The organism is Neobittarella massiliensis (ex Bilen et al. 2018), from assembly GCF_014269355.1.
GTDB classification, from domain to species: domain Bacteria; phylum Bacillota; class Clostridia; order Oscillospirales; family Ruminococcaceae; genus Neobittarella; species Neobittarella massiliensis.
This window is the reverse complement of sequence record NZ_JACOGI010000002.1, coordinates 287,087-344,757: the sequence shown is the minus strand read 5'-3', so window position 1 is coordinate 344,757 and position 57,671 is coordinate 287,087. Positions and strand designations below refer to the sequence as shown.

At 61.8% G+C, this 57,671-nt stretch carries 48 protein-coding genes and 1 riboswitch (1 of these 49 cut by a window edge); of the genes, 13 read left to right on the top strand and 35 right to left on the bottom strand.

Annotation, left to right across the window (positions count from 1 at the left end; translation table 11 throughout):
* Nucleotides 1–44: 44 nt before the first annotated feature.
* The 4 genes from H8K20_RS10675 to H8K20_RS10660 form a co-directional block, all read right to left on the bottom strand.
* Nucleotides 45–1,154, bottom strand: coding sequence for a putative glycoside hydrolase (locus H8K20_RS10675; RefSeq protein ID WP_186488393.1), 1,110 nt, complete (start codon nt 1,152–1,154; stop codon nt 45–47).
* Between the two features lie 277 nt (nt 1,155–1,431).
* Complete coding sequence (locus H8K20_RS10670) at nt 1,432–2,040, bottom strand: Rnf-Nqr domain containing protein (protein ID WP_105205438.1); 609 nt, start codon at nt 2,038–2,040, stop codon at nt 1,432–1,434.
* Between the two features lie 3 nt (nt 2,041–2,043).
* Complete coding sequence (locus H8K20_RS10665; RefSeq protein ID WP_154866864.1) at nt 2,044–2,721, bottom strand: Rnf-Nqr domain containing protein; 678 nt, start codon at nt 2,719–2,721, stop codon at nt 2,044–2,046.
* A gap of 20 nt (nt 2,722–2,741) precedes the next feature.
* Nucleotides 2,742–3,689 carry an RnfABCDGE type electron transport complex subunit D gene (locus tag H8K20_RS10660; protein WP_105205440.1) on the bottom strand — a complete coding sequence of 316 codons (948 nt, stop codon included), beginning with the start codon at nt 3,687–3,689 and terminating at the stop codon, nt 2,742–2,744.
* A gap of 120 nt (nt 3,690–3,809) precedes the next feature.
* Between H8K20_RS10660 and H8K20_RS10655 the strand changes: the two genes are divergently transcribed.
* A complete protein-coding gene (locus tag H8K20_RS10655) occupies nt 3,810–4,361 on the top strand; it encodes an adaptor protein MecA (RefSeq protein WP_105205441.1) in 552 nt (183 codons plus the stop codon).
* Nucleotides 4,362–4,454: 93 nt separating this feature from the next.
* On the opposite strand, the gene rpe is transcribed toward H8K20_RS10655, so the two are convergent.
* Nucleotides 4,455–5,117, bottom strand: a complete 663-nt coding sequence (gene rpe / locus H8K20_RS10650; protein ID WP_105205442.1) for a ribulose-phosphate 3-epimerase — start codon at nt 5,115–5,117, stop codon at nt 4,455–4,457.
* 264 nt (nt 5,118–5,381) lie between these two features.
* Here rpe and H8K20_RS10645 point away from each other — a divergent pair, with 264 nt between their 5' ends.
* Nucleotides 5,382–6,509 carry an aldo/keto reductase gene (locus H8K20_RS10645; RefSeq protein WP_207721550.1) on the top strand — a complete coding sequence of 376 codons (1,128 nt, stop codon included), beginning with the start codon at nt 5,382–5,384 and terminating at the stop codon, nt 6,507–6,509.
* Between the two features lie 200 nt (nt 6,510–6,709).
* Nucleotides 6,710–7,240 carry a GNAT family N-acetyltransferase gene (locus tag H8K20_RS10640; protein WP_186488392.1) on the top strand — a complete coding sequence of 177 codons (531 nt, stop codon included), beginning with the start codon at nt 6,710–6,712 and terminating at the stop codon, nt 7,238–7,240.
* A gap of 256 nt (nt 7,241–7,496) precedes the next feature.
* Here H8K20_RS10640 and H8K20_RS10635 read toward each other — a convergent pair whose 3' ends face one another.
* Together H8K20_RS10635 and H8K20_RS10630 are read right to left on the bottom strand one after the other, a co-directional pair.
* Complete coding sequence (locus tag H8K20_RS10635) at nt 7,497–8,351, bottom strand: nucleoside hydrolase (RefSeq protein ID WP_186488391.1); 855 nt, start codon at nt 8,349–8,351, stop codon at nt 7,497–7,499.
* Between the two features lie 14 nt (nt 8,352–8,365).
* Nucleotides 8,366–9,313 (bottom strand): nucleoside hydrolase, encoded by a 948-nt coding sequence (locus tag H8K20_RS10630; protein WP_186488390.1) that lies wholly within the window; start codon nt 9,311–9,313, stop codon nt 8,366–8,368.
* Nucleotides 9,314–9,438: 125 nt separating this feature from the next.
* Between H8K20_RS10630 and H8K20_RS10625 the strand changes: the two genes are divergently transcribed.
* On the top strand, nt 9,439–10,050 hold the full coding sequence (locus H8K20_RS10625; protein ID WP_186488389.1) for a Crp/Fnr family transcriptional regulator: 612 nt from the start codon (nt 9,439–9,441) through the stop codon (nt 10,048–10,050).
* A gap of 351 nt (nt 10,051–10,401) precedes the next feature.
* Here the strand turns inward: H8K20_RS10625 and H8K20_RS10620 are convergent, their stop codons facing one another.
* The 3 genes from H8K20_RS10620 to H8K20_RS10610 all read right to left on the bottom strand — a co-directional run bounded on the left by H8K20_RS10620 (nt 10,402) and on the right by H8K20_RS10610 (nt 14,312).
* The gene (locus tag H8K20_RS10620) at nt 10,402–11,829 is read right to left on the bottom strand and encodes a S1C family serine protease (RefSeq protein ID WP_186488388.1); all 1,428 of its coding nucleotides are present in this window, start codon (nt 11,827–11,829) and stop codon (nt 10,402–10,404) included.
* A gap of 109 nt (nt 11,830–11,938) precedes the next feature.
* A complete protein-coding gene (locus H8K20_RS10615) occupies nt 11,939–13,507 on the bottom strand; it encodes a HAMP domain-containing sensor histidine kinase (RefSeq protein ID WP_186488387.1) in 1,569 nt (522 codons plus the stop codon).
* Between the two features lie 112 nt (nt 13,508–13,619).
* Entirely contained in the window at nt 13,620–14,312 is a 693-nt protein-coding gene (locus H8K20_RS10610) for a response regulator transcription factor (protein ID WP_105205216.1), read from the bottom strand.
* 408 nt (nt 14,313–14,720) lie between these two features.
* Between H8K20_RS10610 and ychF the strand changes: the two genes are divergently transcribed.
* The gene (ychF, locus tag H8K20_RS10605; RefSeq protein ID WP_105205197.1) at nt 14,721–15,815 is read left to right on the top strand and encodes a redox-regulated ATPase YchF; all 1,095 of its coding nucleotides are present in this window, start codon (nt 14,721–14,723) and stop codon (nt 15,813–15,815) included.
* 97 nt (nt 15,816–15,912) lie between these two features.
* On the opposite strand, the gene H8K20_RS14245 is transcribed toward ychF, so the two are convergent.
* Nucleotides 15,913–20,637: an isopeptide-forming domain-containing fimbrial protein gene (locus tag H8K20_RS14245; protein WP_186488386.1), complete on the bottom strand. Its 4,725-nt coding sequence runs from the start codon at nt 20,635–20,637 to the stop codon at nt 15,913–15,915.
* A gap of 540 nt (nt 20,638–21,177) precedes the next feature.
* Here H8K20_RS14245 and H8K20_RS10595 point away from each other — a divergent pair.
* Complete coding sequence (locus H8K20_RS10595) at nt 21,178–22,584, top strand: MATE family efflux transporter (protein WP_186488385.1); 1,407 nt, start codon at nt 21,178–21,180, stop codon at nt 22,582–22,584.
* 273 nt (nt 22,585–22,857) lie between these two features.
* Here H8K20_RS10595 and H8K20_RS10590 read toward each other — a convergent pair whose 3' ends face one another.
* The 3 genes from H8K20_RS10590 to H8K20_RS10580 all read right to left on the bottom strand — a co-directional run bounded on the left by H8K20_RS10590 (nt 22,858) and on the right by H8K20_RS10580 (nt 24,978).
* Entirely contained in the window at nt 22,858–23,682 is an 825-nt protein-coding gene (locus tag H8K20_RS10590; RefSeq protein ID WP_105205194.1) for a DUF8091 domain-containing protein, read from the bottom strand.
* A gap of 12 nt (nt 23,683–23,694) precedes the next feature.
* A complete protein-coding gene (gene ybaK, locus H8K20_RS10585; protein WP_341480839.1) occupies nt 23,695–24,186 on the bottom strand; it encodes a Cys-tRNA(Pro) deacylase in 492 nt (163 codons plus the stop codon).
* A gap of 249 nt (nt 24,187–24,435) precedes the next feature.
* Entirely contained in the window at nt 24,436–24,978 is a 543-nt protein-coding gene (locus H8K20_RS10580) for a rubrerythrin family protein (protein ID WP_105205193.1), read from the bottom strand.
* A gap of 141 nt (nt 24,979–25,119) precedes the next feature.
* Between H8K20_RS10580 and H8K20_RS10575 the strand changes: the two genes are divergently transcribed.
* Together H8K20_RS10575 and H8K20_RS10570 are read left to right on the top strand one after the other, a co-directional pair.
* Nucleotides 25,120–25,797 (top strand): 5'-methylthioadenosine/adenosylhomocysteine nucleosidase, encoded by a 678-nt coding sequence (locus tag H8K20_RS10575; RefSeq protein ID WP_154866843.1) that lies wholly within the window; start codon nt 25,120–25,122, stop codon nt 25,795–25,797.
* A 219-nt stretch (nt 25,798–26,016) separates the two neighbouring features.
* Nucleotides 26,017–27,627 carry a ClC family H(+)/Cl(-) exchange transporter gene (locus H8K20_RS10570; protein WP_243206444.1) on the top strand — a complete coding sequence of 537 codons (1,611 nt, stop codon included), beginning with the start codon at nt 26,017–26,019 and terminating at the stop codon, nt 27,625–27,627.
* 532 nt (nt 27,628–28,159) lie between these two features.
* Here H8K20_RS10570 and H8K20_RS10565 read toward each other — a convergent pair.
* The 9 genes from H8K20_RS10565 to hrcA form a co-directional block, all read right to left on the bottom strand.
* Nucleotides 28,160–29,008, bottom strand: a complete 849-nt coding sequence (locus tag H8K20_RS10565; RefSeq protein WP_105205189.1) for an undecaprenyl-diphosphate phosphatase — start codon at nt 29,006–29,008, stop codon at nt 28,160–28,162.
* A gap of 191 nt (nt 29,009–29,199) precedes the next feature.
* Complete coding sequence (locus tag H8K20_RS10560) at nt 29,200–30,993, bottom strand: adenine deaminase (RefSeq protein ID WP_154866841.1); 1,794 nt, start codon at nt 30,991–30,993, stop codon at nt 29,200–29,202.
* A 95-nt stretch (nt 30,994–31,088) separates the two neighbouring features.
* The gene (locus H8K20_RS10555; RefSeq protein ID WP_154866839.1) at nt 31,089–32,420 is read right to left on the bottom strand and encodes an NCS2 family permease; all 1,332 of its coding nucleotides are present in this window, start codon (nt 32,418–32,420) and stop codon (nt 31,089–31,091) included.
* 154 nt (nt 32,421–32,574) lie between these two features.
* A riboswitch (purine riboswitch) is annotated at nt 32,575–32,672 on the bottom strand.
* A 238-nt stretch (nt 32,673–32,910) separates the two neighbouring features.
* A complete protein-coding gene (locus tag H8K20_RS10550; RefSeq protein WP_186488384.1) occupies nt 32,911–33,240 on the bottom strand; it encodes a hypothetical protein in 330 nt (109 codons plus the stop codon).
* 538 nt (nt 33,241–33,778) lie between these two features.
* Entirely contained in the window at nt 33,779–34,672 is an 894-nt protein-coding gene (locus H8K20_RS10545) for a helix-turn-helix domain-containing protein (protein ID WP_186488383.1), read from the bottom strand.
* Nucleotides 34,673–35,110: 438 nt separating this feature from the next.
* Entirely contained in the window at nt 35,111–36,274 is a 1,164-nt protein-coding gene (gene dnaJ, locus H8K20_RS10540; RefSeq protein WP_154866835.1) for a molecular chaperone DnaJ, read from the bottom strand.
* A 265-nt stretch (nt 36,275–36,539) separates the two neighbouring features.
* Complete coding sequence (dnaK, locus tag H8K20_RS10535) at nt 36,540–38,390, bottom strand: molecular chaperone DnaK (RefSeq protein WP_105205184.1); 1,851 nt, start codon at nt 38,388–38,390, stop codon at nt 36,540–36,542.
* Nucleotides 38,391–38,912: 522 nt separating this feature from the next.
* Nucleotides 38,913–39,533: a nucleotide exchange factor GrpE gene (gene grpE / locus H8K20_RS10530; protein WP_105205183.1), complete on the bottom strand. Its 621-nt coding sequence runs from the start codon at nt 39,531–39,533 to the stop codon at nt 38,913–38,915.
* Nucleotides 39,534–39,565: 32 nt separating this feature from the next.
* Nucleotides 39,566–40,588, bottom strand: coding sequence for a heat-inducible transcriptional repressor HrcA (hrcA, locus tag H8K20_RS10525; RefSeq protein WP_164998224.1), 1,023 nt, complete (start codon nt 40,586–40,588; stop codon nt 39,566–39,568).
* A 293-nt stretch (nt 40,589–40,881) separates the two neighbouring features.
* Here hrcA and H8K20_RS10520 point away from each other — a divergent pair, with 293 nt between their 5' ends.
* Nucleotides 40,882–41,385, top strand: coding sequence for a GNAT family N-acetyltransferase (locus H8K20_RS10520; RefSeq protein WP_186488382.1), 504 nt, complete (start codon nt 40,882–40,884; stop codon nt 41,383–41,385).
* Nucleotides 41,386–41,585: 200 nt separating this feature from the next.
* Here H8K20_RS10520 and H8K20_RS10515 read toward each other — a convergent pair whose 3' ends face one another.
* The 8 genes from H8K20_RS10515 to gpr form a co-directional block, all read right to left on the bottom strand.
* Nucleotides 41,586–43,442, bottom strand: coding sequence for a carbohydrate-binding domain-containing protein (locus tag H8K20_RS10515; RefSeq protein WP_186488381.1), 1,857 nt, complete (start codon nt 43,440–43,442; stop codon nt 41,586–41,588).
* 7 nt (nt 43,443–43,449) lie between these two features.
* On the bottom strand, nt 43,450–44,124 hold the full coding sequence (locus H8K20_RS10510; protein WP_105205213.1) for a DUF4956 domain-containing protein: 675 nt from the start codon (nt 44,122–44,124) through the stop codon (nt 43,450–43,452).
* A 7-nt stretch (nt 44,125–44,131) separates the two neighbouring features.
* A complete protein-coding gene (locus H8K20_RS10505) occupies nt 44,132–44,920 on the bottom strand; it encodes a polyphosphate polymerase domain-containing protein (RefSeq protein ID WP_154866827.1) in 789 nt (262 codons plus the stop codon).
* A 194-nt stretch (nt 44,921–45,114) separates the two neighbouring features.
* Complete coding sequence (gene hemW / locus H8K20_RS10500) at nt 45,115–46,245, bottom strand: radical SAM family heme chaperone HemW (RefSeq protein ID WP_186488380.1); 1,131 nt, start codon at nt 46,243–46,245, stop codon at nt 45,115–45,117.
* Nucleotides 46,246–46,822: 577 nt separating this feature from the next.
* Nucleotides 46,823–48,634: a translation elongation factor 4 gene (gene lepA, locus H8K20_RS10495; protein ID WP_186488541.1), complete on the bottom strand. Its 1,812-nt coding sequence runs from the start codon at nt 48,632–48,634 to the stop codon at nt 46,823–46,825.
* A gap of 286 nt (nt 48,635–48,920) precedes the next feature.
* A complete protein-coding gene (locus H8K20_RS10490) occupies nt 48,921–49,187 on the bottom strand; it encodes a hypothetical protein (RefSeq protein ID WP_186488379.1) in 267 nt (88 codons plus the stop codon).
* 49 nt (nt 49,188–49,236) lie between these two features.
* Entirely contained in the window at nt 49,237–50,298 is a 1,062-nt protein-coding gene (spoIIP, locus tag H8K20_RS10485) for a stage II sporulation protein P (protein WP_186488378.1), read from the bottom strand.
* A 130-nt stretch (nt 50,299–50,428) separates the two neighbouring features.
* Entirely contained in the window at nt 50,429–51,283 is an 855-nt protein-coding gene (gene gpr, locus H8K20_RS10480; protein WP_164998222.1) for a GPR endopeptidase, read from the bottom strand.
* A 217-nt stretch (nt 51,284–51,500) separates the two neighbouring features.
* Between gpr and rpsT the strand changes: the two genes are divergently transcribed.
* Nucleotides 51,501–51,761, top strand: coding sequence for a 30S ribosomal protein S20 (gene rpsT, locus H8K20_RS10475; RefSeq protein ID WP_154866821.1), 261 nt, complete (start codon nt 51,501–51,503; stop codon nt 51,759–51,761).
* 181 nt (nt 51,762–51,942) lie between these two features.
* Here the strand turns inward: rpsT and spoVAE are convergent, their stop codons facing one another.
* From spoVAE to spoVAC, 3 genes are read right to left on the bottom strand one after another with little or no spacing between them, the layout of a single operon-like run.
* Nucleotides 51,943–52,299, bottom strand: a complete 357-nt coding sequence (gene spoVAE, locus H8K20_RS10470; protein WP_105205173.1) for a stage V sporulation protein AE — start codon at nt 52,297–52,299, stop codon at nt 51,943–51,945.
* Nucleotides 52,300–52,315: 16 nt separating this feature from the next.
* On the bottom strand, nt 52,316–53,326 hold the full coding sequence (spoVAD, locus tag H8K20_RS10465; RefSeq protein ID WP_178089825.1) for a stage V sporulation protein AD: 1,011 nt from the start codon (nt 53,324–53,326) through the stop codon (nt 52,316–52,318).
* Nucleotides 53,327–53,365: 39 nt separating this feature from the next.
* Complete coding sequence (spoVAC, locus tag H8K20_RS10460) at nt 53,366–53,809, bottom strand: stage V sporulation protein AC (protein WP_105205172.1); 444 nt, start codon at nt 53,807–53,809, stop codon at nt 53,366–53,368.
* Between the two features lie 153 nt (nt 53,810–53,962).
* Here spoVAC and H8K20_RS10455 point away from each other — a divergent pair, with 153 nt between their 5' ends.
* A complete protein-coding gene (locus tag H8K20_RS10455) occupies nt 53,963–54,532 on the top strand; it encodes a hypothetical protein (protein ID WP_105205171.1) in 570 nt (189 codons plus the stop codon).
* A 405-nt stretch (nt 54,533–54,937) separates the two neighbouring features.
* Nucleotides 54,938–55,693 carry a M23 family metallopeptidase gene (locus H8K20_RS10450; RefSeq protein WP_105205170.1) on the top strand — a complete coding sequence of 252 codons (756 nt, stop codon included), beginning with the start codon at nt 54,938–54,940 and terminating at the stop codon, nt 55,691–55,693.
* 110 nt (nt 55,694–55,803) lie between these two features.
* On the opposite strand, the gene spoIIID is transcribed toward H8K20_RS10450, so the two are convergent.
* The gene (spoIIID, locus tag H8K20_RS10445; RefSeq protein ID WP_186488377.1) at nt 55,804–56,100 is read right to left on the bottom strand and encodes a sporulation transcriptional regulator SpoIIID; all 297 of its coding nucleotides are present in this window, start codon (nt 56,098–56,100) and stop codon (nt 55,804–55,806) included.
* Nucleotides 56,101–56,531: 431 nt separating this feature from the next.
* On the opposite strand from spoIIID, the gene H8K20_RS10440 reads away from it, so the two are divergent.
* Nucleotides 56,532–57,671 carry the 5' portion of an MFS transporter gene (locus tag H8K20_RS10440; protein WP_186488376.1) on the top strand. The gene runs 138 nt beyond the window's last position, so 1,140 of the gene's 1,278 nt are visible here — the first part of the coding sequence; it begins with the start codon at nt 56,532–56,534; the stop codon falls past the right edge of the window.

The following is a 57,671-nucleotide window of genomic DNA, read 5'->3' as shown; positions in this document are numbered from 1 at the left end:
CAGAAAAAGGCGGCGCGGGAAACACCCGCGCCGCCTTATGTGTGCTAGCTGTTATAAAATTGCCCCTTGGTCTGCTGGGTGATGCTGGTCCCCTGGGGGCCAAAGGCGATGACGCCGGGAATTTTTTGCTGGTAGTAGTCGTAGAGCTTTTGGCTCACCTCTTGCTGGGTGGCGCCGCTGGACACCGTGTAGTCGCCCAGGACCGTGCCGGCCTCGACGGTACCGAGGGCGGTGTCGAGGTAGAAACGGTCAGCGGTGAGGGCCTTGTAGTTCACCTCGTTGACGCTGTCCTCGTACAGCCACTGGTTGTCGTAGACCAGGGAGAGGATACCGCCTTTCTCGCCCACGGCAGTCTGCAGCTGCTGGATGAGATCCTGCAGTGCGCTCTGCTTGGTTTGGCTGGCGGAGGTAAAGCCGAAGTTCATCATGCTCTGGCTGAGGCCGTTGGGGTACACAGCGTCTTTGAGCACGATCTCGCTGACGCCTTTTTCGCAGAGCTCGGCGCACAGCGACTGCAGGTATTGGCGGGTGGACCCGGCATTTGGATTGAGCCAGGGCTTGCCGCCGTTGGCGGCGGTATCGTCGAGCCAAATGTAGCTGCCGTCGCCGTAGAGGATGGCGCTGGATTTATCGTACCCGGCCATGAGCGGATCTTTGAGGGCCGAGAGCACAGCGGCGACCTGGATATCTTTTTCTTTGCAGGCGGCGATGAAAGCGTCCAGGTCCACCGCCTGATCGGAGATGGCCCCGGCGGCCGACGCCTGCTGGTTTTGGCTGCGGTAGTAGAGCATGCCGCTGTCGTCTTTGAGCTCGATGAGCACTCGGGTGACGCCGGCATCGGCCAGGCCGGCCACGGTGTCGCTGATCTGCTGGGGGGTGGCCAGCTGGCTGCGGTCGACCGACCGGTAGCTGTCGTCTTTTTTCTCGACCGGTTTTTCGGTGCTGCTGGACGCGGCGCTGGAGGACTTGCTCAGGTCTGGTTTGGAGCCGCTGTACTTGCCGCTGAGAAAGTTGACCACCGGCCCGTAGGCGCAGTAGCCGATAAAGGCCAGCACCGCCAGCCCGGCCACCCACAGCACCACCCGGCGGGCGATGGCCCGGCGGTCGGTGCGGTAGATTTTGTTGTATCGCTTGATCTTATATCGCTTTGCCATCACAGCACCCCTGTTGTCGCTACTACATTTGCGCGGCGGCCGGCAGCGCATCTGCCCGGCCACATCGCAAGCCCCATATCTTCGCTGCCGCCCCGTACCGGCCCGCTGGGCCGGCGGCGGCCAAAATCATCTTTTTGTACCCGCGGCCGGCAAACAGGCCGAAAACAGCCGTTTGCCGGTGCTCGCTCCCCTAGAGTATACACTCTTTGCCGGCGAAAAGGACAGGTTTTTATAAGCTTTTTTAAAAAATTTAAAAAACGTTCACAGGTCGGGCGGGTCAGAAGCTGAGCTGGTAGCCGGTAAAGCCGTAGATGCACAGACTGAGGATGGCGATGTACAGCAGCGTGACCGGCAGCCCCTTGAAGGAGCGGGGCACGCTCCTGTTTTGTATTTTGCGCTGGCCCTCGGCCACATATACGGTGGCCACGGTAAAGCCCAGACCGCTGCCCAGGCAAAAGCCCATGGTCTGCAGCAGGCTGTAGCTCTGGCTGGAAGAGAGCAGCAGCGCGCCCAGCACGGCGCTGTTAAACATGGCCAGGTGCAGATGGGGCCGTATTTTTTGCAGGCGGCGGGCGATGGGCGCCCACTTAATTCTGCCCAACACCACAGATATGACAAAATATACGCCCACCATGCATAAAATAAAGATAAACGGCCGCCACGCATAGGCGTTTTGGAAGTTTTGCAGCGGAAAGCTGACCAGGTAGGTAAATACGCTGGTGATGGTGACCGAGATGGTGGTGAGAGCACCAAAGGTGACCATGTTGCCCATATCGTCTACCAGCGCCAGCGCCCGGTCTAGGCCCAGCGCGCGGGAGAAGATGGCATTCTCGGCGAAGATGGCCACCACGGCGTATACCAGAAAGTTGGCGGTAAAGCCTGCCATGTGCTACTCCTCCTCCTTTTTATTGATCCAGTGGCGAAAGCTGTTGTTGCAGTAGCGGAAGCCCGCCGCGGCTAAGCCGATGACGAAAAAACCGAAAAAAGGCATGGCTACCGCCTCGGACACGGGGGGAAAACCGGTGTTTTTGCCCCACAGTGTGCCGTAGGCCAGCAGCTCGCGCAGGGCGCCCAAAAGGCAGATGAGCAGCGTGAAGCCCAGGCCGGTGCAGAGCATGTCTAAAAATCGGCCGCCCCTGACCCCCAGCTCGATATACAGGTCGCATTTGGTGAGGATGAGCGAATCGACGATGAGGATGGGCAGATACAGCCCCACGTTGGTGGAGATAAAGGGGAAAAACTGGGTGAGCAGTATGGACACCGGCACGAATAGCACCGCTGCCAGCAGCGCCGAGACGATGGTGCGATACACCTCGTCGAGTTTTTTGCACAGCCAGCTGACCAGCAGCACCGTGGGCAGCACGATGAGGAAAAAGCCCACCGACAAGATCCAGGCTGCCTTGAGCGACTGGGTGGCGACGATGGCCGGGGCGATGGCCAGCCCCTGCATGAGCACCGGGTGTTTGGAAAAGAGGCCGGAAAAGCGGTCGAGCTTATCCTGCCGGGCACCGATGTACTGGCGCACCCGCTCTTTTCTGGCGCGCATTTTGCGCAGTAATTTTTTCATGGGTCCTCCTCCTTTGGCGGCTATACCCTGGTCTGGTAGTAGCGGCCCTGGGCCAGCGTCACCTTGCGGTCGATAAAGGCGGCCACAGCGTTGACGGCGATGGCGGCAAAACACGCCCCCATGGGGTAGGCGCCGTAGTAGCGAAACAGCATGGTGACCACCCCGAACAGCGCCCCATAAATGAGTTTAGAGATATTCTTTTTGGGGGCGGTGACCGGGTCACCGACTAAAAACAGCGCGCAGAACACTATCGAGCCGGAGAACACCTCGATAAACAGCGAATCGAGCCGGGTGGTGTGGATGCGGGGAAAGAAGTAGGCCACCGCCGACACGGCGCAGAGGAAAGACACCGGCAGCTGCCAGGAGATGCGCTTTCTCACCAGCAGCAGCACCGCCGAGGAGAGCACCACCACCACGCTGACGCCGCACAGCGGGCCGGCATAGTTGCCGACGATCAGCTCGATCTTTTCTAAAAAGGGCATGCCGCCGACCTTGAGCGACTCGAGCGGCGAGGTGGTGAGCACCAGATCATCGCCCAGAATGAGCGGAACCTGGGTAAAGGGCTGCGGGTAGCGGTAGAGCACGGTGGGCCAAAACAGCGACAGAAAGGCCACCGATACGGCGGCGGGATTAAAGATGTTGTTGCCGTAGCCGCCAAAGGCGTTTTTGGCGATGACCACCGCCACGAAAGACCCCACCACCGCCATCCAGTAGGGGGCGCTGGCGGGCATGAACATGGTCATGATGGCCGCGCTCACCCAGGAGGAGATGTCGTGGAAATCGAAGGGCTCCTGGCGCAGCTTGGCGCAAAAGGCATCGAACAGCCAGGCCGACAGCACCGCCACTGCGCAGAGCAGCAGCGGCCGGGGCCCGTACATCAGCACCGCCATGACCCACAGTGGGACCATGGCCAGCAGTACGTCACGGGACTGGGAGAACCGCCCGTAGACCGGCGAACTCTTATTCATAGTAAAAAGGCTCCATTTCTCGCCGCCGGCTGGCGGCCGTTCTACATACCCGCTGCGCGCCGGCCCTGTGACCGGGGACCGGGGGCGGGCAAAACATCGCGGGATGCGGAGGGAAAAGCGTTGAACATCAAGCTCATCGACCAGAACAGACTCAAGATATGCCTGAAGACCGAAGAGGTGGGGCAGATGCGGCTGGACATCGCCAATTTAAAGATCGACGACACCGCCACCAAGGCGGCCATGGTGCGGCTGCTGGGGCAGGCCAAGAGCGCCACCGGTTTCTCCTCCTCACTGGAGGAACTGTTTATTGAGGTGTACCCGCACCCCGAGGGGTGCGACCTGTACTTTACCAGCTTTACCCCCGGCAGACCCCAGGCGCCGCGGGCCCAGGTGTTTGAATTTGACACTTTGGCCCACTGCACCCAGGCCTGTATGCAGCTGTTCTGCCGCTTTTCGCACCGCATTTTTAAAAGCGGGCTATACAGCCAGGAGGGGCGTTACCGGCTGTGCCTGCACCCGCTGTGCGGCGACGACCCGGTGTTTTCGCCCCTACTGGGGGAGTACGGCCGCTGGGTGGGCACCGGCGACATCTCTTTGGCTATGACCCAGGAGCATTGGCGCTGCATAGAGGCAGAAGACGCGCTGGAAAAGATCGTGTACTACCTGGGATAGAGGCGCCGCACCACAAGCGTGCAGGCGGGGCAGCGGCTGACCCTTTGGGTGATAGCCGCCGCCCCGCCTGCCGTTTTTTGCAGTGGAGCAGCCTTACAGGGCTGCCTGGGCGGCCTGACGCAGCTGGGGTACCGCGGCGATGGGGTCGGGCGCGCCGAAGATGGCCGAGCCGGCCACCAGCACATTGGCGCCGGCAGCCGCCACCAGCGGGGCGGTGGCACTGTCGATACCGCCGTCTACCTGGATGTCGATATCCCGGCCCAGCGCATTTGCCCGCTCGCGGATGGCGCTTATTTTGGGCAGCATGTCGGCCATGAATTTCTGGCCGCCAAAGCCGGGCTCGACGGTCATGACCAGGACCATATCGAGCTGGTCGAGGTAGGGCAGCACCGCCTCGGCCGGGGTGCCGGGTTTTACCGACAGCGCGGCCTTGATGCCGTGGCTCTTTATCTTGTCGATGGTCGCCTGCACATCGCTGTCGCTCTCGACGTGGAAGGTGATCAGGTCACTGCCGGCGGCGGCGAAGTCGTCGATGTAGCGCAGCGGGTCGGAGATCATGAGGTGCACGTCGAAAAACAGGTCGTTTTTAGGGCGCAGGCACTTGACGATGGGGGCGCCCAGGGTGAGGTTGGGCACGAAGTGGCCGTCCATCACGTCGATGTGCAGCATATCGACCCCGGCCGTTTTCATTTTGGCGCATTCGCTCTCGAGATTGGCAAAGTCACAGGACAAAATAGAGGGAGAGATCTTGATCATGAAAAGTTCCCCTTTCTGGCAGCAGAGCGGGCCGGCTGGGCCCGCTGAAAACTCATAAATACTCAATTTACATTTTAGTACATCGGCAAAAAATAGTCAATTTTATGGGAGTCTTTGCTTTTCATTTTGTAGCTTATGTGGTATTTTTATAGAGAGAGAAGCGCTATTTATGGGGAGAAACCCCAAAGGGGCCCACTCCCCTTTGGGCGGGCGGCGGTACCGCCGCCGCACCCGCGCCCCACGACAGGAGGAGGGAACCACTCTATGAACCGCAGAGAGCTTACCGGGCTGGGCATTTCCACACCGCTTTTGGGCTTTGGCACCATGCGCCTGCCCCAGGATGAAAACAAGGTCATCGACCAGGCCCACGTGCAGAAGATGGTGGACCTGGCCATGGAAAAAGGGGTCAATTACTTTGACACCGCCTACCCCTACCACGAGGGCAAGTCGGAGGTGTCGGTGGGGCTGGCCCTGCAGAAATACCCCCGCGACAGCTACCTACTGGTGGATAAACTGCCCATGTGGGAGGTAAAGGAAAAAGCCGATATGGAGCGCATTTTTAACACCCAGCTGGAGCGCTGCCAGACCGATTACTTCGATATTTACCTGCTGCACTCGATGGACGCCTCGTCGTTTGCCAAGGCGGTGGAATTTGGCGCCTATGATTTTGTGCGCCAAAAGCAGCGTGAGGGCAAGGTGCGGTTCGTGGGTTTTTCGTTCCACGACGCGCCGGACGTGCTGCAGCACATCGTCGACACCTACACCTGGGATATCGCCCAGATCCAGCTCAACTACATAGATTGGGAGATGCAGCACGCCGACTTGCAGTACCAGATCCTCACCGACGCCGGCATCCCCATCATTGTGATGGAGCCTGTTCGCGGCGGATTTTTGGCCAACCTGCCCGACGCGGCCCTGGCGCCGCTGCAGGAGGCGCGGCCCGACAAGTCGGCGGCCAGCTGGGCGCTGCGCTGGGTGGCCGGCCACGAGAACGTGAAGGTGATACTCAGCGGCATGGGCTCGGTGGAGATGATGGCCGACAACATCGACACGTTGGGCGACTTTGTGCCGCTGGACAGTGCCGAGCAGGCGGCGCTGGAGCGGGCCGTTGCGGCGCTGGAGGCCATCCACGCGGTGCCCTGTACCGGCTGCCGGTACTGTATGGACTGCCCCTTTGGGGTGGATATCCCCCGCATCTTTGCCATCTATAACGACTACAAAAAGCACCAGAACCAGTTTATCTGCAAGACCAGCTACCTAAAAGACACCCCGCCCGAGCACCGGGCCGACCAGTGTAAGCGGTGCGGCAAATGTATGGATCACTGCCCGCAGCACATCCGCATCCCCGACCAGCTGGCCGAGATCCACCAGGAGATCCTGGCGATGCCCTAGACAGCATGAGAGCACACAGGGGAGCCGCAGCGCGCGGCTCCCCTGTTTTTTGTTTGCGGAGCCCGACCGGTGGAGCGTGCCTTGCCCCACTGTGCAGAGCGCGGCGGCGCCCGGTATCAAAAGAAGATTTTACGCGCCGGCGCAGCTGCGGTATAATAGCCGGTGTACCGTTAAAAGAGCGAGAGATAGGAGTTTTGCCAATGGCTAAGATCAGAAAAGGGACCGGGGCGGACATAGCCCAAATCGCCGAGATCTACGCGCACATTTTGACACAGGAGGAGTGCGGGAGAGCGGCGATCGGCTGGATACGGGGCGTTTACCCCACCGAGCAGACCGCACGGGAGGCGCTGCAGGCCGGGGAGCTGTTTGTGATGGAGGAGGACGGCGCCGTTGTTGCGGCGGCGCGGATCAACCAGACCCAGATGCCGGCCTACCGAGACGCCCCCTGGAGGTACCGGGACGTGGACGACACTCAGATCATGGTGCTGCATACGCTGGTGGTGGAGCCGGCGTGTGCCGGTAAGGGCTATGGGAGCGCCTTTGTGCGGTTTTATGAACAGTACGCGCGGGAGCACCACTGCCCGTACCTGCGCATGGACACCAACGCCAGGAACACGGCGGCGCGAAAGCTGTATGCGCGCCTGGGGTATTGGGAGGCGGGCATCGTCCCCTGTGCGTTTAACGGCATACCCGACATAGAGCTGGTGTGCCTGGAGAAGGTACTGCGGTGACCACCTGAGAGCGGCAGGCCCGCTGCGGCGCGGCTGCTGATCTGCCAGGCCGGAGAGACTGGTACCGCGGCGGCGAAGAGAGCGCCGGCACGATGTGCCGGCGCTCTTTTTGTTGTGCGCTCCCAGCAGTACAGGGAGGATGCTGCGGGCTGTGTTTTTGGTACTGTAGCCAAAAATGGGGACTGCACACCGCTTATTGCCCACCTCCCCCACCCGCTACCGGAGCGGGCGGCCCCGACCGGACCGCGCGCAACCTTTACTGTGCCGCGTCCAGGACTTTTAACAGCTTTGGGGCGTTGAGCGACTGGGCCCAGAGCATATCGAAGCACTGGTCGAAGTTGGCCTTTTCGTGCAGCAGCAGACGGCCGCGGCAGGGGCCTGGCAGCACCTCTACCTCGGCGTGAAAGCGCTGCCAGGCGGCAGTCTCGGGATGCAGGTACGCGGTGGCGGCGATGGCTTTGGCAAGATCGATGGGATCGGGGGTGGTGTAGTCGAGCCAGTCGCGGTGTTTTTGCTGCGGTGCGGGCAGATCCAGCGCCCGGCTGATACCGGCCAGATCGGCGGCGGTAAAGCCGGCCTCTATCACCGGGTCGAGACCGATGAACTGGTAGGGGATGTCGCTCTCTAACACGATCTGCGCCGCCAGCGGGTCGGCCCAGAGGCCGAACTCGCTGTAGGGGCCGGCATCGCCAAACTTGCGGGCGCCGCCCAGCACGGTGATCTTTTTGATGAGGTGGCGCTGGTCGTGGTACTTTTTGATAAAGATGGCCAGGTTGGTGAGCGGACCGGCGGCCAGCAGCTGGATGTCGCCGCCGGCGGCCAGTGCCGCGCGGTAGATGGCGTCCCAGGCCCAGGTATCTTGCGGCTCCGGGTCTGGCCAGGCGGCAAAGCGGTACTCGCCAAACAGGGGGCCGGCGGCGCCCAGATAGATCGGGACGCTGTCTGGGCCGCCCAGACACTGCTGCAGTGCCCGGCGGGCATCCTGCACCGGCTGGCGGCCGTACACGGCGGTGACCGCCTGCAGCTGGTGCTGCTTAGACGCGCGGCACAGGCGCACCACCGCCGGCAGGTCGGGGGTGAGGCCGATATCCAGTAACAATTTTTCTCTCATGGTCGCTTCTCCTCTCAGGCAAAGTAGCGGGCGGCGCTGAACACCAGCTGCACAAAGCGCCGGCGGTCACAGTCGTAGGCCACATCGGTGTTGGGCGGGCAGGCCTGCCGGTCGGACCCGGGGCCGGTGACATGGGTAACCGAACAGCCCCGGGTGCGCTGACCGAACACATCGATCTCGACAAAATAGGGGCGGGTCTTTACGATGGTGGAGTCGATGAGCCAAGCCACCGGCACCGAATCGTGGGGCAGCACCGTGCCAAGGCCCTCGGAGGTGCGGTACATCTTGTAGTAGTCGAACATCTCGGCCATCAGGGTGCCGCCGGTGGTGCCCAGCGCCCGCAGCTGCTCTACTTCTTCCAGCGTGAGCACCGCCTTCCAGGTGACGTCCAGCCCGCACATGAGGATAGGCACCCCTGCCTGGAACACGATGTGGGCGGCGTCGGGATCGTGCCAGAAGTTGAACTCGCTGGCTGGGTCTACGTTGCCCGACGCGGCCGAGCCGCCCATGAGCGCGATGCGGGCCAGCTTGTGTTTTAAGTCGGGGTGGGCCAACAGCGCCGCGGCCACGTTGGTGAGCGGACCCAGGGCGATGAGGGTCATGGGCGCGTCGCAGCTGCAGGCGGTGCGGTAGATGAAGTCGCAGACATTTTCGTCGAGAGGTGCTTTTTGAGTGGGGCGAAAGACCGGGCCGTCGAGACCGGTGCGGCCGTGCACCGAGACGGCCGGGCGGCAGGGACCGCGAAACGGTTTGGCGATACCGCGCAGCACCGGGATATCGGTGATGCCCAACCGGTCGAACACCTTGAGCATATTGTCGGGCAGGTAGTCGAGCAGGCCGTTGCCCGGCACACAGGTGATGCCGCGGATGTCGAACTTGCCGCTGGCGATGGCCATCATAATGGCGCCCACGTCGTCGTGGCCGGGATCGCAGTCGATGATGACCGGCATTTTTTTACACATGGTAGTTCCTCCTTTTATCGTCGCGTGGTGTTTGTGTTATACTGTATATAAAAGCCGGCACCGCTGCCGCAGCGGTACTAGACCGGATAGCCGTCGGGTTGCCGAAAGCGCTGGAGGTGGAACTTATGGACCTGATCTTACACATGCCCGACTGGGTGCGCGAAGCTGCCAAAGAGCTGTGCTTTGCCCCTGACCAGCCGCTGTTTATGCCCGGCGACTGCGCCGAGCGGGTGTACTTTTTGCTGCAGGGGCGGGCCGACATCTGGTGTATGTCGCCCCAGGGGCAGCGGGTGCAGCTGCAGCAGCAGGGGCCGGGCAGCTGTGTGGGCGAGATGGAGGCATTGACCGGACACGCGCTGGTCAATGCCGTAACGGCGGTGACTAGCTGCCGCTGTTTGGCGCTGCCGGCCGACACCTTTTTGCAGTGGGCGCGCGCGGACGCCGACCTGGCGTGGCAGCTTATGCGGTACCTGGCCCACACGGCGCTGGAATTTGGGGCTTTTGCCGCGGTGGGCATTTCCGGCCAGCTGGCGCAGAAGGTGGCCTACCTGCTGCTGTACAGCCCCGACGGGCAGCAGACCCGGGCCCAGCTGCTGGCGCGTACCGGCGCCTCGGGCCGCAATTTGAACCGGGTGCTGCGCCGCCTGCAGCAGCTGGGCTGTATCAGCGCCGGCGGTACGGTGGTGCGGGTGTGCGACAGAGAGGCCCTGTTTTCAGTATACTGCAGCGACCGCTAGGCCCGCCAAGGACAGCTGTCCGCGCAGTTTGGGGCGGCGGGCGGCAGGCAGCTGCGGCCCCGGGATGCCGGGCAGCAAAAAAGCGCACCGGAGAGCGGCAGGAGCCGCTTTTCGGTGCGCTGGGTGGTGTGTGCGGCCCCGCGGGGGGCGCGCGCCGGCACACACCTCTATATAAACGGGTACCGGCATGCGCGGGACCCAACACCGCATACTATGCCGGGGCGGGCAGGCGGGTACAAAAGAGCGGGGCGCCGATGGTGGGCGCCCCGCTCTTTTTGCCGGCCGGACCCCAAAAAGGCCGCCGGTACTGCTATTTTTTACAGGTGGTGCACGACAGAGATTTTCTGCCCGCTAGGAGGCGGAGCTGGCGCCGGTATCCTCCTGCAGCTCCACGACCACCTCGAAGGTCTTGTCGGCCCCGCTCTGCGATTTGCGGTAGATGGTCATTTTGATCTTGTCGCCGGGCTTTTGGCCCTTGAGCTGGTTTTGCAGGTCGTCGAAGCTGGTGATATCGGTGCCGTTTACTTTGGTGATGACGTCGCCGACCTGTACGCCCACGCCGTCCATGCTGCCGCCGGGATTGATCTGCTTGATATACAGGCCCTGGGGCAGATCGTTTATTTTGGCCAGCGTCTCGTTGATCTCGGTGACGCTGATGCCCAGCTTGACCCGGTCTTTGACGTAGCCGTTTTGCATGAGGCTGTCGATGATGGGTTTGGCGTCGTTGATGGCGATGGCAAAACCGATCCCCTCATAGTCGGTGGCGGCGATCTTGGAGGAGTTGATGCCAACCACCTGGCCGTACATGTTGGCCAGCGCGCCGCCGGAGTTGCCGGGGTTGATGGCGGCGTCGGTCTGGATGCAGTTCATGGAGTAGGCGCCGGAGGTGCTGGCGATCTGCCGGTTGATGGCCGAGACATAGCCGTAGGTGACACTGCCGGCCAGCGTGGGGCCGCCCGGGTTGCCCACGGCGGCCACCTGCTCGCCCACCTCCATCTGGTCGGAGTTGCCCAGCTCGGCGGGGGTGAGATTTTTGGCCTCGATCTTGACTACGGCCAGGTCGGTCTTGGCGTCGGTGCCGATGACGGTGCCGCTGTAGTCCTCGCCGTTGTTGAGGGTTACAGTGACGCCGATGGCGCCCGAGACCACATGGGCGTTGGTGACGATATAGCCGTCTTCAGAGATGATGATGCCCGAGCCGTAGCTGGAGGCCTCGACTGTGCCGGCCTGGTTATAGGTGGCGATGCCCACCACCGAGGGCTTTAATTTGGCGGCCACCTGCTCGGTAGTCAGCTTTTCGCCGGCGGCGGGCAGCGCACTGCCGGAAGAGCCGCTGTCGGGCTTGTCGTTGATGCTGACCCCGCCGCTGGACGAGGCCCTGCTGGAGGTGCCGTCTTCGCCCACGGCGCCTTTGTAGATGTAGCCGGCGCCGATGATGATGCCCGCCAGCGCCACCACACAGCACAGGATGGCGCCAAACACCACCACGCCTTTTCCCTTACGGCGGGGCGGGGTGGGTTGGGGCGCCGACCCGGGGGCGCCCTGCGCGTACTGCCCGGGATCGAAAGAGAAGGGCTGGGCGCTGTCGCCGGCCGGGGCGCCGTCGGTCGGGGGCACATCTGACGGCGGCGCGCTCTCGGGCGCGGCGGAGCTGGCACCTGGCTGCGGCCCGGCGGCGCCGGGATCGGTGCTGTTTTGGCCGCTGGCGCCGCTGTCGGTCCAGCCTGTTTCCTGGGGCGGCTGGTCCCCAAAGCCGTTTTGTCCGTTATACTCGTTCATACACAGGTGCCTCCTACGCTTTTTGTCGCTGCTGTTATGATACCCGAAAAATATAAATAAATCTTTAAGGCGGTATAAATTGGTTTAAAATTCTGCCGCGCTCACTCGGCTACGGCTGTGAACCCCCATCGCCGGGACCGGCCGGCGGCTGGGCGGGCAGCGGCTGGGCAGTCGTGCCCCTGGGCTGGCCGCCGGGCTGCTGTTTGCTCTTCTGGTGGCCGCTGCGCTCCTTGGGCGCCGGCGGCAGCGAAAATTTGAACTCGGTGTACTCGCCTTCTTTGCTGGAGACCACGATGTCGCCGCCGTGGCGGGCGATGATGGTCTTGACGATGTACAGACCCAGGCCCACGCCTTTTTTGTCGAGGCTGCGGGAGCGGTCGGTCTTGTAAAAGCGCTCGAACACCTGCTGCATCTGCTCTTTGGGGATGCCTTCGCCGGTGTTGCGGATGGCCACCATAGTGCCGCCCGGGCCCTGCGAGAAGGCAAAGCGTATCTGCCCGCCTTCGTTGACGAACTTTACGGCGTTGTCTACCAGGTTGTAAATGACCTGATGCAGCAGGTCTTTGTCGCCCTGCACCATTACTTTGCCCACGTCCAGGCCCTGGATATCGATGTGTTTTTTATCGATCTGCTGTTCAAAGGAGAGCAGCGCCGCCAGCACCGTGTCGCAGATGTTGAAGGTGGTGACGTTCAGCCGCATCTCGCCGGCCTCGATCTTGGAGACGTTGAGCATACCGGAGATGAGGCGGGACAGCCGCTTGACCTCGGTGGAGACGATGCGCAGGTAGTAGTCCTCTTTTTCGGGGGGGATGGTATGGTCCAGGATGCCATCGACAAAGCCGCCGATGGTGGTCATGGGCGTTTTGAGCTCGTGGGATACGTTGGCCACAAAGCTGCGGCGCACCGACTCGGTCATAGCCAGCGAGGAAGCCATGTTGTTGAGCGACATGGCCAGCTGGCCCATCTCGTCGTTCTCGGTGACCGGGATCTTTTGGCTGAAATCTCCTTTGCCAAAGCGCTGGGCGCAGACGGCCATCTCCCGCAGCGGCTTGACCAGCCGGTTGGTGGAGGGGTAGATGACCACGAACGAAAACAGGATGACTAGCAGCGCGGCGCCGCCGAACATCTTGAGCATATCCATGAGGAAGGTGGAGAGCTCTTTGGCCGGCGAGGCGGCAAACACATAGCCGACCACCACGCCGCCGTCTTTGACCACCGGCTGGGCCACCACGTAGTGGCTGGTCTTGTAGATCTCGCCCAGCGTGCTCATACCGCGGTAGCTGCCGTCTTTAAAGGCCTTGTCGAGCAGCTTGGACGAGATCTTGTAGGTGGTGTGGGCGCAGGGGGCGTCCTCGGTGCACACCTCGGTCACCCCGTCGGCGGTAGTCAGAAAGATGTCGCTGTCTTTGGCGCCCAAGGTAAAGCCCTGATAGCGCTCTTTGAGCAGGCTCATCACATCTTCTTTGGCGCCCAGCCAACTGTACTGGCTGCCGTCGTAGACGATGACCTTCTCGGTGATCTCGGCGGTGTGCTCGGCCATGGTATCGAGCTGGTCGAGGCTCTCGCCCTTAAAGTACTGGGCGGCCAAAAATAAAAACACGGTGCCCAGGATGGTGATGCTGGCCAGCACCACCGCCATACAGGTCAAAAAATACCGCTTCAACAGGCCGTTTTGCATCTGCTCTCTTCCCCCTCCCCCGTGCCGCGGGGCGCGCAGCGGGCTGCCCCACTGCGAAACAGGCCGCTCTGCCGGCGGCCTGTTTGCTGTATCTTCGCTGAGCCGGACGGCCCTAGTCTTTTACCTCAAACTTGTAGCCCACGCCCCAGACTGTTTTTAGCGACCACTGGGGAGATACGTCCTCCAGCTTTTCGCGCAGGCGCTTGATATGCACGTCGACGGTGCGCGAGTCGCCGTAGTACTCGAAGCCCCACACCTCGTCGAGCAGCTGGTCGCGGGTGTACACCCGATTGGGATTGGAGGCCAGGTGGTACAGCAGCTCCAGCTCTTTGGGCGGGGTGTCGACGATCTTGCCGTCGACCTTGAGCTCGTACCGGGTGAGGTTGACGATGAGCTTGTCGTAGCTGACCTCTTTGATATCGGAGACCGAAGATTTGGGGCCGGTACGGCGCAGCACCGCCTTGATGCGGGCCACGATCTCTTTGGAGTCGAAGGGCTTGACCACATAGTCGTCGGCGCCCAGCTCGAGGCCCAGCACCTTGTCGAAAGTCTCGCCCTTAGCGGTGAGCATGATGATGGGCACGTCGCTGGTCTTGCGGATCTCGCGGCAGACCTGCCAGCCGTCGAGCTCCGGCATCATCACGTCGAGGATGATGAGCGACGGCTTTTCCTCCTCGAACACCGCCAGCGCCTGTTTGCCGTCGTGGGCCAGCACGGTCTGGTAGCCCTCTTTCTCGATATACAGCCGCAACAGTTCGCAGATATTTTTGTCGTCGTCTACTACTAAGATCTTTTCCACTGTGATCCCCCTCATAAAACAGTTCTGGCCAGGCCAGACCAGGCCAGACTAAGCCAGTCCAGGCCAGTATCGTATGCCCGTGTGCAAACCGGGTGAACACCGGGCCGGATCGGCCGAAAAAGCCGCCCGCACCCGGCACGCGGGCCGCTGCGGACTATGCTATCTATTATAGCGGTGCCGCCCGGTGTCAAAAGTGAACAGATTATAAATGTTTTTGTACTTGCCTGTAAAGGATAATTTGTCTATAATAATTTATTAGCCGGCGGCCGCCGTGTGGCCGCCTCTTATCTTATTATAGTATAACCCGCTGCCCGGGTAAAGGGCTCAAGCTGTCGGCGGCGCCACAGCGGCCCTAAAAATACAGCAAATCAACCGATGACCGGCCGCTTTGGGGCGGCAGAACGGAGCGAGACGATGAAACTTGGTATTGTGGGCCTGCCCAACGTAGGCAAAAGCACCCTATTTAACGCTATTACCAACGCCGGGGCCGAGTCGGCCAACTACCCCTTTTGCACCATCGAGCCCAACGTGGGCATGGTGGCCGTGCCCGACAAGCGGCTGGACCGGCTGGTAGAGATGTACCACCCGCAGAAGGTCACCCCCGCCACCATTGAGTTCGTGGACATTGCCGGCCTGGTGAAAGGCGCCTCGAAAGGTGAGGGACTGGGCAACAAGTTCCTCTCGCACATCCGCGAGGTGGATGCCATTTTGCACGTGGTGCGCTGTTTTGAGAGCACCGAGATCATCCACGTGGACGGTGAGATAGGCCCTCAGCGGGACGTGGAGACCATCAACCTGGAGCTGATCTTTTCGGATATCGACATCGTCGACCGCCGGCTGCAGAAAGCGCAGAAGCTGGCTAAGGGAGACAAGTCGATGGCCGCCGAAGTGGCCATGCTCACCCGCCTGAAGGCCCACCTGGAAGAGGGAAAGCGCGCCGCCGGCTTTGACGGCGACGAGGAGGAGCTGGCCATCATCCAATCGATGGGCCTGCTCAGCGCCAAAAAGGTCATCTATGTGGCCAACATGAGCGAGGACGACTTTATAAACAACATCGAGCAGAACCTCTACTACCAGCAGCTGCAGCAGCTGGCCGCCGCCGAAAATGCCCTGACGCTGCCCATCTGCGCCAAGATAGAAGAGGATATCTCGGACATGAGCGCCGAGGACAAAGAGATGTTTTTGGGCGAGCTGGGGCTCACCGAGTCGGGACTCGACCGGCTCATACGCGCCAGCTACAGCCTGCTGGGGCTGATCTCGTACCTGACTGCCGGCGAGCCGGAGGTGCGGGCCTGGACCATTAAAAAAGGCACCAAGGCGCCCCAGGCGGCCGGCAAGATCCACTCTGACTTTGAGCGCGGGTTCATCCGCGCCGAGGTGGTGGCCTATGACGATCTGATGGCCCAGGGCTCGATGGCCGCCTGCAGAGAAAAGGGACTGGTGCGCTCGGAGGGCAAAGAGTACGTGATGCAGGACGGCGACGTGGTGCTGTTTCGCTTTAACGTGTAGGGCAGGGCTGCAAAAAGGGCCTGCTTTTTCAGAAAGACCGATAAAAGCCCGCGGGAGCTTGTGCGCTCCCGCGGGCTTTTTTAATGTATACGAATGTCTACTGCCGGTGGCGGCTGTACTTGCGCCACAGGACCGTCATTGCTCCGCCGGTGGACAGGAGCAGCGCGCCCCAGAGCAGCTGTGCGGTATCGCCGGTATCGGCAGTGCCGACAGGTACATCTACCGGGAAGCGTATGGCCGCCTCGGCGGTGGGGGCGACTTTGCTGGGCGTGCCGTTGGGGTCCTCGCCGGTGGCCTCGGCCCGGTTGACGATCTGCGGCGGGCGCTCCTCTTTGACGGCGATGGAGGCGCGGTAGGTGAGCACATAGGTCTCGCCGCCGGCCAGCGCAGCTATCGGCACCATGATGGTGCGGCTATCGGGATCGTAGACCGAGTCTGCCAGCGGTACCGGCACCTGGTCGGGCCCGGTGAGCGTGAGGCTGTGCGTATCCAGCACCAGCTCTGCTGGCAGATAGTCGAAGATGAGCACATTTTTCCACAGAGTGCCCGGTTTGGGGTTGGACAGCTCGACGCGGTACTCCAGCAGGTCCTCCAGATGCGTGTCGCCGCCGGGATGGTCGAGATTTTCTACCTGCTTGTCCAGCTGTGGGTCGGCATCGCCGGGCAGCACGCCGCTATCGGGTTGGTCTTTGGGCGAGGGATAGACCGGATCTTCGGTCGCCGTGCCGGCGGTGGAGGGGGTGCCGTCGGGCTGCAGCGGGATGCCGTCGCCGTCTGCGTAGGGGGGATACGGGTCGCCGGGCTGCAAGTCGGTGGGGATGAGCATGTCGTCGCCACCGCCGCCATTACCGCCACTCGAGTTACCGCCAGAGCCGCCACTGCCACCAGAACCATCGCCGCCAGAGCCACCAGAGCCGTCGGAGCTGCCGCCCTGACCGGAACCGCCACTGCCGCCGTCGCTGGGCTGGCCGCCGGCCTGGGCGGTATTGCCGATGTCGGTACCGATTGCCTCGGGCTCGGCAATGACGTCAAAGGTGAACACATACTTTTCACCGCCGTAAACATCGCCCACATAGACGCTGATGATGCGGGTATCTGGGTGATAGGCGCTGGCAGGGACCGGCACCAGGCTACCGTTGGGCAGCTGCAGCTGCATGCTGTCGGTGACCAGCTTTAGGCCGGCCGGCAGTTTGTCGCGGATGGAAACGGCTTTCCACAGCGAGCCGGCCAGGCGGTTATTGACGGTGATGGTATAGGTGATGCGGTCGCCCACCTGGGTGGCACCGTCGGGATCGGTATTATTTTTCGCCGCCTTTTCCACCTTGCCGTCGGGGTTTTTGGGCGTTACCTGGGTGCCACCTTCCGGCACCGCCACCGAGCCGCCCGATTGACCGCCGCCTGATTGGCCACCGCCTGATTGGCCGCCGCCCGGCGCACCGTCGCCGGGCTCTACCGGGCCGGCTGGACCGTCGGGGTCGGTGGCAGCTTGGCTGCCGCCGCTGGGGTCTTTACCGGTGGCCTGGGCGGTGTTGGTGATATCGGCATTTTCGGGGTGGGCGGGATCGACCGCCTGGGCGCCGACGACAGCCCGGAACTGCAGCGTGTAGGCCTGCCCGCCGGTCACCTGGCCGATATAGTGGATAATGGCGTGCTTTTCACGGTCGTAGGTGCTGTCGGGCAGCGGCTTCTCTACCCCGTCGGGCCCGGTGAGCCGGATGCTGCCGGGGCAGAAGGTGAGACCCGGCGGCAGCACATCGCGGATCTCCACATCGCTCCAGGTGGAGTGCGGCTGCCGGTTCTCCACCGTGATGGTGTACACCAGCTCGTCGTCTACCACCGTCTTGTCGCTGTGGGCGCTATTTTGCACCTGTTTATCTACCGTGGGGTCGGCCCGCCACACCGGGTATACCGTGAGATCGCTGTCGCCCATCACGTCGTTTTGGCCGACGTTTACTGTATTGCCGGCCGGGTCGGTCGTCCAGCCCAAAAACGTCTGCCCCTCCTGGCTGGGGGTGTATGCAGACAGCGCCTCGAGCACGTTGGCACCGTACTGGGTGTCGATATCTGCGCGAGCGCCGCCGGGCAGGTCGCGGACATGCAGCTGGTGGGCGTTGGCCTGCCAGATAGCATAGACCGGCACCGTGTAGTCGTCGCCGGCCCAATCGGTATCTACCGCGGTGGCGGCAGTCACCTTTTGGGCGCTGCCTTCGCCAAAGCCGCCGCGCAGCAGCGAGAAGCCCTGAAAGGTGTAGCCGGTGCGGGTGGGGTCGGCGGGCAGCTGCGCCAGCTGATCGCCCTGCTTGTAGTACAGCGCCTTCTGGCCCGCCGGCACCGCCCCCTGCGGCAGTGAGAGCTGGGTGGCGTCTTGCTGGTCGTAATTGCGGTAATACTGCGGGGTGACCGCCGGCAGCACGGTCAGGGTCTTACCGGATTCGAGGTATCCATTGGCACTGCCCACCGCGCTGGCGCTCAGGTACCAGCGGTAGGTAAAGTGGTACTGCCCGATATCCTGCGGCTGGGCCGCCCGCCGGCCGGTAAACAGCGCCAGCAGGCTGTCGTCTACCGGCAGCTGCTGTGAAGATCCGTCGTCCTGTTTTTTTTGCACGGTGATGAGCACCGTGCCGCCGGGCTGGGTGCCCAGATCTACCCGCGCAAAATCCTGCGGGGTGGCTTGGGCAAAGCTCTCGAGCTCCTGCTTTTGCACGTTTTGCCCCATGTTGTTGCCGGCGGCAAAAAACACGCCGGCGCGGTGGTCGTAGGTCACGTGCTTCCAGCTGAGGTTGGCCAGATCGCTGCCGGCGGTCACCGTCTCGCCGCTGGGAACGGCGTAGATGGTGGCGTTGGTGCCGGTAGTGACGGCGCTGCTGCTATCCTGCGCCATAGTGATGGCCGAGGTGGGCACCAGCCGCAGCCGCCGCTGGCCCACTGTGCCCTGACGCTCGGCGTACACGGTGACCATGCCCACGCCCGGGGCCAAACTGGCTACCGCGTAATCGTCGTACGGCTTTTTGGGGTCGGCCGGGTTGAGCGCCACGATATCGGCGTTCTCCATCCCCGAGGCGCCGCATTTGGTCCCGTCGCTGGCCCAGGAGATATCGTAGGAGCCGTCGGTCGTGCCGGCCAAGGTGTTGTTGGTGAGCGGGAATAAAAAGCGCAGGCTGCGCACCGTATCGTAATCTGTTTGGTCGACAGCGGCGAGATCGTCGCCGCTGAGGTTGGAGGGATACAGCATGGCGGTACAGACCGAGGCCTTGGAATAGGCGTCGGCCGTTTTTTTATCCTGCCCCACATAGCTCTGGTTGTCGGCAAACACCTTGAGCTGGGGGTAGGCGCCGTCGGTGAGCACCCAGGCGCTGTCGGCGGGAGAGCACCCATCGGGCAGCGTCTCCATCAGCTGCCGGGTGAGCAGACCGGTGGCGCCGCCGGTGCCGGCCGCCTCTTTCATGGCGGTGGTCTGCTTGTCGTAATAGCTGTTTTGCAGCGTGAGGCTACCGCCGGTCTGGCCGCCCACAAAGCCGCCCATATTGGGGGTGGAGAGGTCGGTGCCCAGCGCCCCTACTTCGCCGGCGGCATAACAGTTGCGGATGACGGTGGTGGCGCGCGGTTCCTGACAGCCCAAAAAGCCGCCCTGGTAGTTGCCGTTTTGCTGCATGCCCACCATAGCCGTACTGTAGCAGTTTTCGAACAGATAGTGCGTGTCCATCTTCTCGCAGATACCGGCGCCGGCGACAAAGCCGCCCAGATTGGTGAGCCCCTCTACCGAGCCGGCGGCGTAACAGTTTATAAACTTGCTCACCCCGTCGCCGCCGGGGGTGTACACGCTGTCTTCCACATGGCCCACAAAGGCGCCGGTGTTATTGTTGGCGTAGGCGCGCACATTGGTAAAGCAGTTTTCAAATATGTAGTTGCCGGCACAGGAGGTAAAGGCCCCCGAATGGGCCGCTGTGCGCATGGTGCCGTCGATGGCATAACAGTTTTTGACATAGCCGCTGATAGGCCCAAAGATATTGCCCGAGCACGCGCCGCCTTTCACATAGACATTTTTGGTGTGGCAGCGGTCGGCGTACACCCGCCCAAAGCTGCCGCTGCTGCGGTAGAAGGCGCTGCTGAGCAGGCCGCCGCCGTGGTTGGGCACATCAATAAAACCGTGCTCGAGAGCCACATCTTCCATGGAGATAAAGGTATTGCTATAGGTGCTGCCAAACAGACCGCTGTTCATGACGGCCGAGGAGACGGTCAGGTTTTTGACGATGAGCGGTTGGCTGAAGTCGGCGACCAGGCTGCCGCCATTTAGATTGTAGATGGTGTGCCCGCCGCCGTCGATAAACATCTTTTTGCTGAAATTGACCGCCGACCAGGCAACACCGCCGGCCCCGCCCATATCGAGATCGCACATCAGCTTGACCGGCAGAGCATTGAGCATAGCATAGCGCAACTGTTCGGGCGAATACACGCCGTAGTAGGCCACCTCTTCGGTGACCAGCGCGGGCATGTCCAGCGAATGGCTGCCCGACATCTGCCCTATCTGGTAATACGGCACCTGCTGCGCCGGCAGCGGCAGCGGTTTGGCCATGGGATCGGCGGCCAGGTCGCCGTCGCGATCGGCGGCCACGTTGCTGCCGCTCCACTTGGGTACGGTGCCGTCGGTGGCGGTCCAGCCGTTTTGACCGTAGCTCTTCCACGCATCTTCGTCCTGTTTCCAGCCGTCAGCCCACGCGGCAGAGACGCCTGCCGTAAGTTGGGGCGCAAAAGAAAAGAGCCCCACCACCAGCGCGCAGGTCAACAGCAGTGCCAGCGCCCGCTCGCCCCTCGTTCTTTTCACATCGATACACTCCCACAAATATCTTTTCTGCAAAAAACACAGTGCATTACGCAGTCACATCTTTTGAAAAGGTGATCTTCATTATAGTAGTATCTTTAACAATTTTCAAGGACATTTACAAAACAGCACCGGTACTACCCCAAATAAACTATATTATTTTCACAAATAAGGCACACCTTTTTAGCCGGTTGCAGACCGGTCGCCGATCGCCGTGTGCTTGGGCTATGCGCCTGTACAGACGGTCCCAAGTTGGTCAATACGCCAAAAATGTTTGGCGGCAGTTGACTTTTCGGCGGCAGCTGTCTATAGTGATAGTGATAACCGGCAGATAGCCGGTCTTCGGTGGCGGGAGGCAGTCGTACAGTTTTGTGCGCGCCTGTCGTATTTTTATGTGCATTTACGGGTGGCGGGCGCACAGAGCGGTGCGTCGGCCGCCTTTTTTGATGCCGGCAAACAGCTTTTTACGGGGCGGACACGCCTGATACCTATCTCCTGCGGCGCATACCGCAGTCGACAACCGATCCGGAAAGGATGAAGATTTTGACGAGAAACCTGACAAAAGGCGAGCCGGGCAAGATCATCTTGCTGTTTGCTCTGCCCATGCTCTTTGGCAACATCTTTCAGCAGATGTACAACATGGTCGACTCGGTGGTGGTGGGCAACTTTGTGGGGGCCGACGCATTGGCGGCAGTGGGCAGCTCTTATACTATTACTTTTGGCGTGACTGCACTGGCGTTTGGTCTGGGAAACGGCGCCTCGATCTTGATCGGGCAGTATTTTGGCGCCGGCAGATCGAGGGAGGCCCGGCACTCGATCGTCACCAGCATGACGTTTGCCATCTTGTTTTCGCTGGTGCTGTCGGTGGCGTGTATCTTTTTGTGCGCGCCGCTGCTGCGGCTGGTCAACATGCCCAAGTCGATCTTCCCCATGTCTATGTCCTACATGCGCATCTACTTTTTAGGGCTGGTGTTCACCTTTGCCTACAACATGCTCTCCTCTGTTTTTCGCGCGCTGGGCGACTCGAAGACCCCACTCATCTTTCTCATCGTGGCCTCGGTGGTGAACATCGTACTGGACCTGGTGTTCGTTATAAACTTTAAGATGGGGGTAGCCGGGGTGGCCTGGGCCACCATCATCGCCCAAGCCGTGTCGTCGGTGCTGGCGCTGGTGGCGCTGAGGCGGCGGCTGGCCGACATGCAGCAGCAGGACCCGGCGTACGCCCCGGAGAGCCACGAGACGTTTCGCCAGCAGCTGAGTTTACCGCTGCTCAAAAAGATGATCCGGCTGGCCATCCCCACCACCGCACAGGAGATCGCTATCTCGGGTGGGATGATCATTATGCAGGCCTTTGTAAACGGCTACGGGCCCCGCATCATGGCCGCCTACACGGCCGCCGCCAAGATCGAGAGCCTGGCGATGATGCCCATCATCAACATCTCCACCGCTGTCACCAGCTACGCGGCCCAGAATATGGGCGCCGGCGAGATCGAGCGGGTGAAATCCGGATACCGGGCGTCGCTGCGCATCTCTTTCGTGTTCGCGGCGGTGCTGGGCGGGGCCATCGTGCTGTTTGGGCACAGCCTGGTGGGGATCTTCGTCAGCGGTGAAGGCGCGGCCGAAGTGGCTGCCGCCGGCGCCAACTACCTGCTGTATTCGGCGTTTGCCTTTATATTTATGGCTTTGCTTTTCCCGGCCGAAGGCGTGATGAAAGGCACCGGCGACGTGAACTTCTTTATGCTGTTTGCCATTGTGGGCATCGTGGCCAAAGTGACGGCGGCCCTGACTCTGTCGCCGGCGATGGGCTACACCGGACTGTGGCTGGCAGTGGTCATTGGCTGGGGCTGCGAGGCGGTGTGTACCACGCTGCGCTACCTCTCGGGCAAGTGGAAGACCAAAGGTATCATCCAGCACCCGGTGGCGGCCGCGGAGACGGCGGCCGAGCAGTAAAAGCCGTGCTGTACAAAATTTGTTTTCATTTATTAAACACTTTGTACACCACCCGGCAGGCAGTGGGGGCTATACTAGAGGTGGATAAGGGACATGCAAACACCTCACATCCATTCTCCTCTTCTTTTATGAATATCTCCGCACACAAGATATTCACTTCCTCTTAAACCTTCCCTTTGGGAAAGCGCCGCGGGGCGGGACCAGTTGGTCCTGCCCCGCGGCGCTTTTTATCTCGGAGCTCCGGCCGGACGCCTTAAAAGCGGCGGCTGGGCTTTATTCATGGATAGCTGGGCGGCGGCCCGGATCGGGGCGGGCGTACAGGTAGTACCGCCCCTGCTTGCCCACCCGCTGCAGCGCCCCCACCTTGTAGAGCAGCGCCAGCGCGCGCTGGGCGGTGTGCAGGTGCAGGTGGGCAAAGCTACTGTAGTCGGCGGTGGTAAAGGGCTGCGGCATGCTCTTTGGCAGCAGCGCGGCCCAGTCGTCGATGCCGGTAAAGAGCCTCTGGTCCAAAATATCGAGCGGGCGGCACTCGTAGCGGGTGGCGCGCCGCTTTTTGCCGCGGCCATAGCCGTTTTGCTGGCGGTACTCCTCCAGCTCTAAAAACACCAGGCACACCTGCAAATTGGGGTGGCCCAGCAGATCGGCCAGGCGGTACAGCTCGTAAAAGGCGTGCTCGGGCCGGCCCTTTTTGGGCGAGCGGCGGCGGGAGAGCAGCTCGCCGGTGTCGGGATCGAGCCAGCAGACCCACTTGACCTGGGCGATGGGGTACACCACGGTGACCCGCGCCGCCTCTAAAAACACCTGCAGCTTGTCGTGCAGGCGGGAGAGACTGCGGGTCTGGATCTCGATGATGCCCTGCGGGCCCACGATGTCGGCCACGTAGCGGCCGATGGCGGTCTCCTGATTATCGGCGTAGGGCTCGAAATAATTTTTCAGGGCGGCGTGGAGCGTTTTCTCGGACAGCGTGCCGATGCCGCCGGCGCCCGGGGACCGCTGCGCGGCGAGGTGGCAGGCGCGCAAAAAGTCCTGCCGGCGCACCGCCTGCAGGTCGTATATCTGGTTATAGATGTTGCTGTTTACCTCTGCTGTATCTGCCATAGACCTGTCCTGTCAGCTGTTTTTGGTGATGGGGGCCCAGGTGGCGCCGCACAGCTGCGGCAGCTCTGCGGGCGAGACCTCTACCTGGTAGCCGATCTTGCCGGCGCTGAAGATGACCGTATCCCAGTGCTGGCAGCTGTCGTCCACCACGGTGCGGTACTGCTTTTTCATGCCGATGGGGCTGCAGCCGCCGCGCACGTAGCCGGTGACCTTATTTATATCTTTGACCGGGATCATCTCGACTGATTTTTCGCCTGCCGCCCGGGCGGCGGCTTTTAGATCGAGCTCTTTTTCTACCGGGATGACGAACACGCAGTAGGCGCCGCTGTGGCCCCTGGTGACCAGGGTCTTAAACACCTGGCCCGGGTCTTGCCCCAGCATTTGGGCCACCTGGAGGCCGTCTACCGCCGCGCCCCCGTGGGGGTAGGTGTGGGCCTGGTAGGGCACCTTTTTCTGCTCGAGTATACGCATCACGTTGGTCTTTTGCTCTTTTGTTTTGGACACTTGGCGAAGGCTCCTTCCCACCCGGCGGGGACAGCGGGGGCCGGACCGGCGCGCGGCGCCTTGGACCCGGCTGATGCGCCGGTCTTCTGCCCCCCATTATACCACAGGGGCGGGCGCAAAAAAAGGAGGGGCAGCGCGGTGCTGCCCCTCCCCTTTTGGGACGGATCGAGCCGGGTCTGGCTCAGCTGGACTTCACCGGCTCGGGCCAGCTCGAGCTGGTATGGGCCGGTCTGGTACGAGCCGGGCTGTTTATTTGATGGCCGGTACGTCGACCTGAAAATAGCTCTGCGGGTAGCCGCACAGCGGGCACTTTTCGGGTGCTGTTTTGCCGGTGTACACGTAGCCGCAGTTTTGGCAGATCCAGCTCTCGATCTGATCTTTTTTGAAGACCTGGCCGTCGTCGAGACACTTTTTCATTTTGTTGTAACGGTTCTCGTGGCTCTTTTCGACGGTGGCGGTGAGGGAAAAGCGCTGGGCGATCTCGGTAAAGCCCTCCTCGCGGGCGGTCTTTTCAAATTCCTTGTACATCTCGTCCCACTCGAAATGCTCTTTTTCGGCGGCGTCCATCAGGTTGTCGGCGGTGCCGGGCAGCTCGCCCCCCTTGAGATATTCCAGCCACTTCTCGCCGTGGGCGCGCTCGTTCTTGGCCGTCTCCTCGAACAGCTTGGCGTACTGCTCGTACCCCTGCGCCTTGGCCTGTTTGGCGTAGAGCAGGTATTTGAGATAGGCCTGGGCCTCACCGGCGAAGGCGGCGAGCAGGTTGTCGTGTGTCTGGCTGTTTTGCAGATCCATAGGTAGTCCTCCCATCAAGTGACGCCCGCCGGCGGCGGGCTTTTTCTCTAGTTAGAGAATGGGCCGCAGGCGCTGGGAATATACAGCCGATCGTGCTACAATAGAGCGTACAGTCAAAACAAGCTTACGGAGGGAAAAGCTATGCAGAAGATCGGTATTATCGGCGCCATGGATATGGAGGTGGCGCTGATCAAAGACGCGCTGGAAGGCGTACAGCAGACCGAGGTGGCCCAGAGCACCTACTACATTGGCCGGCTGGGCGGACACCAGGTGGTGCTCACCTGCTGCGGTATCGGCAAAGTGAACGCCGCCATCAGCGCCCAGGTGCTGTGCTCGGTATACGGGGTGGACTGCATCATCAACACCGGGATCGCCGGGAACCTGGCTGCAGACCTGAAACTGGGCGACGTGGTGCTGGCCCAAAAGGTGCTGTACCACGACTTTGACCCCGATATTTTTGCCCAGTGCCCACCGCACCAGAAAGTGCTGCTGCCCGACAGCGGGCTGTGTGACCGCATTGCCGCCGGGTTGACGGCACTGGGGGCCAATTTTCGCCGCGGGGTGGTGGCCACCGGCGACGAATTTGTGCAGAGCAGCCAGCGCAAAGCAGATATCATAGCCCGTACCGGCGCCGACTGCGCCGAGATGGAGGGGGCGGCCATCGGCCATGTGGCGGCCCGCAACGGGGTGCCGTTTGCAGTGGTGCGCTGCCTTTCGGACGACGCCGACGACGCGGCGGAGAGTACCTATGAAAATTTTGCCGCCCACACCGCCCAGCTGGGCGCCCGGCTGCTGATCGATGTGATACGCGGGCTTTGAGGCCTGTACGCCGCCAAACTGCTCTTATCGCCCCGCCTTGTTCTTTTTGGGCAAGCGCGGGGCGATTTTTTGCGGCCTTTTTGTGCGCCTTTTTTGGGCGGTGCACAGGGGCGTTTTTTTGACGCCTATCTTCGTGCAGACTGACTAGGTTTTTGGCTTTTATTTTAGGCACTGCAGCAGTATACTGAAATGTGCCAACAAGTGAAAGAAGGGACCTGTATGGAGGATCACAGACAGCCGGCAGAGGGCCGGGTGGGACATGAGGGGACAGCGGTAAAGACGGTGCGGCGCCGGATGAGCAGTTACCGCTACTGGCTGGTGCTGGAGGGCATTGGCGTGGGCGCGGCGGCCGGGCTGGTGGCGGTGCTGTTTCGGCTGGCACTGGGCAGCGCCGACACCTTTCGCACCGCGGCTATCGCCTGGGCGGCTAAACGCGCCTGGTCGATGGCGCTGTGGATAGGCGTTTTGGTGGCTGCCGCCGCGGCAGTGACGCTGTTTTTGCGCTGGGAGCCGCTGATATCGGGCAGCGGCATCCCCCAGGTAGAGGGGGAGATGCTGGGCCAGGTGCACCAGACCTGGTGGCGGGTGCTGCTGGCCAAATTTGGCGGCGGGGTGGTGGCTATCGCCTCGGGCCTGGCGCTGGGCCGTGAGGGGCCCTCGATCCAGCTGGGGGCCATGGCCGGCAAAGGGGTGTCGCGGCTGTGCGGCCGGGTGCGCACCGAGGAAAAGCTACTGATGACCTGCGGCGCCAGCGCCGGGCTCTCGGCCGCTTTTGGCGCCCCGTTTGCCGGGGTGCTGTTTGCGCTGGAAGAGGTGCACAAGAACTTTTCGCTGGACGTGCTATTGCCGGCTATGGCCTCCTCGATCACCGCCGACTTCATCTCGTCGAACATTTTTGGCCTAAAACCGGTGTTTGACCTGTCGGTGGGAGAGATGATGCCGCTGCGCCACTACTGGCTGCTGATCGCGCTGGGGCTGGTGATCGGGCTGCTGGGGGTGCTCTACAACCGGTGCGTGGGGCTGGCACAGGACCTGTACGCCCGCATACCCAGCCGCTTTTTGCGCACGCTGATACCGTTTTTGCTGGCCGGGGCGCTGGCCTTTACGCTGCCCCAGTTACTGGGCAGCGGCCACGGGCTGGTGGAGGAGATGAGCAGCTTTGCGCTGCCGGCGGTGCTGGCCCTATTTGCGGGGAAATTTTTATTTTCGATGGCCAGCTTTGGGGCCGGAGTGCCCGGCGGCATATTTTTGCCGCTGCTGGTGCTGGGCTCGTTTATCGGCAGCGGATTTTTTCTGGCGGCGGCGCCGCTGGTGGGGCTGCCGAAGACGTTGCTGCTCAATTTTGTGGTGCTGGGCATGGCCGGTTACTTCTCGGCCATCGTGCGGGCGCCGGTGACGGGGATCGTGCTCATCTGCGAGATGACCGGCAGCTTTACCCACCTGCTGAGCCTGTCACTGGTGTCGCTGGTGGCCTACGCAGTGGCCGACTCGCTGCACTGCAAGCCGGTATACGACCAGCTTTTGGAGCGGTTGCTGGCGGGGCTGCCGGCAGGGCAGAAACCGCAACCGGCCAGTGAGGAGAAGGTGCTGGTGGACGCGCCGGTGTGCCTGGGTGCCCGGGCCTGCGGCAAGACCATCAGCCAGATCGACTGGCCCGACGGCTGCCTGGTGGTATCCATCGTGCGGCACGAGCAGGAACTGATCCCCCGCGGCGACACGGCGGTACAGGCCGGCGACCAGCTGACGGTGCTCTGTGGCGACAGCGAGGTGGCCCAGGTGCGCCGGGCCATGGAGCACTGGTGCGAGACCGCGCTGCGGCGCCGAAAGTAGAAAACTGGACGGGTGCGAGCGGATCGATTTTACCTGCAAAAGAGCGCCGGCGAGAGCCGGTGCTCTTTTTTAGGGAGCCGGTGGAAAATATTTGTGGGCGGGGGCCGAGACGGCCATTTTTTCTATGGGGGCAGTATAGCAGAGCGGGGCCCAAAAAGAAAGGTGGCCCCAAGTGGCCAGTGGCAGAGCCGGCGCTACACCGCGGGCAGCGGCGGGCTACAGAACCGCACAGCTGCGCCAAAAACGCCCTGTTTTCAAGGGGCGGGGCGGGTCTGTGCGCCATAGGGGACAGGGCCTGTTTTGACGGCGCCGGTCGCCTGCCCCAAGCCAAAAAGGCGGCGGGCAGGGCCGCAAAAACGGCGGGCGGGCAGCTGATAAGATTGTGAACAAATTGTAAAAACAGCCATTTTTGACGCTGTTTGGCGGTAAAAAAGCTGGGCGGCACCGGGAGAGAGCCAAAAGAGGCGGCCGCCCCTTTATGCGGGGCTGGCCGCCTTTTTTGCCGGCGCCGGTGGGGCGCCGATACCAAAAACTATTTTAAGAAGAAAGTCTCGACCACGCCGGTGCCGATGGTAAACAGGCCCACGGCCAGCGTGTAGATGGCAAAGACTTTAAACTTGTCGCTCTTGATGAGCCAGGCCACCATTTTGATGGCGAAGAAGCCGGTGACCGCCGAGACCACAAAGGCCACGATGACCGGCAGCAGCTCTATCTGCAGGCCGGCGCTCACCGCGTCTTTGACCTCGACCAGGCCGCCGCCCAAAATGGCGGGGATACCCAGGATGAAGGAGAACTCGACGGCGAATTTTTTGGTCATGCCGCACATCATGCTGGCGGCCAGTGTGGAGCCGGAGCGGGAGACGCCGGGCAGGATGGCCACACATTGGGCCACGCCCACGGTGACGGCGTTGCCGGCGGTCATCTGCTTGGGACCCTTTTTGCCGCGGGGGCACTTTTCGGACAGGTACAGCACCAGGCTGGTGAGCAAAAAGCAGGCGCCCAGGAAGAAGAGGTTACCCTGGGAGACCAGCGCGTCGTACTTGTCTTTAAAGGGGTAGACCAGCAACAGCGGAATGAGGGCGATGAACAGCATGAGGATCATGCGGCGGTAGCCGCTCATGGTGCTCCACTTAAAGCGGCCGGTGAACAGGTCGCGCAGCAGCAAAAAGAACTCGACGATGAGCTTGCTGATGGTGCCCCAGAAGGCGATGAACACCGCCACCAGCGTGCCCAGATGCATGACGGCGGTGAGAAAGGTGGCGTTTTCGGCGCTGACTCCGGTAAAGTGCTGGACCAGCGCCAGGTGACCCGAGCTGGACACCGGCAAAAATTCGGTGAGGCCCTGTACGATGGCCTGCAAGATAGCACTGAAGATAGACAAATGCGTTTCCTCCTACCCGTGTGTTTCGGCCCCTGGCCGACAGTAGTTCCAGTTTACCACGAACTGGATGGGAATACCACCAAAAACCATTACAATTTTCTTACGATGTGCCCAGTTTTGGCACCCATATAAAAGAGAGGGCCGCCCCGCGGGGGAGCGGCCCTCTCTATATATACGCGGCCGGCGGCCGCTTATGCCCGGTAGCTGGGGTAGTCGGGGAAGATGGGGATAAACTGCTTTTTGAGCACGTCGATCATGCCGATATCGGAGAATTTGACCAGCGGGATGACCGGCAGGGCCAGCGTGACGATGCGCAGCAGCGGATTTTTGAGGTCGAGCCCCAGGGTGCGCAGCGCCTTTTTCATGGCCACCGAGTCGGCGGCCACCTCGGCCCAGGGTTTTATGGACATGAGACCGCCCACCTGCAGCGGCAGGCTGCACAGCACCTGGCCGTTTTCGGCACAGCAGTAGCCGCCGCCCATCTCGACGAGCTGCCGGTAGATGGCGTAGCCGTCGGCCGGGTCGCTGAAGACGATGGTGAGGTTGTGGCTGTCGTGGCTGACGGTGGCGCCGTAAGCGCCTTTTTTGAGACCGAAGCCGCGCACCACACCAAAGGTGTGATTTCCCAGGCCGTGGCGGTTTTGGATCAGGGCGTAGTGCAGGTCGCTTTGGCCGGAGATGTCGATCAGGCCGTTTTTGACCGGCAGCTCTACGCGCTCGGCGCGGGAGAGCGAGCCCTGCATGTCGCTGTAGGTGAGCACGTTCACGGCCACCGTGTCGCCGCAGCCGGCGGGGGCCCGCATCAAAAAGTCGTCGGCGGTGAGCTCTGGCACCCGGACCGAGTTTTTGTGCTCGAGGGGGAAATCTTTTTGCTGGATGTCGACGGTGAGCTGGCCGTCTTTGGCCACCAGTTTGCCGCCGAAGAACACCTCTTTGACGTTGAGTGTCTCGAGACTGTCGACCAGCAGCATATCGGCCACGCAACCGGGGGCCACGGCACCCAGGTTCTCGAGGTGTGCCTCTTTGGCCACGTTGATGGTGGCCGCGCGCACCGCATCGATGGGGCGCATGCCCAGGCTGATAGCGTGGCGGGCCACGTCGTCGATATGGCCCACGTAGAGGATGTCGTCGGCCTCGCGGTCGTCGGTGCACAGGCAGAGCTGGTCGAAGTAGGTGAAGTCTTTGACCCCCTCCCACACCGCCTCGACGTTGTAGGAGATGGAGCTGTCGCGGGCATCGACATAGATGCCGGCGCGCATCTTGTCTCTGGCCTCGGCGCTGGTGGTGGACTCGTGGCAGGTGGTGGGGCCGCCGATGCGGTAGGCCGACACCATGCGCCCGGTCTGGCCGGGCAGGTGGCCCTGCAGGTAGAGGCCGTTTTTCTCGGCCACCTCGATGATCTCCATCATGCGGTCGTCGCCCTCGACGACGCCGACAAAGTCCATCACCTCGGCCAGACCGTGGACGTTCTCGAGCTTGGCCAGGCGGTCGATGGTGGCGGCGTCGAAGGTGGCGCCGGCGTTCTCGAGCCCCGGTACCGCCGGCACGCAGGAGGGGATGTTTACGAGCTGGCGCATGGGCACGTCTAAAGCGGCGTCGTGCATGTAGCGCACCGCCTCTTCGCCCAGCACATTGCCTATTTCGTGGGGGTCGGTGACGGCGGTGGTGGTGCCGTGGATGAGCACCGCGGCGGCGAAGTTGCGCGGGGTGAGCATAGACGACTCGATATGGACGTGGGCGTCGATAAAGCCGGGGATGATGGTCTTACCCTGACCGTCGTACACCTCTTTGGCCAGGTGCAGATCGGCGGCGGGGCTGCCGGCCTCGACATGGGCCACAAAGCCCTGGTGCACGAACACGGTGGCGGGATACACCTCGCCGGTGAACACGTTTAGGTACTGTACGTTTTTGATGGCCAGGTCGCACGGGACCCTGCCCAGCGCCGCTGCCAGCAGCGCCCGCTTGTCTTTGGGCTGGTATTTCATCTAGATCTCTCCCTCTCTTATAGAGATAAAGGGCCGGTACCGGCGCCCCTGCCGCGCTGTGCCGGCGATGTGTACACACACAGATACCGGCGCGGCTAGCCGAGGATGAAGTAGAGGATCAGCGGGACGCACAGCACGTACATACCGGGGTGGATCTTCTTAAATTTGCCGGTGATGACGTTGATGAACACGTGGCCGATGATGCCGGCGGCGATACCGCTGGCGATGGAGCCGGTGAAGATGCCGAACATGATCATCACGAAGGGGCCGAACGCCTCGGTAAAATCACTGAAGTCGATCTTGCCGAAGTCGCTGATCATCAAAAAGCCCACGAAGATGAGCGCCGGGCCGGTGGCGGCGTCGGGGATCATTAAAAACAGGGGCGAGATGAAGATGGTGATGATGAACAGGATGGCGGTGGTGACGGCAGTGAGGCCGGTGCGGCCGCCTTCCTCCACGCCGGAGGAGGACTCGACGAAGGTGGTGATGGTGGTGCAGCCGGTGAGAGCGCCGGCGCAGGTGCCGATGGCATCTACCAAAAAGGGCTTTTGGATGCCGGGCAGGTCGCCGTTTTCATCGAGCATATTCGCCTTGCTGGCCACGCCCAGCACGGTGCCGAGGGTGGAGAAGAAGTCGCCGAAGAAGGCCACAAAGATGAGGATGAGGAACTGGGGAGAGAGGATGTTTTTAAAGTCGAAGTAGCAGAGGATGTTGCCCACCTGCGAGGCGTCGGGGACCTTTAAAAAGCTGGTGGGCAGCTGGGTGACGCCGAAGGGGATGCCGATGATGGTGGTGGCGATGATGCCGTAGAGCAGCGCGCCTTTTACCTTGAAGGCGGTGAGGGCGGCGATGATGAGCAGGCCGATGATGGCCACGAACACCGAGGGCTTGGTGAAGTCGCCCATGCCGATGCCGTCGGCAAAGCTGCCGATACCGGTATTTTTAAAGCCCAGGTAGGCGATGAAAAAGCCGATGGCCGAGCCGATGGCGATCTTGATGTTTTTGGGCATCATGCGGACGATGAGATCGCGGATGCCGAAGATGGACAGAGCCAGGAAGATGAGACCCGACACCAGGATGATGGCCATGATCTGGCCAAAAGAAATACTACCGGATTGCAGCAGGGCGCCCAGCATAAAGTTGGTGCCCATTCCGGTAGATAGTGCAAAAGGCATATTCGCATAGAGACCCATAAGCAGGGTGATGAGGCCGCTGACCACCGCGCAGGTGACGAGGATCGCCTCTTTGGATATACTGACCCCGTTGATATCGACGATGGAGCTGGCATCGCCGAAGCCGACGATGGCGCTGGGCTGCACCACCAGCACATAGGCCATGGTCATAAAGGTGGTGAGGCCGGCCATCAGCTCGGTCTTGACGGTGGTCCCCCGCTGTTTGAGGCCAAAGAATTTGGACAGTTGTCCCATAGTTTCCTCCTCTTGGTACAAGTTATAGATGTGGGTAGCGAACTGTTGTCGGCAGTCACTAAATGACATTCTGGTAACTCATACGCACCGGCGGCGGACGGCAAAAAGCGGGGACCTGCCCCGACTTTTTGCACACTGTGCAGGGGCCCGCCGCCGACGGTGAGAAGTCTGCCATAGTACTTCATTTACGGTGAAGTGTAGAAACTATCTCCCATATCGAGATATTATATAGCAACTATCGACACCTAGATTATAAACGAACTGTGAACATGAGCACAAGCCCTGCGCCAGCTGAACTTTAGGGCGAAAAGGGACTATATTTTAGTAGAACACGACAAAAATTTTGAAAATATTTGTAGAATTGGGGGAACAGATCTCGGTGTGGCTGGGTGAGAACAACCATTTTTTAGCTGCGGCTCGGCTGGCGGCAGGCAACAAAAAAGCCGGCCGCAAGGGCCGGCTGGGGCCGGGGCCGGGCGAGAGTACCGCCTTAGGCGCCGCCCAACTGCACCAGCAGGTTGACGGCCAGGGCCAGCGCCAGCGGCACGCACAGCGCCACACAGCGGCCAAAAGGCATGAAGGGACGGCGGCCCTGCTGGCGGCCCACCTCGTCCATAAACTCGTTGGCGCTTTTGTCGGGGCCGCCGGAGAGGTAGTGGTAGTTGATAAGGGTCATCACCACGAACACCGCCATGAGCCCCAACAGGTAATAGGTGGTGTCGAACAGGAACCACAGCGCGATGCTCTGACCGGCGAAGATCACGGCGATGTACGCGATATACCAAAATGCCGCCTGCCGGTTCTGTTCCTTTTTGTCCATAGAGGTCTCCCCTTTCTGTGGGGCATAACCGCCCCTCTTTATTGCCAGTATAGCACAATATCTGTCTATAATCATCTGTTTTTCTGTGAACAGTGTGGATTGACGGGGATATTTTGCGGGGAGCGAGATGGGGCGGTGCAAACGGTGATCGGTGTATGGTGGATAGCAGGCGGGGATGATGGGCGCAGCAGGGGCGGTATGCGGGCGGCGAGCGGGTGCGCGCGATAGCAGGAGCAGCGGGCTGGTTGAGGGTTGAGGGCTGAGGATTTCAGATGGAGGGTGGTGGTGGGCGTGGCGCAAGGAGTGTGGAGCATGGGAGCGCGGCGCGCGGCGGAAGTTGGGGGCAGTGGCGGCAGGTAAGTGAGGGCGGGTATCGCGGCGGGACAGCGGTCCACCTGGCTGGGCGGGCGGTTGAGGCGGTGGGGACAGCGGCGGCGATGCGCGGGTGGAGAGTGGCGTGCTGCAGCGGGACTGGCGGGGGGCGCTTTGACGGCTGAAAGCCGCCGGGCCGGACGCCGCTGATCAGGCGGTACAGGATTTAGAGCCGGCCCCGCATTTTGCGGGTATAGTACACCAGCGACAGCAGGCTGGGGACCCCCAGCCAGAGACACATCACGGCCAGCGTAACCACCTCGAAACAGGGGACGGCCACCAGGCCGGCGATATAGAGCACCACCGCCGCCGGGGAGATGATACCGAGCAGTCGGTGGGCCAGATCCCAGGTGTCGCGGTCGCGGACCGTCCAGGGCAGGCGCAGGCCGGTGTGCCTGTTAAAGGGCAGCTTGGGCGACACCGCCCCGCTAAAGAGGATGACCACCGAGAGGATGGCGGCGGCCAGCCATTTTTCGCTATTTTGGGTGAGCTTTAGCACGCCGGTGCCCAGCAGGACGGCGACGGCAGTGCACAGCAGGAGCAGCACGACATGAAACAGGGTGGTGACCCGTATCGCCCCGAGCCGGCAGTTGCCGTCGGTGGGGCTGGTGAGCAGGGCCAAATTGCGATACAGCACCGCCAGCGCCGCCAACATACAGAGCCCCACCGCCACCGCGGCGGCCACCGGGCAGCGGCGCAGGGCCATCGCCAACAGCAGCGCCAAAAAGGTGAGACACAAAATGAGGTGCCGCTTATTTTCTATTTGGCGCAGAGTGCGGTAGGCGCGCACCTGTTGGGCCAACTGTTGGTTGAGCTGCGCCAGCTGCTCGCTGAGCTCGGCGGTGGGGGCGCTTGGAGCGGTTGGGGCGGGGCTGCCCAGCAGTTGGCTGACCGGGACCTGCAGCAGCGCCGCCAGCTGTACCAGCATGTCGGCATCCGGCACCGACAGCCCTTTTTCCCATTTGGAGATGGTCTGCCGCACCACGTGCAGGCCGACGGCCAGCTGCTCCTGACTCATTCCTCTCTCGCGGCGCAGCGCTCTGATGTTGTCACCGATCACGGCGATCACGCTCCTTTCACCACGATCATAGCAGCTGGGGCGGCGGCGGGCAAGCAACGGATGTTAACAGTGGCCGACAGAGCGCGCGGGAGCGGGTGCCAGGCGGGTATCGTATCGAGACAGCGGGCTGGTCTGGGCTGGTCTGGGCTGGGCTGATTTGGGCAGGGCTGGGCTGGGGCCGGTATGCCGGGCTGGCCCCGTTGGCGGCGGGGCGACCAGCGATAGGGGCCGCGGCGACGGACTGCACTTAGCGGTACCGGGCAGCCGTTTCGTTTAGACCGATTTTATTTCGCTGACCTGGCGGCGGCATAGAAAAGAGCGCCCCGACACGGTGTATTTCGTGTCGGGGCGCTCTTTTAGAGTGTTGCGGGTGGTTTTTTGTTCGCACCGGGGCGCGGCCGGGGCGGACAGCCCGCCTTTATGGGTGGCTGGGGGAAACTACTTCCATAGGTCTTTGAGCCGCTCGAAAAACCCCTTCTGCTTCTCGTAATTTTGCTCGATAGAGAGGGACTGCTCGAACTCCTCCAGCTCTTTTTTCTGGTCTTTATTGAGCTTTTTGGGCACCTCGATAGACACCTTTACGTACTCGTCGCCTTTGCCGCGGCCGTTGAGGTAGGGGATACCTTTGCCCCGCAACCGGAAAGTGGTGCCGGGCTGAGTGCCCTCGGGCACCTCGTACTTGACTTTGCCGTGGACGGTGGGCACCGTGACTTCGCCGCCCATGACGGCGGTGTAGTAGGTGATGGGCACCTCGACCCAGACATCGAACCCGCGGCGCTCGAACAGCGGGTCGGGCCGCACCGAGACGATGACGATGACGTCGCCGCTGGGGCCGCCGTTGACGCCGGCGTCGCCGTAGCCGCGCAGGGCGATGGTCTGGTCGTCGTCGATGCCGGCGGGGATGTTGACATCCACCTTTTTGGTGGCGCTGACCCGGCCGCCGCCACCGCACTTTTTACAGGGGGTGTCGACGATCTTGCCGGTGCCGCCGCAGCGCGAGCAGGGCCGCTGGCTCTGTATGACGCCGAACGGGGTGCGCTGGTTGGTGGTCACCTGGCCGGTGCCGCCGCAGTCGGGGCAGGTCTTGGGGCTGGTGCCTTTAGCCGCACCGGTACCGCCGCACTCGTCACAGGTCTCGAGCTTTTCGATGGTGATGGTCTTTTTACAGCCCTTGGCCGCCTCGAAAAAGTCGAGCACGATGTTTACGTGGTTGTCGGCCCCGCGGCGCGGTGCGTTGGGGTTTTGCCGGCGGCCACCGCTGCGGCCGCCAAAACCGCCGCCGAAAAAGGTCTCGAAAATATCGCCCAGGTCGTCAAAGCCGCCAAAGCCCGCGCCGCCGTATGCGCCGCCACCGCCGCCGGCCCCGTAGCTGGGGTCGACACCGGCGTGACCGAACTGGTCGTAGCGCTGGCGCTTTTGCTTGTCGCTGAGCACCTCGTAGGCCTCGTTGACCTCTTTGAACTTTACCTCCGCCTCTTTGTTGCCGGGGTTTAGATCGGGGTGATATTTTTTCGCCTTTTTGCGGTAGGCCTTTTTCAGTTCGTCGTCGCTGGCGGTCTTTGCGACCCCCAGGACCTCATAGTAATCTCTTTTCTCTGCCAAAAGCTACCACCTTCTCCTCATGGTCGGCCCCGGCACAAATGGGGCCGGGCGTATGGGCCACAGGGACCCTATACCCGCCATAGGGGCGGGAGAATCATTCCCCCACCCCGCCGGCGCTGGGCGCGGACAGCGCCGCGCCATCTATGTGTTTGGCCCGCAGTCGAACAGGGCTGGGCCATTTTCGTGTGTGCTGAGTGCTGAGTGTTGTATGCTATGTGCTGTACACAGTAAACAGTGCACAGTGAGCAGTTCCCGCAAAGGCGGCTTATTTCTTGTCCTCGTCGTCTTTGACCTCGGTGTACTCGGCGTCGACGACACCGTCGTCAGCCGGGGCCGACTGGGCGCCGGCAGCTGCCGCGTCGCCGGCGGGCTGGGCGCTGGCGCCCGCCTCTTTGTACACCCGCTCGCTGACGGCAAAGAAGGCTTTCTCCAGCTCCTCGCGCTTCTGCTTCATACCCTCGATGTTGTTTGCGCTGATCTCGGCTTTGAGGGCGTCGACTTTGCTCTGCAGGTCGCTCTTCTCGCTGTCAGTCATCTTGTCGCCCAGGTCTTTGATGCTCTTCTCGGTCTGGTAGACCACCTGGTCGGCGGCGTTTTTGGTGTCGATCTCCTCGCGGCGTTTCTTGTCGGCCTCGGCGAAAGCCTCGGCGTCTTTGACCGCTTTGTCGATGTCGTCTTTGGACATGTTGGTAGAGGAGGTGATGGTGATGTTCTGCTCTTTGCCGGTGCCCAGGTCTTTGGCCGACACGTGGACGATGCCGTTGGCGTCGATGTCAAAGGTGACCTCGATCTGCGGGACACCTCTGGGGGCGGGGGCGATACCGTCGAGGATAAAGCGGCCCAGCGTCTTGTTGTCGGCGGCCATCTCGCGCTCGCCCTGCAGCACGTGGACCTCTACCGAGGTCTGGCCGTCGGCGGCGGTGGAGAACACCTGGCTCTTTTTGGTGGGGATGGTGGTGTTGCGCTCGATGATCTTGGTGGACACGCCGCCCATGGTCTCGAGGCCCAGCGACAGGGGGGTGACGTCCAGCAGCAGGATGCCCTCGACGTCGCCGCCCAGCACGCCGCCCTGGATGGCGGCGCCGATGGCCACGCACTCATCGGGGTTGATGCCCTTGAACGGGTCTTTGCCGATAAAGCCCTTGACGGCTTCCTGCACGGCGGGGATACGGGAGGAGCCGCCCACCATCAGCACTTTGTCGAGCTGCGAGGCCGAGAGGCCGGAGTCGGACAGCGCCTGACGGACCGGGCCCATGGTGGCCTCGACCAGGTCGGCGGTGAGCTCGTTGAATTTGGCCCGGGTGAGGGTGAGATCCAGGTGTTTGGGGCCGGTGGCGTCAGCGGTGATAAAGGGCAGGTTGATGTTGGCCTGGGTCATGCCCGACAGCTCGATCTTGGCTTTCTCGGCGGCCTCTTTCAGGCGCTGCATGGCCATCTTGTCGCCGGACAGGTCGATGCCGCTGTCTTTTTTGAACTCGGCTACCAGGTAGTCCATCACCCGCTGGTCGAAGTCGTCGCCGCCCAGTTTGTTGTTGCCGGCGGTAGCCAACACTTCCTGTACGCCGTCACCCATCTCGATGATGGATACATCGAAGGTGCCGCCGCCCAGGTCGTAGACCATGACTTTCTGGTCGTCCTCTTTATCTACGCCGTAAGCGAGCGCTGCGGCGGTGGGCTCGTTGATGATGCGCTTTACGTCCAGACCCGCGATGCGGCCGGCGTCTTTGGTGGCCTGACGCTGGGCGTCGGTGAAGTAGGCGGGGACGGTGATGACCGCCTCGGTGACCGAGCTGCCCAGATAGGCCTCGGCGTCACCTTTGAGCTTTTGCAGGATCATGGCCGAGATCTCTTGCGGGGTGTACTTTTTGTCGTCGATAGCGACGGTATAGGAAGAGCCCATGTGCCGCTTGATGGAGCTGATGGTCTTTTCGGGGTTGGTGATGGCCTGACGTTTGGCCACCTGACCCACCATGCGCTCGCCGGTCTTGGAGAAGGCGACCACCGAAGGGGTGGTTCTGGCGCCCTCTGCGTTGGCGATGACTACTGCCTCGCCGCCCTCCATGACGGCTACACAGGAGTTGGTGGTGCCCAAGTCGATGCCGATGATTTTTCCCATTGTTGTTTCCTCCTTATATAAAACCTGATATTTTACCAAATCGTCTGTCTATGAAAAAGGGTCTGCCGCCCGCACAGGTGTTTTTGCATGTACGGTACAGGTGGCCGTGCGGCCCTGAGATTTTGCGCTGCTATAAGTGGCAATGTGCCCCTGCTTTCCACAACGGCGATGTGACCGGAAGAAAGCAGCGCGAGGGGCGGTGCCCCGAGAGTGCTTTCTTCTGTAAGTGGCCAAGCGCCCAGTGTCTTACATCGACACCGTGACCGGAAGAAGGGGCGGTGCCGCGCACAGCGGCAGGAGGGGCTGCGCCCAGTTCCTTTTTTAGGAGCGGCGCTGTGGCCGGAAGAAAGTACGCTGCTGCGAAGCAGCGCGAGGGGCTGCGCCCCGAGAGTGCTTTCTTCTGTAAGTGGCCAGCGCCCTGTGTCTTACATCGACACTGTGACCGGAAGAAGGGGCGGTGCCGCGCACAGCGGCAGGAGGGGCTGCGCCCCGACAGCGCCTTCTTCTTGGAGTGGCAAATTTCTAATTTGCCACTTTTACCATGGCATACCGGATGACCCGGTCGCCCATGACGTAGCCCTTTTGGAACACATCCACGATGGCCCCTTCACCCAGTTCGTCGTCCTCGATGTGCATGACGGCGTTGTGCAGGTTGGGATCGAAACTGCCGCCGGCGGGGTCCACCTCGGTGACGCCCAGCTTTTCGAGCGCCGCTTTGAATTGGGTGACGACCATGGCGATGCCTTTGGTAAAGTCGTCCTCGGTCTCGCTGGCCGCCAGCGCCCGCTCCAGATTGTCGAGCACATCGATAAACTGGGTGACGGTGCCGGCCACGCCTTCGGCGTAGATGCCGTCTTTTTCTTTGGTGGAGCGCTTGCGGAAGTTATCGTACTCGGCGCTTATCCGCAGCAGGCGCTCCTGCAGCTGGCTGTTTTCCTCTTTTTGCTTATCCAGCTCCTCCTGCAGGGGATCTTTTTTCTTTTTGCGGTGTTTTTTCTCTTTGCTCTCCGCCTTTTCCTCTGATGGGATCTGGTCCTTGTCGGTACTGGGCGGGTCGCCGGCAGCGGCCGTAGCCTGCTGCACCTCGTTGTCTGCGCCGGGCTGCTGGGCCTCGGTCTCTGGCGTCTTCTCTTCGCTGTTCACCTAAAAGCTCCTTTCTGGCCCGCTGGCCGCGGTCACTGGTCGCCCTCACTGTCGGCGCCACTTAAAATATTGCCGAGCAGGGCGGTAAAATATTCTATATGGGGTATGATCTTGCTGTAATTGAGGTAGCTGGGCCCGATGACGCCCAGCACGCCGCTCTCGCCGCCGCCGGAGCGGTATGGGGTGCTGACAAAGGCGATACCCGACAGGTTGGCGCCCAGGTCGTCGCCCATGGTGATGGCGATCTGCCGGGGGGCGGGGCTCTGGTCGCGCCGGGCGCGCTGCTGCAGCAGGTCGAGAAAGGTGAAAAAGTCGGTGTCTTGCCGGGCGTAGCGCAGGAGGTTGGTCTGCCCCTGCACCTGCACCTTTACCGAGCACAGCTCCTGACACAGGCCGATGAGCTGGGCCAGCACCGGCTTTAATACCGGGCAGGCCGCCAGCACCGCCAGCATCTCGCCCTGCAGATGGGCGGGGACGATCTCGCCCACCGGGCGGTCGAGGATGTTGCGGCGGACAAAGTTCTCGAGCACTACCAGCGCGTCGGCGTCGGCCGGCTCCTCCAGCCGACACACCCGGTTGAGCACCAGCCCGCCGCCGGTCATGGCCACGATGGCCAGAGTGGTGGGCGAGAGCAGCAGCAGCTCGATCTTCTGAAAGCAGATATCCTGCATTTGGGGGGAGGTGGCCAAGGTGGCGTACTGGGTGAGGTAGGCCAGCAGGTTACCCGCCCGCTGCAAAATGCTGTCGGGATCGGGCAGGCCGTGGGTCAAAAACTGGGCGATCTGCTGCTGCTCGTCGGCCGAGAGCTCGTCGCGCTCCATCAGGTGGTCGATGTAAAAGCGGTAGCCCAGACTGGTGGGCACCCGGCCGGCCGAGGTGTGGGGGTGGGTGAGAAAGCCGTACTTCTCGAGGGCGGCCATCTCGGCGCGGATGGTGGCCGAGGACATGCTGATGCCCGGCAGCGCGGCGATGGCTTTGCTGCCCACCGGCTCGCCGGTGCGGGCATATGCGTCGCAAATAGATTTTAATATAAAGCTCTGTCTCTGGGTGATCAAACCGCCCGCACCTCCTGCCCGGGCAGCCCGCCGGCAGAAAACCGGCAGCCGCCGCTCTATCTTTTCTTTAGCACTCATATACATCGAGTGCCAACACATACAATGTATCACGAAAGTCAAACAAAGTCAAGCGAGGATTTTACAATTTACATATTGGTCACAAACCGGCCTTACAACCGCTAAACATCGCCGTTTATCCCGCTGTTTTGACAGCGGTGCAGCGGCGGCGTATACTGGTGGGCGAGAGACTGGCAGCCATTTGCCAGGCGACGATGATAGAGGAGAGTTGCGACATGCCCACTGATAGACCGACCGCCCCGGCGGTACGCCCCTTTGCACCCCAAGACCTGCCCCAGATGACCGCGCTGTGGAACGACGTGGTCGCCGCCGGCTGTTACTTTCCGCAGGAGGTGCCGCTGGCTGCGGCGGAGGCCGGTGACTTTTTTGCCGCCCAGTCGTTTACCGGCGTGGCGGAGCTAAACGGCCGGGTGGTGGGCCTTTACATTTTGCACCCCAACGGGATCGGGCACTGCGCGGTGACGGCCAACGCCTCCTACGCGGTGGACGCCGGCTGCCGGGGCCAGCACCTGGGGGAGCTGCTGGTGCGGCACTCGCTGCAAAAAGCGCGGGAGCTGGGCTTTGTGGGGCTGCAATTTAACGCCGTGGTGTGCACCAACGCCCCGGCCATCGCCCTGTATAAAAAGCTGGGCTTTACCCAGCTGGGGACCTGCAAAAACGGCTACCGGCTAAACGATGGCCGCTGTGTGGACCTGCTGCTGTTCCACCACCCGCTGTAGTGCGATATGAAAACAGGCCGTGTCTGTCGCCGTTTGGCGACAGACACGGCCTGTTTTTTGTGAGAGCGCCCGCCTGGCTGACGGACAGGTCTCGGCAGCGGACACCAGAGCGGGGGCGCGAGCCGGAAGTGGCGGGGCGGCGTCTATGCGGTCTGCCGCCGACAGGTGGGCGCTCGGGCCCAGACGCTACATACCGCCCTCTAGGGGGATACGGTCTTGCCGCTGCCGCCGGCGGTGAGCGTATAGCTCTGCCCCGCCTGCAGGCCGGGGGTCGAGAGACAGTACCACTGGTAGCTCTTTTCAGCGGTGACCGAGAGCAGCGCGTTGCCGGCGGCATCGGTGAGCGTGAGCTGTGCGCCGGCGGAAATGCTGGCAGTACCGGTGATAAAGGGCTGGCTGGAGGACTGGTCGGGCTGCTGGGCCATACCGGAGCTGCCCAGAGCTAGCAGCGTACCGCCGGAGAGATCAAATGAGTCGTCGAAATCCAGCGCGCCGTCGCCGCCGCTGGTGGGGCCCTGCACGGTGACGGTGCCACCGGTCATGGTGATGCTGCCGTTGGCGTCGAGACCGTCGCCGCTGGCATTTACATAGAGCGTACCGCCGCTTATGGTGAGACTGGCCCCCTGACTCTGCTCAAAGCCGCCGCGGCCGAGGCCGGTCTCGGGGTTTTGGGCGCTGTCGCTCTGCTCGTCCTGTCCGGCGTCGCCGGCGGCGTTGATGCCGTCGTCGCTGGCCAGGATCTGGATATCGCCGCCGGACAGCAGGATATCAAAGGCCTCGAGCCCCTCGTAGCTCCTTGTAATGTCGATGGCGCCGCCCTCGACGGTGAGCGTGCGGTCGGCGTGCATGCCGTCATCGCCGGTGGCGATGGTGTAGCTGCCGCCGGTGACGGTGATGGAGCTGTCGCTGTGCACCCCATCGTCGTAGGCGTCGATGGTCCCGGTGCCGCCGGCCAGCACCAGATCCACATAGCACTTGAGCCCCTTGGTGCTGGTGCTGGTGTTGGTGCTGTCGTCATCGGTGGTGGCGACGGCTTGGGCCGTGACCTGACTGCCGGCGGCCAGTGGCCGTTGGCCGCCCGGTCCGCCGCCACCGCCGCCCCAGGGCAGCTCGGCATCGGGCACGTTTTGATTTTGGGGGGCGTTGGCGCTGCCGCTGCCGGTGGTGAGATCGAGCGTGCCGCCGTTTACCCGCAGCAGCGTCTCGGCCTGGATGCCGTCGCCGTCTGCACGGATACAGATATCGCCGCCGTCGATCATCACATAGCCGCGGGTGGCGTCTTCCGTGTTGGTGGCCTTGATACCGTCGCCACCGGCGGTGATGGTGAGACTGCCGTCTTTGATCGAGACGCTGTCTTTGCCCACCGCCCCGTTGCCGGCGGCGGTGATATCGACAGTGCCGCCGACTACTTTGAGGGCGTCTTTACACTTGACACCGTGCTGGGCGGCAGCCTGCACGGTGAGCGACCCGCTGCCGTTCACCGTGAGATCGTCTTTGGCGAAAATAGCGGCGTCAGGGTCGTCCTGGCTCTCGCTGGGGCGGGCGTCGATAACTGTGTTTTGACTGCCGGGGGCCAGCGTGAGGATGGTATCGCCGTCTTTTATATAGAGGGGCGCCGAGCTGGCGCAGCTGATCGATACGCCGTCCAGCACCAGCTTGACCGCCTCGCTGCCGGAGACCTCGACAATGATCTGCCCGTCGCTGATCGCGCCGCTGAGCAGGTAGGTGCCGGCCTTGGTGATGGTGATCGTGCTGCCGCTGACGGTGGCCCCGCTACCGCTGACGGTGCTGCCGCTGTCGCTGAGTACGATGGTGGAGCTGTCGTTTGACCAGCTGGCATCGAGCTTTTCATCGCTGTACTTGCCGGCGGACAGCGCGACGGCATTTATGGTGGCGTGGCCGTCGGCGGTGAGCACCTGGGCCACGGACGGTGCATCTTCTGACTGGGTGGCGGTGCCGGTGCTGGCAGTGGACTGCTGCCGGCCACTACAGCCGGCCAGCAACAGCCCGGCCAGGCACAGCGCCAGATATTTTTTACCCGTTCTTATCACTTTCATCACCCGCCTATAGCTCCTGCTGCTCGGACGCCAGACGCCCGCAGCTGACTGTCAAGTTGCCGTTGCGGCAGCGGATGGCGTCGATCATCTGTTTTTCGCGGCGGCTGTCGCGCAGCACCACGGTATAGCACAGCTGATACATGCTGCCCAGGTTGGTGGTCTTGACCTTGACCAGCGCCGACTCTTTGGTGTACTCGGCCAGGATATCGTCGAAGATCTCGGTGTAATCGAGGTTTTCGGGGATGGTGATGGACAGGTCTTTTTGTTCCCACCGGTGCTCGCCAAAGCGGGTCTTGCCCAACAGGAGCAGCGCTAGACCCACCAGCAGCGAGAACAGCGCCGCCAGCGTGAGATAGCCCATACCGGTGGCCAGGCCTACGGCCATAGCGATAAAGATGGCCACGATCTCACGGGAGGTGCCGGGCGCCGAGCGAAAGCGGACCAGACTGAAGGCGCCGGCCACCGCCACGCCGGTGCCCACGTTGCCGTTGACCATCATGATGACCACCTGCACCGTTACCGGCAGCAGCACCAGCGTCATGACGAAGTTTTTGGTGTAACTGCCCAGCTGCATGTACACCACGGCGATAAACAGCCCCAGCGCCAGCGAGACCAGCGCACACAAAAGCGCCTGGCCGATATCCAGCCCGCCGGTGACCCCGGTCAAAATACTGTCAAACATCATCGATCTATCCTTTCGCGCCCAGGGCTGCCGGGCCAAACAGACCGCGGCTGGCCGGTGTAGGTGTACAGCCCGCTGTTGGGGCGGGGTGCTCTCCCCGAGGTAATGTCAGCTGCCCCCGGGAGAGCGCCCGCCGGTATACGCTGCCGTACTTGGAAAAAGAGATCGGGTACAGCTGCATCGCGGACAGCAGCTGAGACAGCCAAAGCGGATAGGCGCCGGGGACCTTGATCTCCATAATATAGTGGCTGGGATCGAGCAGCTCGTCCTGAGGGCTGTCCTCCAGGCTGATGTGACTGCGCCGGCTGCGGATGCGCTCGTCGACGGTGATGCGCAGGCCGTCTTCGCCGGTAAAGGCCTCGCGGTCGTAGGCCAGGTACAGCGCTGGGCGCGGGCGGTAGAAGGAAAAGAAGTACTGGATCTCGCGCAGCACCTGATCGGGGCACGGGGGCAGCTGGCCGCGGCGCAGAAAATCGCCGGCCTGCGGGCAGCTGAGCGCGGTGCGCCGCTTGTACACGATACCGCGGTATTTTTTCTTGATCTCTAAAAACACGGTGCTGTCGCCGGTGAGCTGGTTATAGCAGCGCACGCGAAACTTCTCTTTGTATTTGGGCCCCTCGATGGACTGGCGGATCAGGGCGTAGGTATCGGTGTCGTAATAGATATTGTGGATGGTGTGATGGCCGTATTGGTCCAGCTGGATACGGCCGGCGGCCGCCTGCAAAAAGTCCGCCCGCTGCCGGGCGGTGAGCCGGTACTTTTGTTCTACCCGCTCAAAGACGCGTTCCTCGCGCATACTGTGTCACCTCTCTACTTTGATGCTACCAGCATAGCCGGGCTATCTGTAAAGAAGATGTAAAGCCGGTGAAAGTTGTGTGAATACCGCCCCAGGAGATGCCTGCCCGGCGCGCGGCGCCGCTAAGATGCAGCGAGCGGACCCTGACAGCAGATGCGTCAGGGCCCGCTTAGACCGCTTTTATTGAGCTCCCATCAGCCAAACAGCAGTTTGGCGGTGATAGCATTAGAGAGCAGAAAGCCCGCCGGTGTGAGCGAGACCCGGCTGCCCTGTACCAACACCAGACCGGCTGCCGCCAGCGGCGCCGCCCGGCCGGTGACCGCCGCCAGATCGATGTCCGGGTCGGGCGGGAGACGGCCGCTGCGCAGCTGGCGGCTGGCGGCCGACACGTCGAGCCCGTCGGTGAGCCGCAGCCGCAGCATGCAGTACTCCTCCAGGTCGCTTCTCCCCTCGTGCTGCAGCAGCTCCAGCCCGCCGCCCAAAAAGGCAGACAGGTCGCTGGGGTAGTAACAGCGCCGGCCGCGGTACAGGCTGTGGGCGGCCGGACCGATACCGATGTAGTCCTCCAGCTGCCAGTATTTCATGTTGTGCACACACCGGCGGCCGGGCCGGGCGAAGTTGGATATCTCGTACTGGTCGTATCCCAACTGGGAGAAAGCCTGCACCGCCGCCAGGTAGAGGTCGGCCACCGCGTCCTCGTCGGGCAGGTCCAGCGCGTCCTTTTGCGCGTACAGCGGGGTGCCCGGCTCGAGCTTTAGCATGTAAGCTGAGATGTGGGTGGGGCGCGTCTCGTGCAAAAAGGCCGCCATGTCGTCTGCCGCCTGCACCTGCTGGCCGGGCAGGCCCAGCATAAAGTCGACCGACAGATCGCTAAACCCGGCGGCGCGGGCATCCAGCAAGCTGTCTTTTGCCTGCTGCACGGTGTGCAACCGACCCAGCTGTACCAGCTGGGCGTCACAGGTGGACTGCACCCCAAAAGAGAGCCGGTCTACCCCGGCTTTTCGCAGGGCGTTGTACTGGTGGGGGGCGATCGTGGCGGGGTTGCACTCCATCGATATCTCGCAGCCGGCCGCGACGTTAAAGTGGCGGCGCACCGCGTCTAGGACGGCGGGGATATCGTTGGCCAGCAGGCTGGGGGTGCCGCCGCCAAAATAGATGCTGTCCACCGTTTCGCCGCTGCACCGCTGCCCCCACAGGGCGATGTGCCGCCCTAACGCCCGCAGGTAGTCGGCCCGCTGCTGCCGGCCGCCGGGCAACGAGTAGAAGCTGCAGTAGGCGCATTTGCGGGCACAGAAAGGTATGTGGATATACAGGCCGACAGCCATAGGCGCACCTCCCATAGAAAAGTAAAGAACAACTTTTGACAGAGAGAGCCGCCGCCCCAAGGCGGTGGCTCTCTCTGTCAAAGGATCACATGTGTAAGATCTGGACGACCGATGATGCGGCAGACCCGCACCGCGAAAAATACATTATTGCGAAGCAGCGGGAGGGGCTGCGCCCCGACAGGATCTCTTACTCTTTTTGCGCCACCAGGTGGGAAACACGATCTCTCCATCCGCACCGAGCCCATATGACCTTTTGCGCAAGAATAAGCATCAAGCGTACCACTGACCGTAAGAAATACGTCGCTGCGAAGCAGCGGGAGGGACGGTGTCCCGACAGTAGTTCTTACTCTTTTTGCGCCACCAGGTGGGAAACACGATCTCTCCATCCGTACCGAGCCCGTATGACTTTTTGCGCAAGAATAAGCATCAAGCGTACCACTGACCGTAAGAAATACGTCGCTGCGAAGCAGCGGGAGGGACGGTGTCCCGACAGGATTTCTTACTCTTTTTGCGCTACCAGGTGGGGAACACTGTCTTTCCTTCCCCACTAGGCCCACATGACCTTTTGCGCAAAAAGCTAGTCGCCGCTATCCAGCTTGAGCACCGCCATAAACGCCTCCTGCGGGACCTCCACCGTGCCCAGCTGGCGCATGCGCTTTTTGCCCTCTTTCTGTTTTTCAAGCAGCTTTTTCTTGCGGGTGATATCGCCGCCGTAGCACTTGGCCAGTACGTCTTTGCGCAGGGCGCGCACCGTTTCCCGGGCAATGATCTTGCCGCCGATGGCCGCCTGGATGGGGATCTCGAACATCTGGCGGGGAATATTGTCCTTTAACTTCTCGGCCATTTTGCGCGCCCGGGGGTAGGCCTTGTCGGTGTGCACGATGAACGACAGCGCGTCCACCACATCGCCGTTGAGCAAAATATCCAGCTTGACCAGCTTGGAGGGGCGGTAGCCGATGAGCTGGTAGTCCAGCGAGGCATAGCCCTTGGTGCGGGACTTGAGGGCGTCGAAAAAGTCGTAGACGATCTCGTTGAGAGGCAGCTCGTAGTGGATATCCACCCGGGTATCGTCTAAATAGGTCATGTCTTTAAACACGCCCCGCTTCTCCTGACACAGCTCCATGATGTTGCCCACAAAGTCGGACGGGGCGTAGATATCGGCCCGCACGAACGGCTCGTAGGCCTGCGCGATGACGGCCGGGTCGGGGTAGTTGGTGGGGTTGTCGATAAACACGGTAGAGCCGTCGGTGAGCTCGATCTTGTACACCACGCTGGGGGCGGTGGTGATGAGATCCATGTTAAACTCCCGCTCCAGCCGCTCCTGGATGATCTCCATGTGCAGAAGGCCCAAAAAGCCGCAGCGGTAGCCAAAGCCCAGCGCCACCGAGGTCTCGGGCTCAAAGGAGAGCGAGGCGTCGTTGAGTTTCAGCTTTTCCAGCGCCTCGCGCAGGTCCTCGTACTTGGAGCCGTCGGCCGGGTAGATGCCCGAAAACACCATGGGCTGCACCTCGCGGTAGCCCTGCAGCGGCGCAGCGGCGGGGCGCTCGGCGTGGGTGACGGTGTCGCCCACCTTGGTCTGGCCCACGCTCTTGATGCTGGCGGTGATGTAGCCCACCTCGCCGGCGCGCAGCACATCCGCCGGCTCCATCTGGGTGGCACGCAGGTAGCCGGTCTCCACCACGTCGAACTCGGCGCCGGAGGCCATCATGCGGATGCGGTCGCCGGGCTTGACGCAGCCCTCTACGATGCGCACGTAGACGATGACGCCGCGGTAGCTGTCGTAATAGCTGTCGAAAATGAGGGCCTGCAGCGGTGCGGCCGGGTCGCCCGATGGGGGCGGCACGTCGCGCACGATCTGCTCCAGCACCGCCTCGATATTGACGCCGTTTTTGGCCGAGATACAGGGGGCGTCTTCGGCGGGGATGCCGATGACGTCCTCCACCTCCTGCCTGACCCGCTCGGGGTCGGCGGCGGGCAGGTCGATCTTGTTGATGACCGGCAGAATCTCGAGGTCGTGTTCCAGCGCCAGATAGGTATTGCCCAGCGTCTGCGCCTCGATGCCCTGCGAGGCGTCGACCACCAAAATGGCCCCCTCACAGGCGGCCAGCGAGCGGGATACCTCGTAATTGAAGTCGACATGGCCCGGGGTGTCGATCAGGTTGAGCTCGTAGGTGTCGCCGTCCTTGGCGGTGTAGTCGAGCTTGACGGCACGGGCCTTGATGGTGATGCCCCGCTCGCGCTCCAGGTCCATATTGTCGAGCAGCTGGGCGCTCATCTCGCGGCTGGCCACCGATTGGGTGGTCTCCAGCAGGCGGTCGGCCAACGTGGACTTGCCGTGATCGATATGGGCGATGATAGAAAAGTTGCGGATCTTATCTAAATAGGACAGAATGCTCACCTCGCGCTAAAGTCTCGGGGCGCGCCGTCGCGCGGCCCCTGCCGTCGGCACAGCTCGTCCCCCAGCGGGGCCCGGGGCGGCCGACGGATCTATCGTGAACCGGCTGCCGGGCAGCGGCCCCTTTTATAAGGTATATGCTAAGGTATTGTACCACAGCCGGCCGCAAAATACCAGCAGTTTTCCCGCTGTGGGGCGGTGGTCTCGCCGGCGCGGGTGCGGGCAGAAAAAAGAGAGGGTCTCCCCTCTCGATCTCTCTTTTTAAGGCCGCTGCCAAAAGTCAAAACAGCGCCGCCAGCCAGCTGTAGGCCAGCTGGCAGAGCACCTTGACCTCGCTGGGCAACAGCCGGTAGCCCAGTTCGCCGCCGCGGTGGACCCAGTGCTCGAGCGGCAGCTTGGGCAGCCGCAGCTGACCCTGCATCATCTGGTAGGTGTTGAAAAACGCCACCCCGATGGCCAGCGCCATGCAGATGATGGCCAGCGCGAGCAAAAAAGCGGTAAAGAACCGGCGGGGCGCATCGGGGTCTGAGATGTATTTTCTGTGCAACTGCGCACCTCCTGTATCTTGAGACATCTGCCGGCTCACGCGGCGCCGCTCAGCCGGCGCGGGCCTTGAGGTATTGGGCCAAACCGCGGCCGATGAGCTCGCCGGAGTACACCGCCTCGCCCAAGGTGTTGGCGTGACCGCCCACCTCGATGAGGATGTTGGCAGGGGTAAGATCCTGGTTGTAAAAGCGGTAGTCGAACAGGATGGGCCGGGTGAGGTCGGGAAAGCTGGTCTCGAGCACGTCCTGCAGATCGGCGGCAAAGCGCAGGTTTTTGGCGTACCCCGGCAGCTCGTTGTCGCTGGTGTTGCAGCCCACGATCATCATGATCTGGGCGGCGTTTTTGCCCTCGATCTGGGCGGTGGGCTTGGCGCGGGTGCCATCGGAGTACTGTATGGCGTCGCGGTGCACGTCGATGACCACTTTGATGGAGGGGTACTTTTTGAGGTACTCCTGCACGGTGATGCGCGAGCGGTCGTAGGCACCGGTATACTGGGGGTTATCGTGTTGGGTCTTATCCTGGATGGCACAGATACCGGCGGCGTTGAGCTGAGCCACCAGCGCCTCGCCCACCCGGGTCATGTTCTGGGCGTTGTCCTCGTTTCGCGAGGCGGCGCCTGGGTCGTAGTAGCCCAGGTCGTAGTTTTCATAGCTCTCGGTGGCGTGGGTGTGGACGACGAGCACCTGTGGCTCGGAAGCGCCCAGCTGTATTTTAAAGTCGGCGTCGTCCGACAGTGCCGAAAGCACCTGCTCAGCGCTCATCTCGGTCTTGTTGTTGATGGCGCCCGATTTATAGGGGATGCCTTTTTTAGTGGAGAGGTTGACTGTCTCGATGGGCAGCGCGCCCTCGGGGCGCTGCTGGTCGGCGGGGGCGGCGGGCTCGGTCTGCGGGGGCAGGAGCGACTTGAAATCGGTCCAGCTCTCGTCTTTTTCCAAAATGGTGGTGCCCTCATCGTCGTCGCGGTTGGCCCTGTTCTCTGACGGCGACAGGCCGGAGAACACCTGGCTGCCGATCGCCACATTTTTGCCGGCAAATTTCTGGTACCAGCCCACCAGCGTATCGAGATTGCCGTATACCGTCAACAGCACCAGTGTCAGCGCGGCAAGCACCACCTTGCCGCGCCCCTGTCTTTTTTTCCTTTGTGTCGCGATCCTTGTCCGACTGCGCCTGGCCATAGGGCACCTCCCAGATAGTCACTGGGTAGTAGTATATGTGCCCGCCGTCGGCGGTATGTCAGCGGCGCTACGACACCAGGTACTGCATGTCCTCAGGCGAAATGCTCGGCTGCAGCGCCCGGTTGAGGGCGGCGGCCATCACCGCACAGCCCCGCTTTAAAATGAGATCGATCTCGCGGTTGGTGACCATCATGGCGCTGCCGGCCGCGTCGCAGGGACGGCCGGTAAAGTGCTCTACCAGAGTTGCGGCGTCCACCACCGTGGGCAGCCCCATGGCGATGACCGGCACTCCCAGCGTGTTTTGCGACAGCTCTTTGCGGGCGTTGCCCACCCCTGAGCCAGGGGCGATGCCGGCGTCGGATATCTGAATGGTGCTGCCCAGACGCTGGGTGTCGCCGGCGGCCAGCGCGTCGATCACCACCGCACAGCTGGGGGCAGTGGCCCCGGTCAGCGAGCGGGCGATCTCCTGTACCTCCATGCCGGTCTGACCCAGTACGCCCGGCGCCAGCACCGATACCGGGCGCAGCGCAAGACCCAGCTGCTGGGCCAGCTCGACGGGGATGTGGCGGGTGGCCAGTACCTGGCCGGCGGTCTGGGGGCCCACGGCGTCGGGGGTGATGGCGGGGTTACCCAGACCGATGACCAGCACGCCGCCGCTCTCTGGCAGCAGCGGGGCGATCTCACCGGCGATGCAGTCGATGATCTCATCCGACTGGTTTTGGCCGTGCAGCAGGTTTTCAAAGGTGACGGTCACATAGCGGCCCACCGGTTTGCCGATCTTCTGGGCCATGGCCGCCGTTTTGATGTGGGTGGTCGTCACCTCCACCCCGCCGCATTTGCGGCTGTGGTGTGCCAGCTCTTCGCTGTCTTTTACCAGCGCGGGGTCGATGCACTCTACTGCCAGGTCGGTGCGCACAGACACGGCACTCACCTCTCTTTCCAGTTTTTCGTGTGGCCGCCGGCGCTGCCGGGCGGCGCCCGGACCACGCGCGCCCAAAGCGGTGCTTTCAGCGGGGCACGGATAGGCGCCCGGCGGCCACAAAATTTTTTAGGTGTTCTTTTTTAGAAAAACGCTTGCAATCTCCCGCAAAAAATGATAACATAACTTGTACGATTATCGGGTCGAAGGAGGTGCGATTATGCCGAACATTAAATCCGCGAAGAAGAGAGTGAAAGTCACCCAGGCCAAAACTCTCCAGAACAAGATGGTCAAGTCTGCTCTGAAGACTGTCATCAAATCCGCCGAGATTGCTCTCGAGCAGAATACCGAAAACAAGGCGGAGCTGGTCAACACCGCGATCAAGAAGATCGACATGGCAGTGACCAAAGGGATCCTGCACAAAAACTGTGCGGCCAGGAAAAAATCCAGCCTCGCCCGCAAGCTCAACGCCTCCGCATAAATAAAGCAGGTATTCAAAAGCAGACCATCTGGGCTGCTTTTTTCTTTTGCCTGTTTCTCGCTGCCGGCGGTGTGCCGTCCTCTGGATGGGGGCGGCACACCGTTTTTTGGACAGAACGGCGGCAACGGCTGACACTGGGGCCGGGGGCTCTATCTCGGTGCGCAGCGGATACGGGCGGCGATCACGATTTGTCTTTGGGCTTAAAGATCAGCGCCACCAGCAGCCCGAACAGCACCGCCGCGGTGATGCCGGCGGCACCGGCGGTGAGCGGTCCGGTGAGCGCGCCCAGCAGCCCGTCTTTTTGCACGGCCTGCAGAGTGCCTTTGGCCAGCAGATTGCCAAAGCCGCTGAGCGGGACGCTGGCGCCGGCGCCGGCAAAGTCGACCAGCGGCTGGTACAGTCCCAGCGCCCCCAGCACGACGCCGGCCACCACGTAGCCCACCAGAATGCGGGCGGGGGTCAGCTTGGTCTTGTCGATGAGGATCTGGCCGATGACGCAGATGATGCCCCCGACGATAAATGCCTTTAAATAATCCATGTTTTAACCCTCTCTTCTACTCGGCGGTGATGTGCACCAGATGGGCGATACCGGGGATCGATTCACCCTGGGCCGAACTGGTGGGCGACAGCAGCGCGCCGGTGGCCATGAACAGGATATCCCGCAGTTTGCCGGCGGCCATCTGGCGCAGGATGTGGGCGCACAGCACGGTGGCGCTGCAGCCGCAGCCGGAGGCGCCGGCGTGCACGTCTTGCGTTTGGCGGTCGAAGAGCAGCAGACCGCAATCTTTGTGCCGCGGCTGCAGGTGGATCTTGTCCATGCCCAGCAGCTCATAGAGCAGCTCGCTGCCCACCTGACCCAGATCGCCGGTGGCGATGAGATCGTAGTCACCAGGGGTGGTGCCGGTATCCTCAAAGTAATTTTTGAGGGTGTCGGCCGCCGCCGGAGCCATAGCTGCGCCCATGTTGTTGGCGTCGGTGATGCCCAGATCGACGATCTTACCAAAGGTGATGTGGCGCACCCGCGGGCCGGCGCCGCCCTTTTGCACCACTACGCAGCCGCCGCCGGTGGCCGTCCACTGTGCGGTGGGGGTGCGCTGGCCGCCATAGGCAAGCGGCAGGCGGTACTGGCGCTCGGCGGTGCAGAAATGCGAGGAGGCCACCGCCGCGCAGCGGGCGGCACAGCCGCTCTCGATAAAGATGCTGGCCAGACTCAGGCTCTCGGCCATGGTGGAGCAGGCGCCATAAAGCCCCACCAGAGGGATGCCGAACTCGCGCAGGCCAAAAGAGGAGGCGATACACTGGTTGAGCAGGTCGCCGGCAAAGATGTACTCCACCTCTTTTTTGTCCAGTTTGGCTTTCTCCAGGGCCAGCGTCACCGCCTTTTTCTGGATGGCGCTCTCCGCTTTCTCCCAGGTCTTTTCACCGAAGGTGGTATCGGTGTCGGTAAAGTCGAACTCTCTGCCCAGCGGGCCCTCCTGCTCTTTTTTGCCGCCCACTGCGGCATAGCTCTGTATGGTAGGGCCCTCACTCAGGGCCAAGGTGCTTTTGCCCACTTTTTCTATCATCAGCAATACGCCTTCTTTCCTATAATAATGGGCGGCCGATCAGACCAGCCCCATCACGAATACGATGGCCCCGTACAGCACTGCCGCACAGGCCCCGTACACGATGACCGGGCCCGAGATGACGAACAGCTTGGCCCCCAGGCCCAGTACATAGCCCTCGGCTTTGAACTCCAGCGCCGGCGATACCACCGCGTTGGCAAAGCCGGTGATGGGCACCAGCGTGCCGGCGCCGGCGACCTTGGCGATATCGTCATACAGGCCGAGGCCGGTGAGCAGTGCGCTCAAAAACACCAGCGTCACCGAGGTGAGCGTGGCGGCGTCCAGCTTGCTGGCTCCCAGGTAGCTGTACAGATTTATAAGGCCCTGACCCAGGGTGCAGATGGCCCCGCCAATGAAAAAAGCGCCCAGGCAGTTTTTAAAGATGGGCGAATTGGGCGAGTATTTCTTTACCATCTTGTCGTATTCCATATCTGAGATATGCATGGCTTTCCCTCCCTTTTTTCGTAGTATTTGAGTGGTGCTGCCGGTTTATGCCAGTTGTCACCGTGGCAAAATATGCTATAATAATAAAAATGACATTGTGCGTCAGGCGCTGCCGGCAATGGATGCGGCGGCGCGGGTGGGAGGACCGAGCTCATGATTCAATCTAAGACAATACGGCGGCTGATCGCGCTGCTGGCAGCGGCGACATTGCTGCTGGCCGGCTGCACCAGTTTTGCCGACACCTATTTCGACTACGACGGCAGCGGCTATTTTGTCAGCGAGGACGGCTACCTGCAGATCGAGTACCGCGACGGGTTCCAGCAGCTCTCCAGCGTGGACAAGGCGGTGCTGGGGGCAGACTGGAAAAAGCAGCAGGTCAATATCCAAGTGGGGCACCTGGCCAAGGACAGCGAGAGCATCAAGGAAAACGAGATCAGCTCTCTGGCCGGGTTCATCGGCCTGTACCAGGAGACCGACCTGGCCAATGTGCTCAAGTACGCCACTGTGGGCAAGCTGCAGGACTACACCTTTGAGGGATTCACCGCCGCCCAGGGGTACGACCTGGATATCAATAAGAGCGGCGACAAGGTGGGCGCCCGCATCTATTATCTCGAGGACGAAAGCAGCTATTACGTCATCTACCTCAACGGCGAAAAGGAGCACTTTAAAAAGAATTTTGAGTTGCTCGACGAGATGGCCCACACGTTAAAGGTCCTCAAATAGCTGTTCCCGCAAAATTGCATAAAAACCCCGTCTTCTGTAAAAGCTACGGAAGACGGGGCTTTTTATTGACATTTTGAAAAGATCGTTTTTATCCGCCAAACAGCAGCTATAGACCCAGCGGGCGGCGGGCTCTCTTACAGTGGGCCGGATGAGCAGGCAAGCCTTTTTGCGAGATACGGCGTTGGGGCGCACGGGGGCCGGTCTAATGGGGCGCTTAAGCGGCACCCGATGGGCGGCTGATCCTGAGCAGAGCCTGAGCAGCGCCGGCACCGCCGGTAGGGGCACTCAAAGAGCGGCGAGCTGGAGGTGCGGCGCTCCGGGCACTGTTTGGCTGGTCAATATAAATAGACCCGGCCAGAATATCCATGACCGGGGCTGTCAACAATATGGGTGGAGGTGACTACAATGCAAAAACTGCATTACGGCAAATCGAAATTCCAGCGGTTTTTCAGCGGTAAGGGATTTTACATCGCGCTGGCGGCCTGCATTTTGGGCGCTGGTATCGCATCCTGGGCCCTGATAAACGGGACGATGAACGACATCAAAAAGCAAAACAAGGCCATAGGGAGTGAAACGCCATCATGGGAATCCTCGGATACACAGATCGTGGAAAAACCGGTAGAGGATCAGGCCAAACCGTCCGAAGACTCGTCAGCACAGCAAAATACGCAGTCATCGTCGGAACCGGCATCTACTACATCGCCAGATTCATCCGCATCGCCAGATGCACAGGACAACTCGCAAACTGCGCCGACTGGGGGCTTTCTCTCGCCGATCTCTGGCGAGACCATTAATCCCTTTAGCGGCGGGGACCTGGTGAAAGACGCCACACTGGGCGACTGGCGCACCCATAACGGCGTGGACATCGCCGCCGATGTGGGCACCCAGGTGATCTCCTGTGCGGCCGGCACCGTCAAGTCGATCAGAGACGACGACCTGTGGGGCACTGTGATCGAGATCGAGTTCGAGGGCGGCGCCACCGGTATCTACAAAGCCATGAGCCCCGAGACCACTGTCAAAGAGGGGCAGGCAGTATCCGCCGGCGACCCGATCGGGACCATCGCCAAATCCTGCGTCAACGAGAGCAAGCTGGCCCCCCACCTGCACTTTGAGCTGAAACAGGATGGAAAGTATGTGGACCCCACGGGGTACTGGGGGTAAGGTACACTATTTCCAACATGAAAATAGCGGATTGATATGCAATTCATATCGATCCGCTATTTTTTGTCTAGAAATAGATCTCTTAACTACTGGCCAAAAATTTCCACGGCTCACGCCGGCTCTTTTTCTCCCGTCTCGGCACTGCCGCTCTCGCGGTGGTGCATTTCCTCGTACTTATATTTTGTCGCCTGTCCGCCGCGGATGTGGCGTTCGTTTTTATTTTGTTCCAGTACTTTTTTCACCTCTTGATACAGCGTTGGATTGAGCCGCTTCAGCCGTTCAGACACGTCTTTATGTACCGTGCTCTTGCTCACGCCAAACTTTTTGGCCGCGCCGCGCACCGTGGCCCGGTTCTCCACGATGTATCGGCCCAGTTCGGCGGCTCGCTCCTCTGGTAACCCCTTCAAATCAAACCCTCCCTATCCCGGATATGGTCCATATATATGCGCCGAAAAAGGGGAACATGCCCGCCCCGGCGGGCCACAGCCCTCCACGCAGTCCGCGCAGTACCCGCTCGGTGCCGCCACCGCACCCATATACCGCCGCTTTCCTATATAATAAGGGGCACCGTCAGCCCGGTATTCCGCCCGCCGCTCATACCCCCATCTGCCCGGCCATATACATAGCGGTGGGCACCCGCGCCGGTGTTGACAGAACTGGGCCCGCGCAGTACCATTTATATAAAGAAGAGAGCGGCAACTGCCGGTCCTGCCGTGCAGGCCGGGCAGCCGCCATGCGCATCGCCCCGATCCCTCCCCGCCCGCCGCTGCCGCGGCTTTTATTTTGGGCGGGCCTTACAGGTTCGGCGCGGCGCTTTTTTATGAGAGAGGATGGTTATTTGAAAGCGAAAAAACGGCATTACGCGTGGATGGTACTGGCCTGTTGTATCCTGATCTCGGTCTCGCACAGCATCATCACCTGCGCGGCGGGCAACTTCGTCACCCCCATCGTGCAGGATCTGGGCTGCAAGGTGAGTGCCTTCACCATGATCGTCTCGATCGAGGCCTTTACTATGGCCCTGCTCTACCCCATCGCCGGCAAGGTGCTCACCACCGGTAAGATCGGGCTGGTCATCACGCTGGCGCTGCTGCTGCAGTACCTGGGCATGTTCCTCATGGGCACCTACCGCTCCATCTACGGCTTCTACCTCTCGGGGGTGATGATCGGTGTGGGCTCTGCCTTCTCGGTGCTGGTGGCGCTGCCCATCATCATCAATATGTGGTTTAAGAAAAAGACCGGCATGGCCCTGGGCATCGCCACCTCTTTTGGCAGCGCCGGCGCCATCATCTGCAACCTGCTCTCGGCCCAGCTCATCGCCGCTTTTGGCTGGCGCAACGCCTACTTTATCCTCGCTGTGGGCGGGGCTATCATCTCGGTGCCGTTTGTCTGCAAATTTATGAAATCTCCGCAGGAGGTGGGCTGCGCCCCCTACGGCGCCGACGAGCCCGACACAGCAGACGACACCTCGGCCCATACTGAGAGCGAGTGGGGCCTCACCCGCAAGCAGGCCTTTAAAAAGCCGCTATTCTACCTGGCCTGGCTCACCTGCCTGTGCTACAGCATCGGCACCGGTGTGCCCGGCTATGTGGCTACCTTCACCACCATGGAGCTGGGCAAATCGCTGCAGTTCGGCTCTATCGCCGCCACCTGCGTCAGCGTGGGCACGGTGCTGTGCGGCTTTTTGCTGGGCTCGGTCAACGACCGCTTCGGCGTCAAGGCCGGCATGCTCTGGGGCGTGGTGTTCATGGGCTCCGGCCTGGGCGGCATGATCCTGGCTATCTCCAACTCCGCTTTTCTGCTGCCGGCCTGCCTGCTGATGGGCCTGGGCGGCAGCATGTACACGGTGCAGGCGCCGCTGGTGGCCCGCCACGCCGTGGGCGGCAAGCACTACTCCGACATCTGGGCCATCATGATGATCGGCAACAGCATGATCGGCGCCTTCTCCTACGCGCCCATCGGCCTGTTCTACGACAAGACC

Excerpts from the sequence above, each read along its gene's own strand:
- H8K20_RS10675 (WP_186488393.1), bottom strand. The coding sequence starts at position 1,154 with ATGGCAAAGCGATATAAGATCAAGCGATACAACAAAATCTACCGCACC.
- H8K20_RS10670 (WP_105205438.1), bottom strand. The coding sequence starts at position 2,040 with ATGGCAGGCTTTACCGCCAACTTTCTGGTATACGCCGTGGTGGCCATC.
- H8K20_RS10665 (WP_154866864.1), bottom strand. The coding sequence starts at position 2,721 with ATGAAAAAATTACTGCGCAAAATGCGCGCCAGAAAAGAGCGGGTGCGC.
- H8K20_RS10660 (WP_105205440.1), bottom strand. The coding sequence starts at position 3,689 with ATGAATAAGAGTTCGCCGGTCTACGGGCGGTTCTCCCAGTCCCGTGAC.
- rpe (WP_105205442.1), bottom strand. The coding sequence starts at position 5,117 with ATGATCAAGATCTCTCCCTCTATTTTGTCCTGTGACTTTGCCAATCTC.
- H8K20_RS10645 (WP_207721550.1), top strand. The coding sequence starts at position 5,382 with ATGAACCGCAGAGAGCTTACCGGGCTGGGCATTTCCACACCGCTTTTG.
- H8K20_RS10640 (WP_186488392.1), top strand. The coding sequence starts at position 6,710 with ATGGCTAAGATCAGAAAAGGGACCGGGGCGGACATAGCCCAAATCGCC.
- H8K20_RS10635 (WP_186488391.1), bottom strand. The coding sequence starts at position 8,351 with ATGAGAGAAAAATTGTTACTGGATATCGGCCTCACCCCCGACCTGCCG.
- H8K20_RS10630 (WP_186488390.1), bottom strand. The coding sequence starts at position 9,313 with ATGTGTAAAAAAATGCCGGTCATCATCGACTGCGATCCCGGCCACGAC.
- H8K20_RS10625 (WP_186488389.1), top strand. The coding sequence starts at position 9,439 with ATGGACCTGATCTTACACATGCCCGACTGGGTGCGCGAAGCTGCCAAA.
- H8K20_RS10620 (WP_186488388.1), bottom strand. The coding sequence starts at position 11,829 with ATGAACGAGTATAACGGACAAAACGGCTTTGGGGACCAGCCGCCCCAG.
- H8K20_RS10615 (WP_186488387.1), bottom strand. The coding sequence starts at position 13,507 with ATGCAAAACGGCCTGTTGAAGCGGTATTTTTTGACCTGTATGGCGGTG.
- ychF (WP_105205197.1), top strand. The coding sequence starts at position 14,721 with ATGAAACTTGGTATTGTGGGCCTGCCCAACGTAGGCAAAAGCACCCTA.
- H8K20_RS10590 (WP_105205194.1), bottom strand. The coding sequence starts at position 23,682 with ATGGCAGATACAGCAGAGGTAAACAGCAACATCTATAACCAGATATAC.
- H8K20_RS10580 (WP_105205193.1), bottom strand. The coding sequence starts at position 24,978 with ATGGATCTGCAAAACAGCCAGACACACGACAACCTGCTCGCCGCCTTC.
- H8K20_RS10575 (WP_154866843.1), top strand. The coding sequence starts at position 25,120 with ATGCAGAAGATCGGTATTATCGGCGCCATGGATATGGAGGTGGCGCTG.
- H8K20_RS10570 (WP_243206444.1), top strand. The coding sequence starts at position 26,017 with ATGGAGGATCACAGACAGCCGGCAGAGGGCCGGGTGGGACATGAGGGG.
- H8K20_RS10560 (WP_154866841.1), bottom strand. The coding sequence starts at position 30,993 with ATGAAATACCAGCCCAAAGACAAGCGGGCGCTGCTGGCAGCGGCGCTG.
- H8K20_RS10555 (WP_154866839.1), bottom strand. The coding sequence starts at position 32,420 with ATGGGACAACTGTCCAAATTCTTTGGCCTCAAACAGCGGGGGACCACC.
- H8K20_RS10550 (WP_186488384.1), bottom strand. The coding sequence starts at position 33,240 with ATGGACAAAAAGGAACAGAACCGGCAGGCGGCATTTTGGTATATCGCG.
- dnaK (WP_105205184.1), bottom strand. The coding sequence starts at position 38,390 with ATGGGAAAAATCATCGGCATCGACTTGGGCACCACCAACTCCTGTGTA.
- H8K20_RS10520 (WP_186488382.1), top strand. The coding sequence starts at position 40,882 with ATGCCCACTGATAGACCGACCGCCCCGGCGGTACGCCCCTTTGCACCC.
- H8K20_RS10515 (WP_186488381.1), bottom strand. The coding sequence starts at position 43,442 with ATGAAAGTGATAAGAACGGGTAAAAAATATCTGGCGCTGTGCCTGGCC.
- H8K20_RS10510 (WP_105205213.1), bottom strand. The coding sequence starts at position 44,124 with ATGTTTGACAGTATTTTGACCGGGGTCACCGGCGGGCTGGATATCGGC.
- H8K20_RS10505 (WP_154866827.1), bottom strand. The coding sequence starts at position 44,920 with ATGCGCGAGGAACGCGTCTTTGAGCGGGTAGAACAAAAGTACCGGCTC.
- hemW (WP_186488380.1), bottom strand. The coding sequence starts at position 46,245 with ATGGCTGTCGGCCTGTATATCCACATACCTTTCTGTGCCCGCAAATGC.
- rpsT (WP_154866821.1), top strand. The coding sequence starts at position 51,501 with ATGCCGAACATTAAATCCGCGAAGAAGAGAGTGAAAGTCACCCAGGCC.
- spoVAE (WP_105205173.1), bottom strand. The coding sequence starts at position 52,299 with ATGGATTATTTAAAGGCATTTATCGTCGGGGGCATCATCTGCGTCATC.
- spoVAD (WP_178089825.1), bottom strand. The coding sequence starts at position 53,326 with ATGATAGAAAAAGTGGGCAAAAGCACCTTGGCCCTGAGTGAGGGCCCT.
- spoVAC (WP_105205172.1), bottom strand. The coding sequence starts at position 53,809 with ATGCATATCTCAGATATGGAATACGACAAGATGGTAAAGAAATACTCG.
- H8K20_RS10455 (WP_105205171.1), top strand. The coding sequence starts at position 53,963 with ATGATTCAATCTAAGACAATACGGCGGCTGATCGCGCTGCTGGCAGCG.
- H8K20_RS10450 (WP_105205170.1), top strand. The coding sequence starts at position 54,938 with ATGCAAAAACTGCATTACGGCAAATCGAAATTCCAGCGGTTTTTCAGC.